This is a genomic window from Streptomyces sennicomposti (assembly GCF_019890635.1).
GTDB classification, from domain to species: domain Bacteria; phylum Actinomycetota; class Actinomycetes; order Streptomycetales; family Streptomycetaceae; genus Streptomyces; species Streptomyces sennicomposti.
Genome location: NZ_JAIOAB010000001.1, coordinates 1 through 57,671, shown reverse-complemented (window position 1 = coordinate 57,671; position 57,671 = coordinate 1). Strand labels below are relative to the sequence as shown.

Annotated in this window: 38 protein-coding genes; 16 read left to right on the top strand and 22 right to left on the bottom strand. The window is 73.4% G+C overall.

Features of this window, described 5'->3' with window-relative positions; genetic code table 11:
* Positions 1-4 precede the first annotated feature (4 nt).
* From K7787_RS00185 to K7787_RS00160, 6 genes are all read right to left on the bottom strand, one after another.
* Positions 5-448 carry a phospholipase gene (locus K7787_RS00185; protein WP_009191125.1) on the bottom strand — a complete coding sequence of 148 codons (444 nt, stop codon included), beginning with the start codon at positions 446-448 and terminating at the stop codon, positions 5-7.
* Positions 449-547: 99 nt separating this feature from the next.
* The gene (locus tag K7787_RS00180) at positions 548-1,114 is read right to left on the bottom strand and encodes a hypothetical protein (RefSeq protein WP_043261924.1); all 567 of its coding nucleotides are present in this window, start codon (positions 1,112-1,114) and stop codon (positions 548-550) included.
* Positions 1,115-1,486: 372 nt separating this feature from the next.
* Positions 1,487-2,098, bottom strand: coding sequence for a response regulator transcription factor (locus K7787_RS00175; protein ID WP_009191127.1), 612 nt, complete (start codon positions 2,096-2,098; stop codon positions 1,487-1,489).
* Positions 2,099-2,169: 71 nt separating this feature from the next.
* Positions 2,170-3,327, bottom strand: coding sequence for a sensor histidine kinase (locus K7787_RS00170; RefSeq protein WP_247720382.1), 1,158 nt, complete (start codon positions 3,325-3,327; stop codon positions 2,170-2,172).
* Positions 3,328-3,492: 165 nt separating this feature from the next.
* Complete coding sequence (locus K7787_RS00165) at positions 3,493-5,769, bottom strand: TOMM precursor leader peptide-binding protein (protein WP_223000025.1); 2,277 nt, start codon at positions 5,767-5,769, stop codon at positions 3,493-3,495.
* Positions 5,766-5,936, bottom strand: a complete 171-nt coding sequence (locus tag K7787_RS00160) for a hypothetical protein (RefSeq protein ID WP_019984864.1) — start codon at positions 5,934-5,936, stop codon at positions 5,766-5,768. The genes K7787_RS00165 and K7787_RS00160 overlap by 4 nt, the downstream gene beginning before the upstream one ends.
* A 328-nt stretch (positions 5,937-6,264) precedes the next feature.
* Between K7787_RS00160 and K7787_RS00155 the strand changes: the two genes are divergently transcribed.
* Entirely contained in the window at positions 6,265-7,020 is a 756-nt protein-coding gene (locus tag K7787_RS00155) for an AfsR/SARP family transcriptional regulator (RefSeq protein WP_233359384.1), read from the top strand.
* 373 nt (positions 7,021-7,393) lie between these two features.
* Here K7787_RS00155 and K7787_RS00150 read toward each other — a convergent pair whose 3' ends face one another.
* The 9 genes from K7787_RS00150 to K7787_RS00115 all read right to left on the bottom strand — a co-directional run bounded on the left by K7787_RS00150 (position 7,394) and on the right by K7787_RS00115 (position 25,536).
* Positions 7,394-8,227, bottom strand: coding sequence for a 4'-phosphopantetheinyl transferase family protein (locus K7787_RS00150; protein ID WP_223000024.1), 834 nt, complete (start codon positions 8,225-8,227; stop codon positions 7,394-7,396).
* Positions 8,228-8,594: 367 nt separating this feature from the next.
* A complete protein-coding gene (locus K7787_RS00145) occupies positions 8,595-9,923 on the bottom strand; it encodes an NAD(P)/FAD-dependent oxidoreductase (RefSeq protein ID WP_169436506.1) in 1,329 nt (442 codons plus the stop codon).
* Entirely contained in the window at positions 9,920-10,186 is a 267-nt protein-coding gene (locus tag K7787_RS00140) for a hypothetical protein (RefSeq protein ID WP_043261407.1), read from the bottom strand. The genes K7787_RS00145 and K7787_RS00140 overlap by 4 nt, the downstream gene beginning before the upstream one ends.
* On the bottom strand, positions 10,183-11,670 hold the full coding sequence (locus K7787_RS00135; RefSeq protein ID WP_223000023.1) for an amino acid adenylation domain-containing protein: 1,488 nt from the start codon (positions 11,668-11,670) through the stop codon (positions 10,183-10,185). The genes K7787_RS00140 and K7787_RS00135 overlap by 4 nt, the downstream gene beginning before the upstream one ends.
* Positions 11,667-12,809 (bottom strand): acyl-CoA dehydrogenase family protein, encoded by a 1,143-nt coding sequence (locus K7787_RS00130; protein WP_043261408.1) that lies wholly within the window; start codon positions 12,807-12,809, stop codon positions 11,667-11,669. Before K7787_RS00130 ends, K7787_RS00135 begins: the two co-directional genes overlap by 4 nt.
* Positions 12,769-17,742 carry a non-ribosomal peptide synthetase gene (locus K7787_RS00125; RefSeq protein WP_247720381.1) on the bottom strand — a complete coding sequence of 1,658 codons (4,974 nt, stop codon included), beginning with the start codon at positions 17,740-17,742 and terminating at the stop codon, positions 12,769-12,771. The genes K7787_RS00130 and K7787_RS00125 overlap by 41 nt, the downstream gene beginning before the upstream one ends.
* Before the next feature lie 44 nt (positions 17,743-17,786).
* Positions 17,787-18,860: an asparaginase gene (locus tag K7787_RS31490; protein WP_164388528.1), complete on the bottom strand. Its 1,074-nt coding sequence runs from the start codon at positions 18,858-18,860 to the stop codon at positions 17,787-17,789.
* The gene (locus K7787_RS00120) at positions 18,857-19,828 is read right to left on the bottom strand and encodes a TauD/TfdA family dioxygenase (RefSeq protein ID WP_223000022.1); all 972 of its coding nucleotides are present in this window, start codon (positions 19,826-19,828) and stop codon (positions 18,857-18,859) included. The genes K7787_RS31490 and K7787_RS00120 overlap by 4 nt, the downstream gene beginning before the upstream one ends.
* Positions 19,825-25,536 (bottom strand): non-ribosomal peptide synthetase, encoded by a 5,712-nt coding sequence (locus tag K7787_RS00115; protein ID WP_223000021.1) that lies wholly within the window; start codon positions 25,534-25,536, stop codon positions 19,825-19,827. Before K7787_RS00115 ends, K7787_RS00120 begins: the two co-directional genes overlap by 4 nt.
* Before the next feature lie 121 nt (positions 25,537-25,657).
* Between K7787_RS00115 and K7787_RS00110 the strand changes: the two genes are divergently transcribed.
* Genes K7787_RS00110 through K7787_RS00100 form a run of 3 tightly spaced genes read left to right on the top strand, consistent with a single transcriptional unit; the run spans position 25,658 to position 28,661 of the window.
* Positions 25,658-27,001 carry a cation:proton antiporter gene (locus tag K7787_RS00110; protein ID WP_247720380.1) on the top strand — a complete coding sequence of 448 codons (1,344 nt, stop codon included), beginning with the start codon at positions 25,658-25,660 and terminating at the stop codon, positions 26,999-27,001.
* Positions 26,998-27,942, top strand: a complete 945-nt coding sequence (locus K7787_RS00105; protein ID WP_223000020.1) for a TauD/TfdA family dioxygenase — start codon at positions 26,998-27,000, stop codon at positions 27,940-27,942. The genes K7787_RS00110 and K7787_RS00105 overlap by 4 nt, the downstream gene beginning before the upstream one ends.
* Entirely contained in the window at positions 27,939-28,661 is a 723-nt protein-coding gene (locus K7787_RS00100) for a thioesterase II family protein (protein WP_223000019.1), read from the top strand. The genes K7787_RS00105 and K7787_RS00100 overlap by 4 nt, the downstream gene beginning before the upstream one ends.
* 77 nt (positions 28,662-28,738) lie before the next feature.
* Here the strand turns inward: K7787_RS00100 and K7787_RS00095 are convergent, their stop codons facing one another.
* Both K7787_RS00095 and K7787_RS00090 read right to left on the bottom strand, forming a co-directional pair.
* Positions 28,739-31,213, bottom strand: a complete 2,475-nt coding sequence (locus tag K7787_RS00095; protein WP_223000018.1) for an ABC transporter permease — start codon at positions 31,211-31,213, stop codon at positions 28,739-28,741.
* Complete coding sequence (locus tag K7787_RS00090) at positions 31,207-31,929, bottom strand: ABC transporter ATP-binding protein (RefSeq protein WP_106434005.1); 723 nt, start codon at positions 31,927-31,929, stop codon at positions 31,207-31,209. The genes K7787_RS00095 and K7787_RS00090 overlap by 7 nt, the downstream gene beginning before the upstream one ends.
* A gap of 190 nt (positions 31,930-32,119) precedes the next feature.
* Between K7787_RS00090 and K7787_RS00085 the strand changes: the two genes are divergently transcribed.
* Genes K7787_RS00085 through K7787_RS00075 form a run of 3 tightly spaced genes read left to right on the top strand, consistent with a single transcriptional unit; the run spans position 32,120 to position 34,529 of the window.
* On the top strand, positions 32,120-32,332 hold the full coding sequence (locus K7787_RS00085; RefSeq protein ID WP_009191144.1) for an MbtH family protein: 213 nt from the start codon (positions 32,120-32,122) through the stop codon (positions 32,330-32,332).
* Complete coding sequence (locus K7787_RS00080; RefSeq protein WP_223000017.1) at positions 32,329-33,297, top strand: ornithine carbamoyltransferase; 969 nt, start codon at positions 32,329-32,331, stop codon at positions 33,295-33,297. Before K7787_RS00085 ends, K7787_RS00080 begins: the two co-directional genes overlap by 4 nt.
* Positions 33,294-34,529: an MFS transporter gene (locus K7787_RS00075; RefSeq protein ID WP_223000016.1), complete on the top strand. Its 1,236-nt coding sequence runs from the start codon at positions 33,294-33,296 to the stop codon at positions 34,527-34,529. Before K7787_RS00080 ends, K7787_RS00075 begins: the two co-directional genes overlap by 4 nt.
* A gap of 318 nt (positions 34,530-34,847) precedes the next feature.
* Here the strand turns inward: K7787_RS00075 and K7787_RS00070 are convergent, their stop codons facing one another.
* The 3 genes from K7787_RS00070 to K7787_RS00060 all read right to left on the bottom strand — a co-directional run bounded on the left by K7787_RS00070 (position 34,848) and on the right by K7787_RS00060 (position 46,514).
* A complete protein-coding gene (locus K7787_RS00070; protein WP_223000015.1) occupies positions 34,848-44,288 on the bottom strand; it encodes a non-ribosomal peptide synthetase in 9,441 nt (3,146 codons plus the stop codon).
* 164 nt (positions 44,289-44,452) lie between these two features.
* The gene (sbnA, locus tag K7787_RS00065) at positions 44,453-45,448 is read right to left on the bottom strand and encodes a 2,3-diaminopropionate biosynthesis protein SbnA (protein ID WP_223000014.1); all 996 of its coding nucleotides are present in this window, start codon (positions 45,446-45,448) and stop codon (positions 44,453-44,455) included.
* 148 nt (positions 45,449-45,596) lie between these two features.
* The gene (locus K7787_RS00060; RefSeq protein WP_223000012.1) at positions 45,597-46,514 is read right to left on the bottom strand and encodes a TauD/TfdA family dioxygenase; all 918 of its coding nucleotides are present in this window, start codon (positions 46,512-46,514) and stop codon (positions 45,597-45,599) included.
* Positions 46,515-47,051: 537 nt separating this feature from the next.
* Between K7787_RS00060 and sbnB the strand changes: the two genes are divergently transcribed.
* From sbnB to K7787_RS00040, 4 genes are all read left to right on the top strand, one after another.
* A complete protein-coding gene (gene sbnB / locus K7787_RS00055; RefSeq protein WP_223000010.1) occupies positions 47,052-48,089 on the top strand; it encodes a 2,3-diaminopropionate biosynthesis protein SbnB in 1,038 nt (345 codons plus the stop codon).
* A gap of 14 nt (positions 48,090-48,103) precedes the next feature.
* On the top strand, positions 48,104-48,643 hold the full coding sequence (locus K7787_RS00050) for a YbaK/EbsC family protein (RefSeq protein ID WP_239115673.1): 540 nt from the start codon (positions 48,104-48,106) through the stop codon (positions 48,641-48,643).
* 472 nt (positions 48,644-49,115) lie between these two features.
* Positions 49,116-49,769 carry an EboA domain-containing protein gene (locus K7787_RS00045; RefSeq protein WP_247720379.1) on the top strand — a complete coding sequence of 218 codons (654 nt, stop codon included), beginning with the start codon at positions 49,116-49,118 and terminating at the stop codon, positions 49,767-49,769.
* 135 nt (positions 49,770-49,904) lie between these two features.
* Positions 49,905-50,567: a DedA family protein gene (locus tag K7787_RS00040; protein ID WP_308036256.1), complete on the top strand. Its 663-nt coding sequence runs from the start codon at positions 49,905-49,907 to the stop codon at positions 50,565-50,567.
* A 108-nt stretch (positions 50,568-50,675) separates the two neighbouring features.
* Here the strand turns inward: K7787_RS00040 and K7787_RS00035 are convergent, their stop codons facing one another.
* Complete coding sequence (locus K7787_RS00035) at positions 50,676-51,896, bottom strand: NAD(P)/FAD-dependent oxidoreductase (RefSeq protein ID WP_223000008.1); 1,221 nt, start codon at positions 51,894-51,896, stop codon at positions 50,676-50,678.
* A 204-nt stretch (positions 51,897-52,100) separates the two neighbouring features.
* Between K7787_RS00035 and K7787_RS00030 the strand changes: the two genes are divergently transcribed.
* From K7787_RS00030 to K7787_RS00020, 3 genes are all read left to right on the top strand, one after another.
* Positions 52,101-53,681, top strand: coding sequence for an acyl-CoA mutase large subunit family protein (locus K7787_RS00030; RefSeq protein WP_223000006.1), 1,581 nt, complete (start codon positions 52,101-52,103; stop codon positions 53,679-53,681).
* 38 nt (positions 53,682-53,719) lie between these two features.
* Positions 53,720-54,130, top strand: a complete 411-nt coding sequence (gene icmB, locus K7787_RS00025) for a coenzyme B12-dependent isobutyryl CoA mutase small subunit (protein ID WP_009191156.1) — start codon at positions 53,720-53,722, stop codon at positions 54,128-54,130.
* A 142-nt stretch (positions 54,131-54,272) separates the two neighbouring features.
* Complete coding sequence (locus K7787_RS00020) at positions 54,273-54,905, top strand: ScbR family autoregulator-binding transcription factor (RefSeq protein ID WP_043261412.1); 633 nt, start codon at positions 54,273-54,275, stop codon at positions 54,903-54,905.
* 22 nt (positions 54,906-54,927) lie between these two features.
* Here the strand turns inward: K7787_RS00020 and K7787_RS00015 are convergent, their stop codons facing one another.
* Entirely contained in the window at positions 54,928-55,575 is a 648-nt protein-coding gene (locus K7787_RS00015) for a ScbR family autoregulator-binding transcription factor (protein WP_223000004.1), read from the bottom strand.
* Positions 55,576-55,776: 201 nt separating this feature from the next.
* Here K7787_RS00015 and K7787_RS00010 point away from each other — a divergent pair, with 201 nt between their 5' ends.
* Together K7787_RS00010 and K7787_RS00005 are read left to right on the top strand one after the other, a co-directional pair.
* Positions 55,777-56,718 carry a ScbA/BarX family gamma-butyrolactone biosynthesis protein gene (locus tag K7787_RS00010; RefSeq protein WP_223000002.1) on the top strand — a complete coding sequence of 314 codons (942 nt, stop codon included), beginning with the start codon at positions 55,777-55,779 and terminating at the stop codon, positions 56,716-56,718.
* Positions 56,708-57,671 (top strand): NAD-dependent epimerase/dehydratase family protein (locus K7787_RS00005; protein ID WP_223000000.1); only part of this gene is annotated, 964 nt, incomplete at its 3' end. The genes K7787_RS00010 and K7787_RS00005, both read left to right, overlap by 11 nt.

The following is a 57,671-nucleotide window of genomic DNA, read 5'->3' as shown; positions in this document are numbered from 1 at the left end:
GTTGTCAGCCGAGGGCCTTGACCGCCTGGTAGTACGTCCAGGCCGTGGAGTCGCACGCGGTCTTCGACGCCCCGGAGTAACCGGCGCAGACCCGCTTCAGGTCGGCGTAGAGGGCGTCGTCCAGGCGGGCCTTGTTGGTGCTGAACGTGCCGGCCGCCTTGTAGTTGCGGTAGCCGAAGTCGTGACGGGCGCAGGAGGTCTTGAAGGGGAAGCCGAGGGGGTTGTCGGGGGAGGAGCTGCAGTAGTCCGTCGACCAGTCGAAGCCGTAGGCCGACCAGGCGCCCTGGTTGGCGCGCGCCGCCACCCAGGAGTTGTAGCTGGAAGCGCTGGTCTGCGTCCAACTGCTCAGAACCTGGGGCTTGTCGGCCGGGGCGGCGAGGGCGGGGGAGGCGAGGAGTACGACTCCGGTCGCTCCGGTGGCGAGCAGGGTCGCGAGGCGACGACGCATCTGGGTCCTCCAGCGGGCGGGCGCCGGGTACTTCCCGGCGCGGCACGCCACAGACTGGAGGGATCAGTTATTCGAAATCTTGGCCGGAGCTATACGGGGCTACACGGACCAGACGGTCCGGGAGGGGCGCGGGAGGCTCAGGGGTGCGAGCGCGGCCAGGAGCGTGAGGGCCGCGAGCGGGAGCAGGTCCAGGTTGACGGTGATCAGCGCGAAGGAGACGAAGGTCAGGACCGGGGTCCAGACCGGGAGTCGCCTCGGGCGGGCCGTCGCCAGGAGCGTCAGGAGCGTGAGCAGGCCGCCCTGGAAGGCGAGCGGGCCGGCGAGTTGCAGCGGGGCGGGGAGCGGGGCGGCGGCGTGGAGGGCGGGGCTGAGGTCGCCGAGGATGACCCAGACGAAGCAGGCGGCGCCCGAGAGGCCCGCGACGGTGGCGGTGTTCGCGGTGACGCGCCGGCCGGAGGTGGAGCGCGGGACCAGGCGGCGCAGGGACAGGAGTAAGGCGCCCAGGAGGAGGAAGGCCGCGAGGAAGAATCCGTGACCGAGGTTCCACGCCACACCCGGGCCGCGGTCGCCGTCCATGCCGTCGATCAGGCGCAGCACGCCGTACGCGAGGAGGAAGACGGGGATCAGGACGGCGAGACGGTGGGGGGTACGCGCTGTCGTTGTCATGGTTCCACCGTCGCGGACCGCGGTGTTCCGGACCATCGGGATCAACCCTGGGCGCACCCGGAGGCGTACCTTAGGGGGCGCTTCATGGGCTTGGGGCAGGGCATCGCCGTGCGTGTGGGGTGCGGCGGTGTGGGGGCGAAGAAGGCGGGCTGACGCGGTGGTTGAGGCTGTGGAGTCCCCTAGGGGAGGGGGTCCGGCCGCTCAGGGGTCGGTCGGGGGCAGCGGGCACGTCGTGGGCCCGCCGCCAGTGGTCGAGAAGGTCGGCGCGGGCGCTCGGGGGCGACGCCGGCCTCGGCTCTGGGCTGGATCTGTTGATCCGCAGATTTTCCGGTCGGGCCGGTTCCCGCGATGAGAGGTGACCGCCCGTCAGGTCTACGGCAGCCAGCCCGCTTCCCGGGCGATCCGGATCGCGTCCACCCGGTTGCGGGCCAGGAGCTTGGTCACCGCCGAGGTGAGGTAGTTGCGTACCGTTCCGCGGGCCAGTCGCAGCTGCTTGGCGATCTCCCCGGCCTCCAGACCGTCCGCGGCCAGCCGCAGCACCTCGGTCTCCCGCTCGGTCATCGGGTTCTCCGCGGTGCCCCAGACGTCCAGGGCGAGCTGCGGGTCGATGACGCGCTGGCCGGCGACCACCCGGCGGACGGCGTCGGCCAGTTCGTGCGGCGGGGCGTCCTTGAGCAGATAGCCGTTGACCTGCGCGGTGAGCGCCCGGCGCACCGTGCCGGGACGGCCGAGGCTGGTCAGGATCAGCGACCGGCACTCGGGCAGCTTCTCCCGCAGCAGTGCGGCCGCGTTCAGACCGTCCAGTCCGGGCAGGTCGACGTCGATGATCGCCACGTCGGGACGGCAGTCGAGCGCGGTGGGCACGATCTCGTCGCCGCGCGCCAGCTCGGCGACCACCTCGAAGTCGTCCTCCAGGCCGAGCAGAGCGACCAGCGCGCCGCGCACCATGTTCATGTCCTCGGCCAGGAGCAGGCGTATGGCCACGTGCGGATCTCCTTCGGCGGCCGGAGCCGCTGCTTCTCTGTTCTCTGTAGGGCGGCTCGGGCGGCGGATTCTCAGGCGGCCGGTGCCATGGCGTCGGCGTCGGACCGGCGGCGTCCGGGGAAGGCCGGGGCCTCGGCGACCAGCCGGAAGGTGTCGTCAGGGCCGAAGCCGGTGTGCAGCTCCCCGGCGATCTCACGCATCCGGGAGGCGAGGTTGCCGAGCCCGCTGCCGCTGTGCACGGACAGGTCGCAGTAGTCGGGCTGCACGCCGTTGTTCTCCACGACCAGCCGGATCCGGCCGCCGTGCTGCACCGCCTCGATCACACAGCCGTCGGCCTTGGAGTGCCGCAGAAGATTGGTGACCGCCTCGCGCAGGACGGCCGCGAGGACGGTGCTGACCTGCGGGCTCATCGTGCCCTGCTGGAGCGTCACACGGGTGTCCACGTCCGCGGCGACCAGCAGCCCCTCCGCCGCGTTGACCTCCTCCACCAGGGACATGTCGCGCATACCGCTGGCGACGGTGCGCACGTCGGCGAGCGACTGCCGGGAAATGGCGAGGACTTCACGAATTTCGGTGAGAGCACGCTGTGAATTACCTGGGAGCAGTCGATGAATGAGCTCGCTTTTCAGCGTGATCGCGGAAAGGCTGTAGCCGAGCAGGTCGTGCAAGTCGCGGGCGAAGCGCAGCCGTTCCTTGGTGACGGCCATCCGGGCGAGACGGCCCCGGGTGTCGTGCAGGACGTGCACGAGGTCGGCGAGCCGGGTGAGGCCGAACACCACGATCCCGGTGAGCAGGGTGGACTGGCACAGGTAGAAGCTGTCGACCAGTGAGCGGCCGTCGAGGACCGGCGGCAGCAGCATCGAAAGACCCACCGCCGCGTACGAGGCCCAGGCGATCCGGGTCGGCAGCAGAAGCAGCAAGGAGCCGGCGAGAAAACCGGCCATACCGCCCCACTGGGCGTGGAAGAGGAGGATCGGCAGGTAGGTCAGAAGAGCTTGAGCCCCCAGGGTGACGGTCTTCTGCCGCCTGGAGGCTCGTCCCGCGCCGGTGCGCGAGTGTCTGAGCTGCAGCCAGAAGATGGCGGCCAGGCAGGTCAGGGCCACCGCGCTCATGCCGGCACTCGGCTTGGCGGCGAGGACGTTGAGCATCGCGATGACCGCGAAGCTGCCCAGTGCGGCGAGTAGAATGGCGCGGGCCAGACGCGGTGCGGGAGGTTCCGAATACCCCAAATACAGGGAATCGCCTTCCTGTTCCGGAAAATCGCCATGTGCGACATCCGGATGCTCTGGATCGTGCTGTGCCGACATCAAGCTCTGGCCCCCCTCGCTTGCCCACAGCTCTAAGCGCACTGTGATGATAAGCGAAGGTAGGCCTGTGCGCTCGGGTGATGTCGGCTAGACGAACACGGGTACGACGTTGAGGTCGGCGTAAGGCGTCGGCTCGGACAGCCGGCCGAGGGCGACCGGAACGTCGAAGAGTCTTCCGTCCGCGAACCTTGGCCAGAAGTGCCGCATCCCCGGCACGACCACCTTGACGACGGGTAGTTGCAGGTCCGGGCGGGTCTGGTTGAGCACGAGAAGGTCCATGCCGCGCTCGCGCACCAGTTCGGTGACCGCGGTCACATCGTCGCGCAGATCGGTGTGGGAGGGAAAACAGCCATGCGCGAGGGTGGGTGCCGCGGACGGATCCGGGGCCAGATATGGCTGATTAGCGACGGTCGCGGTTTGCCACCAGCGCACCGCTTCGGGGTCATTGATGGCGTAATTCGCACCATCCCTGCCCGGTGCGACGGCGGGGAGCAGTTGTCCCATTTCGGTGAGCGCCCGGCGCAGGGCGATCCGCGGGTCGAAGTGCGCCCCGAAGCCGAACACGATCTCCTCCGGGAAGGAGCCGACGCGCCGGGAGAGCGCCGCGACCACCGGTATGCCGAAGTCGGACGTCAGGTCGAGCGCCCACACCTCGCGCCCGGCCCGCCGGCAGCCGGCCCGCACCCGGTCCACGTAGGGGTCGTCCGCGCTGTCCAGGTCGACGGCCGGCTGGCGCAGCCGGTTGTACCACCACAGGGCGACGGCGTCGCGCTCCACCAGTTCCAGGAAACCCTGCAGCAGCGCGTCCTCGGGGCTGCTGCCGGCCGCGTTGCCGTTCGAGTCCGCGCACAGGCCGTCGGCGGCGGGCTCCTGGCCGAAATAGAGCAGGGACGTGGGCAGCAGACGCTGGGTGTTTTCGGTCATCGACCACACCGGGGTCCACTCGGTGGGGCGGTCGTCGGCGAACGGCTCGGGGACGTGGCTCAGCCAGGATCCGGTGGCGTTCCAGGCGTCCCGCTCGCTCAACTGACGCTCCGAGTACAGCTGGCACTCCCGCGGGTGCACGGCGGCCGGCCCGAGCGCCGCGTAACTGTCCACCACCACCGGCTCGTCACCGTGCCGGGTGCCGCTGTAGCGCTCCACCGCCTCGCACAGCGCACTGGTCCTCGCGTCGGTCGCGGTGACGCCCTTGCCGCCGCTGAGCGCGCGCAGCCCCGCGCGCAGCCCGGCCAGGGAGGCCGCGCCCATGGCCAGGTTCTGGCCGGAGAGGTAGGACTCCACGAAGTCGGGGCAGCCGCGGGCCCGGCTGATGTCCCTGATGACGCCGGTGACCGGGTCGACCAGATGGCCGTAGCGGTCGAGCATCTGCTGCGGGGTGAGCGCCCGGTGTCCGCCCGAATCCTGGTTCGCCTTGGGCCGGGACACGGGCACGAAGGGGGCGCACACCTGCCGGGCGACCAGTTCGTGGTCGCCGCACGCCGGGCACTGCGGCAGCGCCGCCACCGGGTGCGCGTCCGTGGTGAGCCGCAGGGTGTCCAGGACGTGCACGGCGCTCTGCCCGGCGTGCCGGATCCCGGCCAGCCACTTCGCCGTCTCCAGCGCGGCCAGTTGGGCGGCCGCCGCCGCTCCCGCGGGCAGTTGCCCGGCCGGCCTGCCCGCGGGTCCTTCGAGTCCGAGATGGCGCTGCAGCAGCGCCTCGGAGCGGCGGTGGCCGCGCAGCCGCGGAGCCAGACAGGACCAGCACGGCCCGGCGTCCGGCCGGAACACCGGGCCCACCCAGGGGTCGGCGCCCGCCGTGCGGGCGAGCAGCCAGGGCACGCCCTCGGCGCGCAGCGCGGCGCCGACGCCTTCGAGGGCCGGGTCGAGGTAGTCCGCGCACAGGACGAGGGCGAAGGCGGCCGGGTCGCCGTCCGGCGCGAGGCGGATCCCGGACTCCCGCAGGGCCGTGTGCAGCCGGGCCGGATCGGTGCCGGGCAGCGCCACCACCCGTACCCGGGCCGTGGCCACTTCACGGGCCGCGAGGCCGCCGTCGAGGCCGGCCAGGTCCCAGTACGCCTCGGCGGCCAGGGCGGCCGGGGGCGCCGAGGCGGTGCGCAGCCGGAGGAGCCCCGCCGACTCCAGCGCGGCGAGCGCCGCCCCTGCCGCGTCCGGCCCCAGCGCGAGCGCGGCCTCCCGCAGCACCGCCTCCCGGTCGCGGGTGCCGTCCAGCAGTGGCGCGAGGACCTGCGCCGCGTGTCCGCGCAGCGCGGTCACTCCGCGCTGCGAGAGCAGATAGGCGGCCTCTCCGGGGACCACGGTGACCCGGAGGTGGCTCTTGAAACCGATGAACCCCGTGCCGCCGCGGTGTCTCCCGGTGCGGGTCACGCGAGGAAGTCCGCTGTGGCCGGCACGGAGTGGGTGTAGGTGACGGTGAACAGGACGGCGTCCTGGTCCGCCGGAACGTCCAGGTTCTCGATCACGAGCTGGGCGCCCGAGGCGGTCTCGGCCGCGACGTGCGTAAGAGCGCCGGGCTGCGCGGAGTGCAGGTTCATTGTGATCAATTCCCTTCGCCACGTGTGTGTTTCGTGCTGGCTACGGGGAAGATTCTGCAAATCACGGGGAACTGCCCACAGTGCCGGAGTCACCACCCGGGGGTGAACTTTTCACGCGGGTGACGGGAACGCCTCACGGCATGTGTTTTCTTCACGATCCACAGTCTGACGGATACACCTCCGACCCGGTACGGAGGCACTGGCGCGGCCCCCGCCGGCTTGGCATCGTCGCTCCACCGGGGTTCGCCCCGGGTGTCAGGCGACTCGAGCTGCTGATGGGAGCTGACAGCCGGTCATGTATGAGTTCTGTGTTCTCGGGCCCGTCGGAATGCGGTCCGCCGGAGTGGAGGCTCCGCTCGGCGGTTGTAAACAACGGACCATCCTGGCGACCCTTTTGCTGGCGGACGGCTGGGTCGTCTCCGATTCGGATCTCGGCGCGGTGCTGTGGGAGCGAAAGCCGCCGGCCACCTATCAGGCGCAGATCTACACCTACGCGTCGCGTCTGCGCGGCCATTTCAAGGGCGGCGCGACGATCACCCGTTGCGGGCGCGGCTACCGGATCGAGCGGGCCGGCGCGCGCTTCGACTTGGCGGACTTCTACCGGCTGGCCAAGGAAGGCCAGTCCCTGATGGGCGCCGGAGACGTGGACGGCGCGGCGGTGCGGTTCAGGACGGCACTCGACCTGTGGAGCGGCCCCACCCTCACCGGCGTGACCGACGCGCTGATCGACAACGAGCGCTCCCGGATCGACCTGGCCCGTATGGAGGTGCTGGAGAGCCGGATCGAGGCGGATCTGCGTCTCGGCCGCCACCACGCGCTCGTCGGCGAGCTCTCCCAGCTGGTGGGTGCGCACCCGCTGCGGGAGACCTTCCGGGCGAAGCTGATGATCGCCCTGCACCGCAGCGACCGTCAGGCGGAGGCGTTCGACGCGTTCTACGAGGGCTGCCGGCTGCTGCGGGACCAGCTGGGGGTCGACCCCGGCCCGGCCCTGCGCGGCGCGCACCAGGCGATCCTGGAGGAGGGCCTGGAGCCGGCGCTGCCGGGGAGGGGAGGACTCATGGTCGGCGCGGGAGGGCGGCCATGAGGCCCTGACCGTGTCGCGCGGGCAGGACCGGGGGCCTGCCCGGCGCGGGCAGGCCCCCGGCAGAGCGGCCGGGGCGGGTGGGTGCCGACCGCCCCGAGGGCCGCTCGTGCGCATCACGCCGGGCTCGCATGTCCTGGCGCCGTTCCCCCGAGTGCTTCGAGCAGGTGGACCCCCACGCCGCGTTGCCGTCGGTCGCCATGGCCCCGCCATGACGCCCTCCTGCGTCCTGCGATGCCGAGTGACTGCCCGAACGGGTGCGAGGTGCCCCATCACCGGACCCCATCACCGGACCCCATCACCGGACCCCATCACCGGACCCCATCACCGGACCCCATCACCGGACCCCATCACCGGACCCCATCACCGGACCCCATCACCGGACCCCGTCGCCTGATCCGGCCCGGCCCGGGCGAAAGCCTTCCTGGGCGGCGAGCGCCGCGGCCGACGAACGGATCAGCACCGGGCCCGTCTCCCCGGTCTCCCGGGCCACGGCCGCCGACAGGCACGGGCCGAGCGGGACGTCCTCGACGCGCCAGACACCGCGGACCGCCGGATCGGCGCACGCGACGCTGACCGGACCGTTCCGCTGAGGGAACACGTCCAGGCCGCGCAGCTCGGCCACGATCCCGATGCCGGCGGCCTTGAGAACCGCCTCCTTCCGTGTCCAGGCGCGCAGGAAGAAGGCCTCCCGCTCCGACACGTCGTCGACGGCCTCCAGGGCCGCCGACTCGTCGCACGACAGGGCGACATCGGCCATGCCGCCGAGATCGCGCCCGCCATGGACCTCGATGTCGATGCCCACCCGCCCGCCGGCGGTGACCGAGAGCAGCCAGTACGGCCCCGAGCGGGACAGGCTGAATTCCAGTCGCGTGACGGGCGCGACGACCCTCGGCCGGCCGTGCGTGCCGTCGGCGCACCGCGGGCAGGTGTGCCTGCCGAACCGGATCGCGTCCGGCGGGCAGCCGAGATAGTGATCGGCGAGCACCCGGCGCACGGCGGCGTGCGCTCCGGCGTAGCGGCCGTCGAAGGGCGGCCTGCGGCCCCGGTACGTACGCAGTTCGGCGGCGTCCAGCACAGCGACGTCGGCCGGGTCGGGGACGTCGGGGACCCGGCCGTGCCAGACATGGACGGCGTTGCTGCGGCCGAAGCGGCCGACGCCGGTGCCGGTGCTGCTTTCGAGTACGGGCGCATGCCCCTGAGCGGTCATCCGGTGGCTTCCTTCGTAGGGGGCGATGTGTCCCGCGGGTTGACGGCCTCGGTCACGTGCTCACCGGCCGGGGCGGAACCGGTCGGGGCGGGCCGGACCGGTCGGGCCGCGGGCGGTCCCGGCCTTGGTCCGTGCCGCGGGGGCGCCCGCGCCCAGGGGCGGGGTGACCACGGCGTTCTCCCGTTGTGACGGCGGCGAGCCGGTGCGGGCACCGGTCACGGACACACCGGGGCCCGCGCCCGCGATCCGCCCTTCCTTCAGCGCCGCGCGGGCGAGTCCGGCGGGCGCTGTGGGAGGAAGGAGCGAGGGCCGACCGGGGGATGTGCCGGCCCTCGCTCCGCTTCTGGGTGGAGACGCGCGCGTACGGTCAGCCGCTGGCCTTGAGCGTGCCGAGGTACGGGTGCCACAGGTGGTCCGGGTTGGCCTCGACCGCGGCCACCGCCTCGCGCATCGCGATGAGGGCCTTCGGCTCCTCGTCGTCGTACACGTCGCCCTGCAGCATCTTCAGGACGTCCTTGCGGTACCGCGGGTCCTGGACGAAGGCGGTGAACAGGACGTTCAGCCGGTAGTAGATGGAGATGAACTCGTACCAGTACTTCACCGCGCGGCGCAGCTTGGACTCGTACCCCGCGAACCGGTCCTTGCCGTAGTCGCCGGCCGCGTGCGCCGCGATGATGTCCTGCGAGGCGATACGGGCGCTGTTCAGCGCCACGCTGACCCCGCTGGAGAAGATCGGGTCCACGAAGCGGGCGGCGTCGCCGATCAGGACGTAGCGGTCGCCGGTGATCTCCTTCATCGAGTAGCTGTAGTCGCCCTCCGCCTTCAGCGGACGCACTTGGCGGCAGCCCTTCAGCGCGTCGTACAGCTCGGGTCTGCTGCCCACGAACTCCCAGAAGAACTCGTCGAGATCGCCGCTGCCCTCCTTGAAGCGCTTCTTCTGGGTCACCACGCCGATGCTCGTGATCTTGTCGGTGATCGGGATCTGCCAGACCCAGGAGTCCTTGATCGGCAGGAAGTGCACGTAGATGTGCTCGGCCTGCGCCGCGGAGGTGGACAGCGCCTCCCGGTCCAGGCCCTCGAACCAGGCGTGCACCGCGTACTGGTCGAAGACGGGGTCGGAGACCTTGGTCCGCAGCTGCCGGCCGAGCATCGTCTGGCGGCCGGAGGCGTCCACGACCATGCCGACCGTGTACGACATCTCCTTCCCGGCGATGCGGGTGCGGACCGTCACCTCGGGGTCGCCGAAGTCGACGCCGAGGACCCGGGCGCCGTTGACGACACTCGCGCCCTGCTCCTGGGCGTGGCGCAGCAGGATCGCGTCGAACCGCGAACGGTCCACGTGGTACGTGTAGTCGCGGTCCACGCCCTTCTGGTCGCGCTCCACGAACTGGATGTCCGCGGTCCAGTCGTGCTGCAGTCCGCTGAAGCCGAGCCGGGGGATGTCCCGCGACTCGGCCGAGGTCCAGGACGCCCCGTACTTGCGGGGGAAGCCCGCCTCGTCGATCTTGTCGAGGGCGTCTATCTCGAGCAGGACGGGCGTCGTGGCCGGCACCAGCGACTCGCCGACGTGCGGCCGCGGGAAGGTGTCGCTCTCCAGGACGATGACGGACAGACCGGCGCGGGCCAGGTAGGAGGCGGCGGTCGAACCGGCGGGGCCCCCGCCGATCACGGCGATGTCGAAGTCGGTGGCGCTCATCGCACGGTCTCCTTGTCCAGCTCGCAGATCATGGCGGCGATGCAGGACGCGTTCTTGAAGTTCTTCGCGTCGATCAGGGCGGCGGGCACCGGGACGTCCCACTCGTTGAGGATGAAGGACTGCAGCAGCGCGATCCGCAGGGAGTCGATGATCCCCCACTCCAGCAGCGGGGTGCTCGCGTCGATCTCGCGGCCCTCGTCGGACCAGAGGAATTCGACCCTGATGAAGTCGAGGAGTCGGGTGGTCACGGCGTCGGTGTTCATGAGCGTCCTTTCGAAAGGGTGAGATGCCGCCGGACCAGTTCCGGTCGGTCGATCTTGCCGTTGCGGGTGCGCGGCAGGTCGGCGAGGAGGTGGACGTGGTCGACGATCATGTAGCTGGGCAGCCGCTCGGCCAGATGACGGCGCAGCGCCAGGGCGCCGGGCCGGGCGCCGGCCGCGGGGACGACGAAGGCGATCAGACGGGCGTCCATGCCCTCGCCGGCCACGACGACGGCCGCCGTCTCGACGTCCGGGTGCGCGGCGCAGCCGATCTCGATCTCGCCGAGTTCGATCCGGTGGCCGCGGACCTTCACCGCGTGGTCGCGCCGGCCCACGTAGTCGAAGCCGCCGTCGGGCAGCACGGTGACGACGTCCCCGGTGGCGTACTCCTCGGCCGCGGGGCCCAGGCCCCAGTAACCGAGCATCACCGTCGGCCCGCTGACGATCAGTTCGCCCTGCTCGCCCGGTGCGGCGACGGCGCCGGCGTCGGTCCGCGCCCACACCTCGTCGCCGCTCGCCGCCTTTCCGATCGGCACCGGGCGTTCGCGTTCGAGGTCGGCCGGGACGACCTCGTGCCAGGTGCACACGTTCGTCTCGGTCGGCCCGTACAGGTTGAGCAGCCGGGCGTCCGTCCAGCCCGCCAGACGGCGGACGTGGGCGACGGGGAACGGCTCGCCGGCGAACAGCACCGCCCGCAGCGCCTCGGGCGCGGGCCGGTCCAGGAGCGCGCCGCCGCGGATCATCAGGATCAGCGCCGACGGCACCGAGTACCAGACGGTGATCCGCTCCCGGTGCAGGAACTCGACGAGCTCGCCCGGCGCGTACGCGAGCGCTGCCGGGACCAGGTGGACCGAGGCGCCGACCGAGAAGGCGGCGTACAGGTCGAGGACCGAGAGGTCGAAGACCAGCGGCGCGTGGTTGGCGAAGCGGTCCTCGGGCCCGGCGTCGAGCAGTTCCACCGCCCAGTCCACGAAGGCGCGGGCGTTGCGGTGGCTGATGCTCACGCCCTTCGGCGTCCCCGTGGAGCCGGAGGTGTAGAGGATGAAGGCGGGGTCGTCCGGCTTCACCTCGGTGTCGGCGGCCGGCGCCGTGCCGGCGGGTGCGGTGGCCTGTTCCAGGTCGAGCGCGGCGATCCCGCCGAGCGTCGCCGTGACGTCCGTCAGCCGCTGCCCGGTCGCGCACACGACCCGGGCCGCGCAGTCGTGGGCCACGGTGGCGACCCGGCCGACCGGCGCGGTGCCGTCCTGCGGCACGTAGACGGCGCCCAGGCGCAGCACCGCCTGCATCGCCACCACGACCTCGGGCGACTTGTCGCCCCAGATCACCACCGGGTCGCCGCGGCCCACCCCGGCCGCGGCCAGCAGCCGGGCGAACTCGTCGGCCGCGCGGTCGAGTTGGCTGTACGTCAGCTCCCGTCCAGCGGCGGCGACGGCCGTGCGGTCCGGATGGCGCCGGGCGGAGTGGATGACCAGCTCATGCAGGTTCACAGCCCTCGCTCCCTCGCGATGACGTTGCGGTGGATCTCGGTCGTGCCCGAGAAGAGCGTGCTCGGCACGGCGTCGCGCAGCTGCTGCTCGATGCCGGTCGAGGCGAGATAGCCGATGCCGCCGAAGACCTGCACCGCGTCCCGGGCGTTGGCCACGGCGGCCTCGGAGACCGCGACCTTGGCCAGCGACACGGCGCCGGCGTCCGCGGTGCCCTGGTCGGTCAGCCAGCAGGCCCGGTACAGGAGCAGCCGCGCCCCTTCGAGCCGCTCGGACATGACCGAGATCTTGTGCGACACCGCCTGGAAGTCGGCCAGCCTGCGGCCGAACTGCTTGCGGGACCGGACGTGGGCCACGCACCGCTCGAGCTGGTGCGTCATCACGCCGAGGTAGATGGCGAACAGGCAGGCCCGCTCCCAGCCCATCGAGTGCTGGAAGATCGTCCGGCCCTGACCCTCGCTGCCGAGGAGGTAGCGGGCGGGCACCCGCACCCCGTCGAAGGTGATCCGGCCGGCCGGGCAGCCGTGCAGGCCCATCTTCTCCATCGGGCCGCTGACGCTCAGCCCCGGCAGGTCCCGGGGGACCGCGAAGCCGCTGGTGCCGAGGAAGCCGGCCTCGGGCTGCGTGACCGCGTAGGTCACGATCACGTCGGAGAGCGGGGCGTTGCTCGCGAACGACTTCTCCCCGTCGAGCACGTAGTGGTCGCCGTCGCGGACCGCGGTCATCCCCAGGCGGGCCGAGTCGGACCCCGCCGAGTCCTCGGTGATCGCGTTGGAGGCGATCACCGAACCGTCGGCCATGCCCTTGAGCAACTGCCCGCGCACCTCGTCACCGGCGAAGTCCCGGATCGGCACGGCGCAGGCGAGCAGGTGGGCGGCGACTCCGAAGGCGAGTCCCGTGTCGAGGCAGCACTGGCCGAACGCCTCCAGGCACAGTGCCGTGTCGAGGGCGCCGAGACCACCGCCGCCGAACTCCTCGGGCAGGCACAGCCCGGTGAGTCCCAGGTCCGCCGTCCTTCCCCAGTCGTCCCGGTCGAAGTGGTCCCCCGGGTCGGTGCGGCGGCGTCCGGGCAACTGGTGTCTGATCGCGCTCCTCAGCCGGTCATGACGCTGCCTCTGCTCGCTCGTCATGGCGAAGTCCATCGCTGTCCTCCTTTCCAACGGCGTTCCCGTAGGCGTCGAGTTCCGCGTCCGACAGCTCGTCGAGTTCGGCGCGGACCGACTTCTCGACCAGTGCGGCCAGTTCGGCCACGGTCGGTCCCTCGAAGACCGCCCGGATCGGCAGGTCGACGTCGAAGGCGTCCTGCAACGCGGCGACCAGGCGGATCGCGAGGATCGAGTTGCCGCCGGCCCGGAAGAAGCCGGTGTCGGCGCCCACCGGGACCGTGAGCAGCTCGGTGAAGATCTCCGCGACGCGTTCCTCGACGATCCCGTCCGGCGCGACCGGTTCCCGCGTCTGCGCGGCGGGCCCCGGCAGCGCGGCGCGGTCGACCTTGCCGTTGGCGGTCAGCGGCATCGCGTCCAGCGCGGTGAACGAGGCCGGCAGCATGTACTCGGGCAGCCGCTCGGCGCACAGCGCGTGCAGGGAGCGTGCGTCCGGCGCGCCGTGCGGCGGCCCGTCGGGGACGAAGCAGACGCCGATCCGCCCGTTCTCCGCGGTCGCCACGGCCTGCCTGACCCGTGGGTGCTCGGTGACCACCGCGGCGATCTCGTTGAGTTCGACGCGGTAGCCGCGGATCTTGACCTGGGTGTCGGAACGGCCGAGGAACTCCACGGCCCCGCCGTCCAGGACCCGCGCGAGGTCACCGGTCCGGTACAGCCGGTCGCCCGGCTTCCCGTACGGGTCGGGCACGAACCGCTCGGCGGTCATGGCGGGCCGGCCGGTGTAGCCGCGGCCCACCCCCGCGCCGCCGACGCAGAGTTCACCGACCGCGCCGACCGGAACCGGCCGCAGCCACGCGTCCAGCACCCTCGTCCGCACACCGGGCAGCGGCCGTCCGATCGGCACGGTCTCCCGGCCGACGGGCGCCGTGAGCGGGTGGACGCACGCACCCACCGAGGTTTCGGTCGGGCCGTACTCGTTGATCAGCCGGTCGGGCCCGAGCAGCGAGGCCCAGCGGTCGGCGAGGGCGACCGGCAGCGCCTCGCCCGCGACGACGATCCGGGCCGCGAGAGCCGCGATCCGCTCGTCCGGCAGCCCGGACAGGATCTCCAGGTGGCCGGGGGTGAGCTTGAGGAAGGCGAGCGGGGCGGCGGCGGTCAGACGCTCCCCGAGCCGCGTCAGGTCCAGGTCCTGCGGCAGGACCGTGGTCGGCCGGCCGGCGAGCAGCCCCGCCCACAGGTTGGGGACGCCGAGGTCGAAGGCGACGGAGGTGAAGACCGCGGCGCCGCCGGGCGCCGCGAGCGCCAGCTCGTCGACGGCCCAGCGCAGGTGACCGACGAGCCCGGCCTGGGTGATCTCGACGCCCTTGGGGCGGCCGGTGGAACCGGAGGTGTAGATGACGTAGGCCAGCCGCTCGGGGTCCGCCGAACGGGCCGGCCGCTCGGCGCGGGCGTCCGCGGTCCGCGGCGAGACGGTCGTGACCCCGTCGAGGGCGGAGTCGGAGACCAGGAGCGTCGCCCCGGCGTCGGCCAGCATGTACGCGATCCGCTCGTCCGGGGTGCCCGGTTCGATCGGCAGATACGCGGCTCCCGCCTTCCAGACGCCGAGCAGGGCGGCGATCAGGTCGGCGCCCCGGTCGACCAGGACGCCCACGACGGAGTCGGCGCCCGCGCCGAGGTCGCGCAGCCGGTGCGCGATCCCGTTGGCCTGCCGGTCGAGCCGCCGGTACGAAACCTCGCCGGACCCGGTGCGCAGCGCGACCGCGTCGGGGGTGGCGTCGGCCTGCCGCTCGAAGAGGCCCGGGGCGTCCAGCGTGTACGGCGGCGCGGGGGTGCCGCTCCACCGGTCCAGCTCGCCGCGCTCGGCCGCGGGCAGCACGTCCACCTCGTCGAGACGGACCAGCGGCTCGGCCGACGCGCCCTCCAGGAGCAGCACGAACTGGTCCGCCAGGCGCTCGACGGTGTCCCGCTCGAACAGAGCGGTCGCGTACTCCAGACCGCCGGACATCCCGCCGTCGGGGCGGCGGCGCAGATAGAGCGTCAGGTCCGTCTTCGCGATCCGGGAGACCTCGATCAGGGTGGCGAAGTCCGCTCCGTCCGACGCCGATCCGGTCAGCTCCTCGTCGTGCAGGTCGAAGGCGACCTGGTAGAGCGGGGTGCGTGCGGAGTCGCGCTCGGGCGCCACATCGGCGACCAACTGCTCGAAGGGCAGGTCCTGGTGGGCGAAGGCGTCGCGGCAGGCGTCCCTGACCCGCTCGACGGCCGCCCCGAAGGACAGGCCGCCGGCCAGGCCGAGCCGCAGCACGAGGCTGTTCAGGAAGAAGCCGACGACGCCCTCGGTCCCGGGCCGGTCGCGGCCCGCCACCGGGGTGCCGAGCACCACGTCCCACTGACCGGTCCGCCGCGCCAGCAGCGTGGCGAAGCCGGTGAGCAGGGTCATGAACGGGGTGGCGCCGCGGCGCCGGCCGATCTTCGTGAGCGCCTCGGTGACCCGCGGCGACAGGTCGAGGGGCACCATCGCGCCTTTGGCGTCCCGCACCCGGGGGCGCGGCCGGTCGGCCCGCAGTTCCAGCGGAGCCGCGCCGGACAGGGTCCGCCGCCAGTGGGCCAGCTCCCGCTCCACCGTCTCCGGGGTGATCCGCTCGCGCTGCCAGGAGGCGAAGTCGGCGTACTGGACCGGCAGGGCGGGCAGCCGGGGCGCCCGGCCCGTGCGCAGCGCGTCGAGGATCTCGGCGAACTCGCGCTCCAGGACGGCGGAGGACCAGCCGTCGCAGACGATGTGGTGCACCGAGAGCATCAGCACCTGGCGGCCGCCCGGCGCGGGGTCGCGGGCGAGCAGCGCCCGGGCGAGGGGCCCGCCGTCGAGGTCGAAGCCGCGGTCGAGTTCCCGGTCGAGCACGGCGGGCAGCTTGTGGCCCGCCACGTCGACCGTGGTCAGCTCCAGCGAACCGGACGGCCGGATCAGCTGCATCGGCTCGCCGTCCCGTACGACGAAGTCGGTGCGCAGCGCCTCGTGCCGCTCGACCAGGCGGTCCAGCGCGGCGCCGATCCGCCCCGCGTCGGCGCCCTCCGGCACCGGCAGGAACAGCGCGGACACCCATTCGCGGCTGCGCGGCTGCATCCGGTCGACGACCCACAGCCGGCGCTGGCCGAAGGAGAGCGGCAGCGGGCCGGTGCGGGGGAGCGGCCTCGGGCCGTCGCCCGCCTCCGGGCCGGGCGCGGCGGGCTCCTCGCTCTCCCCGCTCGCCTCGAGCAGCCGGGCCTGGTCGGCGATGGTGGTCGCGTCCAGCAGGTCGGCGAGGGCGAGGTCGCGGCCGGTCGCCTTGCGCAGCCGGTTGACGAGCCGGGTGAACTGCAGTGACGTGCCGCCGAGTTGGTAGAAGTCCGCGTCGGGGGCGATGTCGTCGGTCTTGAACAGCTTGCGCCAGACCTCGGCCACCGTCGCCCGGGCCGCCGACTCCGGCGCAGCGGGCCGGCCGGCGAACGCGGGCGCGGGCAGCCGTGCGTAGTCCAGCTTGCCGTTCGCGGTGGTGGGGAATCGCTCGACGGCGGTCAGCACCGAGGGCACATGGGTGCCGGGCAGCCGCTCGCCGAGGTAGGCGCGCAGCCCGTCCGGCACCGTGGCGGCCCGCACATAGGCGGCCAGTGCGGCGCCGCCGCCCGGCGACGTGACCGCGACGACCGCCGCGCCGCCGATCGCGGGGTGGCTCTCCAGCGCGTACTCGACCTCGCCCGGCTCGATCCGGACGCCGTTGATCTTGACCTGGCGGTCGATCCGCCCCAGGTACTCGAGGGTGTCGTCCGGTCTCGTCCGCACCCGGTCGCCGGTGCGGTACAGCCGCGCCCCGGCGGGCCCGGACGGATCCGGGACGAAGCGCTCGGCGGTCAGGTCGGCGCGGCCGAGATAGCCGCGCGCGACGCCGGGTCCGCCCGCGAACAGCTCGCCCTCGTCGGCCGGCCGGCCGTCCGCGTCCAGTACGAGCACCCGCATCCCGTCGATCGGCCGGCCGATCGGCACCGGCCCGGAGGCCTGCGCCGGGTCGAAGCGGTGCGCGGTGACGTCGACGGAGCACTCGGTCGGGCCGTAGGTGTTCCAGACCGCGAGTTCGCCCGGGGCCAGCGCGAGCACCTTGTGCACCTGCTCGGCGTGGAGCGGCTCACCGGCGCAGCTCAGCACGCGCAGCGCGGCGCAGCGCTCCCAGCCGTCCACCTCGATCAGCTCGTGCAGCACGGAGGGCACCACCTGGAGGACGGTCACGCCCTCGTCGGCGACGGCCTGCAGCAGGGCCGCGGGCTCCCGCTCGGCGCCCGCCGGGGCGAGCACCACCGTGCCGCCGACGATCAGCGGCGCGAAGATCTCCCAGCCCGCGGCGTCGAAGGTCACCGGGGTCTTCTGCAGCACCCGGTCGGCGGCGGTCAGGCCGAGTTCCCGGACCGCCCACCGGACGCGGTTGGCGAGGCCCGCGTGGTCGACGACGACGCCCTTGGGGCGGCCGGTCGAGCCCGAGGTGTGCATCACATAGGCGGCGCCCAGCGGTTCGGCGGTGATCCGCGCGAACGCCTCGGCCGGGACCTGCGGGGCGGGCACCGGGTCGTCGGCGCGCACCGGCTTGGCGCCGGCCGCCGTGATCAGGTCGTGCCCGGCGGCGTCGGTGACGACCAGGCCGACGCCGGTCTGCTCCACCAGGCCGGTTAGGCGGGCCTGTGGATGTCCGGGGTCGAGGGGCAGATAGGCGGCGCCGGCCCGCCAGACGGCGAGCAGGGCGATGACGAGTTCGGCGCCGCGGGGCAGCAGGACGCCCACCGGCCGGTCGGGTGTCGCGCCGTGGGCGATGAGGCGGTGGGCCAGGGCGTCCGCTCTGGCGTCCAGTTCGGCGTAGGTCAGCTGGCTGCCGGCCGCGGCCACCGCCGGCCGGTCCGGGGTCAGCGCGACCTGCCGGGCCACCAGCTCGGGGACGAGCGTCGGGGCGGTCATGACAGGTTCTCCTTCAGGTGGTCCAGTGGTTCGACGGGGGCGGTTCAGGACGTGAACTGCGGGACGCCGTAGCGCGCGAACCGCTTCGCGACGTCCTCGGGCTCCCGGGTGGTGGCGAGCGTGAGCAGCAGCAGGATCCGGGCCTTCTGCGGCAGCAGGTCCTCGGCCGGCAGGACGCCGGGGGCGCCCGCCTCGTACACGGCGCCGGAGCCCGTGCGGGCAGCGGCCACGACCGTCACGCCCTCGCCGAGGACGCCGCGCAGCGCGGAGGCCTCGCCGGGCGACGGATCGCCGGCGACGACGATGCCGCGGGCGCCCGCCTCGGCGAAGGCGGTGATGGCCTCGCCGCCGGCGTCCGGATAGGAGGAGACGATCTCGGTGCGGGGCAGCTCGTCCCGCTTGATCCGCGACACGTCGAACGGGGTGCGCCAGCTGTTCTTGCCGCAGTCCTGGATGCGCGCGGGCGCCCGCAGCAGCCTGATCCGCTTGCCGTCGACGGTGCCGAGCACCCCCTGCTCCCTGGCCTGGAAGGTGTCCAGGCGCAGCGTGCTGGTCTTGGTGGCCTCGCGGGCGGCGAGGATCTCGTCGTCGAGCATGACGACCGTGCCGAAGCAGCGGGTGCGCTCGCTCGCGGCGAGCACGATCGAGTCGTAGAGGTTCGCGGGGCCGTCCGCGCTGAACACGTTGGACGGCCGCATGGAGCCGGTCACGATGACGGGCTTGGGGCTGCGCACGGTCAGATCGAGGAAGTAGGCCAGTTCCTCCAGGGACTTGGTGCCCGAGGTGACCACCACGGCGTCCGCCGTGCGCAGTTCCCGGTCGACCTGGAGGGACAGGTCGTAGTAGTCGGTCATGGCCGTCTGCTCCGGGCCCTCCGCGGAGGTCACGTCGGCCACCGCGTCCAGCTCCGGGCGCAGGCTCTCGACGATGTCGGCGATCGGCAGCGAACTGCCCTTGTACTCCTCGAAGTCGCTCCGGTCGCCGGCCACGCCGGTGATGGTGCCGCCGGTGCCGATCACGGCCACCTTCGGCTTCCCCGGCTCCGTCTTCGCGGCCGCCGGCAGGGTGGGCACCAGGCCCGCGAGCAGGACCGCGACGACGAGCAGGCTCCTCCTCACGACAGCACCTGGCCGTTGCCCTGCCGCATCGCGCGGGAGCGCCGGTGGTCGAGGTGGATGAAGGTGCGGTGCAGCCAGCGGTCCTCGCCGTCGTAGCGCGGCACGAAGTGGGTCCTGCCGTGCAGGGCGACGCGGTTGTCCACGACGGCGAGGTCGCCGGGGAGCAGGTGCACGGCGCGCGTGATGGTGTCGAGGGCGGCCCGCAGCACGGTCATGGCCTCGGCCGCCTGCTCGTCCTCCTCGTCGGCGAGCCGGGTGGCGTGGAAGTCGACGCGGACGTCGGGGTCGTCGAAGTCGCCGCTCAGGACGGGGTGGCGGGGCGCCCGCCCCTCGGGGCCGCCGCCGAAGGACGGCGGCACCTCGGTGCGGAACCGGTCCTCGCCGAGCACCTTGCGGATGTCGTCGGGAAGCATTCTGATCGCCCGCCGCACCGACGCGACCCGCAGTCCGGCGCCGCCGTCGTGGTCGGGACGGACGCAGAACAGCGCGACCATGTCGGGGCGGTGCGGGTGGAAGGCGTTCTCGACGTGCAGTTCCAGCGGCACGGACCCGGCGTTGCTCTGCTGCGTCTCCCGGCCGGGCACCGGCACCACGTTCTGCACCAGGGCGCCGCTCTTCTCGTCCCGGTAGGCGATGACCTCGCCGATCTGCATGGACACCAGGGCGGTGGTCCCGGCGGCCGGGGTGGCCTTGCGCTCGACGGACCCGGCGACGGCCGGGGTGGGCGGGAGGACGGACGCCACCGGCAGGTTGCGGACCAGCAGCATGCCGTCGAGCCGCGGGTCGTGCCGGAAGGCGCGCAGCCGGCGGCGCAGCCGCTCCGGGAGCCGCTGGGACATGTCCCGGCAGGCGTCGAGCCAGGCTCTGTCGTCGACGAGGCCGGGCTCCACCTCGGCGAGCGCCGCGGCGACCTCCCTCGTCCGCTCCCTCTCCGCCCGGGTGAGGGTGAATATGTGGTCCTCGGTCATGGTGTGCCTTCCTGGACGAGTTCGGACAGATCACGGAGCAGGGGGTCCGCGCCGAGCGCGACCGCTTCGAGCACCTGGGCGCAGCGGACCACCAGGCGCCGTGCCTCCTCGTGGCCGAAGGCGTCGGGCCGGTGCCCGAGCCGCAGCGAGAGCCGGGCGCCGGGGACGGCCGCGAGCCGGAGCGGGAAATGGGTGTCGTCCGCCGCTTCGAACGTGCGCATCCGCAGCTGCCCGCCGAGGGCCGCTTCCCAGGCGGAGGGGTCCATCGGGTAGTTCACGAAGAGCGTCGTCGTGTCGAAGAGCGTGCGCAGGCCGGCCGCGCGCTGGATCTCGGCCAGGCCCAGATGGTCGTGCGGCTGCAGCGCCGCCTGTTCCTGCTGCAGCCGCCGCAGCAGGGTGTCGAACGGTTCGCCGGGCGAGAACCGGACCCGTACCGGGACGGTGTTGGTGAAGAGCCCCACCATGCCCTCGACGCCGGGCAGTTCCGGCGGCCGGCCGGACACCGAGGAGCCGAAGACGACGTCCTGGCTGCCGGTCAGTTCGGCGAGCACCACCGCCCAGGCGCCCTGGACGGCGGTGTTCAGCGTCAGTCCGTGGGCGGCGGTCCGCGCGGTGAGCGCCCGGGTGGCCTCCTCGTCCAGCTCGCGCACCACCAGCTCGTGCGCCACCTCGCGCTGCCCGGCCGCGCCGGTTCCTCCCACCAGGGTCGGCCCCGCGAGCCCGGCCAGGGCCCCGCCCCAGGCGGTGGCCGCCGCCGCGCGGTCCCGCTCGGCGAGCCAGGTCGCGTACCGCCCGTACGGCGTCACGGCCGGCAGCCGCGCGCCCGCATACAGGGCGAAGAGTTCCCGTACGAGGACGGAGACGGACCAGCCGTCCCAGACGATGTGATGGGCGGTCAGCACCAGGCGGAACCGGTCGCCGCCGAGCCGCACCAGCCGCAGCCGCAGCAGCGGCGGCGCCTCCAGGTCGAACCGCTCCCCGCGGTCGGCGGCCGCGAGCCGGCGGGCCTCCGCGTCCGCGTCGGGCCGGTCCGACAGATCGGTCTCCAGCCAGGGCAGCGCGACCCGCTCGGGGATCACCTGCACCGGCTCGTCGAGATCGCCGTAGTGGAAGGCGGCCCGCAAAGTGGTGTGCCGGTCCAGGCAGGCCTGCGCCGCGGCCCGCATCCGGGCGGGGTCCAGCGGGCCTTCCAGATCGATGCCGAGCTGCGCCGCGTACACGTCGAGCGTCCGCTCGGTGCGCATGCTGTGGTTGAGGAACCCTTCCTGCAGCGGGGACAGCGGCAGCAGGTCGGCCAGCGGGCCGTACGCGTCGGCCAGTTCGTCGATCTCCGGCTGGCCCAGTGCGACCAGCGGTACGTCGGACGGGGTGAGACCGCCGGCGCAGGGGCCGGAGCCGTGCCGGGCCAGGCCTTCGAGCGCCTCGCGCAGCAGCCCGGTCAGCGCGGCGATCCGGTCCTCGTCGAAGAGGCCCTCGGGCCAGTGCACGGTGACGGTCAGCTCGGGCCCCGCCGGGCCGTCGAAGGTGGCCGCGACCAGCTCCAGCTCGTGGGCGAACGGCATCCGCGGGTCGGCGTCGGCGTGGAACCCGCCGTCGGTCAGGCCCCAGTCGGCCTCCTGCCCCGAGGAGAAGCGGCCCAGGTAGTTGAAGCCGATCCGGGGGGCCGGGAACGCGGCGAGCCGGCCGCGCGAGGGCTCGTGCAGATGGCGCAGCAGACCGTAGCCGATGCCGTGGTCGGGCAGGGCGCGCAGCTGCTCCTTGACCCGCTTGAGCGCGTCGCCGAGGGCCGGCCCGGCGGCTTGGACGTCGGCCCAGTCCACCGCGCCCACGTCCAGGCGTGCGGGGTACATGCTGGTGAACCAGCCCACCGTGCGGTCGAGCCGGGCCCCGGCGAAGAGGTCCTCGCGGCCGTGGCCCTCCAGGTCGCAGAGCACCGGCCCGTCCGCGCCGCGCCAGCGGCGGTAGGCCAGGGCGAGTCCGGTGAGCAGGACGTCGGCGACGCCCGCGCGGAAGGCGGCCGGCACGTCGATGAGCAGCGCGCCGGTGGTCTCGGGGGAGAGCGTCAGGGCGAGGGTGCGGGCGGTGGCGAACAGGTCGGTCGCCGGGTCGAGATCGCGGGCCGCGGTCCGCGGGTCGGCGGTCGCGGCGATCTCCTCCCACAGCGGGAGCTCCGCGGCCCGCCCCGGCGCCGTCCCGGTGAGCCGGGTGGCCCAGGTGCGCAGTGACGTGCCCACCGCGGGCAGCGGATCGCCGGTCATCGCGCAGGCCAGGTCCTGGATCAGGATCCGCCAGGAGACGCCGTCCACCGCCAGGTGGTGCAGGGTCAGTTCGAGCCGTCCCGGCGCGCCGGGGCCGCCGGGGAACCAGACGGCCTGGTGCAGGACGCCCGCGGCGGGGTCCAGCCGGGCCCTGGCCGCGTCGCGCTGCTCGTCCGACGGCGCCTCGCCCGTCTGCGCGACGGACAGCCGCGGGGCGACCGTGCCGGGCGGGCCGACCTCCAGGCGCCGGCCGTCGTGCAGCCGCAGCCGCAGCGCGTCGTGGTGGTCGATCAGGGTCCGCAGCCCCCCGGCGAGCGTCTCGTACGAGGCGTCGGCGGGCGTGCGCAGCAGCACCGACTGGCTGAACCGGGAGGTGGGGACGTCCTGTTCGGCCAGCCACGCCACGATCGGGGTGAGCGGCAGCTCGCCGACGCCCGCGCCCGCGGGCTCGGCGGCCGTGTCCTCGCGCAGCTCGCCGGCGACCTCGGCCAGGGCGGCCACGGTCGGGTGCAGGAACACCTCGCGCGAGGTGACCTCGATGCCGGCCCGGCGGGCGCGGCTGACCAGTTGCAGCGCCATGATGCTGTCGCCGCCGCGGTCGAAGAACGAGGCCTGGATGCCGATCTGTTCGAGGCCGAGCACCTCGGCGAAGAGCGCGCACAGCGTCCGCTCCAGCGGGGAGCGCGGCAGGTCCGGCTCCTCCCGCTCCTCGGGCGGTGCGGGCAGCGCGCGGTGGTCGACCTTGCCGTGCGGGGTCAGCGGGAACTCGTCGAGGACGACGAGCGCCGAAGGCACCATGGCCTCGGGCAGGGCGCGCCGGGCGAGTTCCTTGACCTCGGCGGGGTCCAGCTCACCGGCCGCGGTCAGATAGCCGACCAGGCGCCGGGCCCCGGGGCGGTCCTCGCGGATCGCCACGGCCGCCGCGCGGACCGCTGGGTGGCGCCCGAGCACGGCCTCGACCTCGCCGGCCTCGATCCGCACGCCGCGCAGCTTGAACTGCCCGTCGTCGCGGCCCAGGTACTCCAGCTGGCCGTCCGGACGCCACCTGCCGCGGTCCCCGGTGCGGTACATCCGGTCGCCGGGCGGGCCGAAGGGGCAGGGCAGGAACCTCTCCGCGGTGAGCCCGGGGCGGTCGTGGTAGCCGCGGGCGACGCCGGCCCCGGCGATGTACAGCTCGCCGGGGCAGCCGGTGGGCACCGGCGCGAGCCGCTCGTCGAGCACGTACACCCGGGCGCCCGCGATCGGGCGGCCGATGGGCGGGCGGCCCCGACCGCGCAGCGGGTGGCTTCCGGTCGCCGCCACGGTCGTCTCGGTCGGGCCGTACATGTTGAACATGCGGCGTCCGCGCGACCAGGCGGCGACGAGCGCCTCGTCGACGGCCTCGCCGCCGACGATCAGCACCGCCAGGTCGGGCAGTTCGAGCACCGGCAGCCCGGCCAGGATCGCGGTCGGCAGCGCCAGATGCGTGATGCGCGCGTCCCGCAGCAGCACCGCGAGGTCGTCGGGGGCGAGCGCCGAGGCGTCCGGCGCGAGCACGAGCGTGGCACCGGACACCAGCGCCGGCCAGATGTCGCCGCCCGCGGCGTCGAAGCCCGGCGAGAGGTACTGCAGCACGCGGCCGCCCGGACCGAGCCCGAACCGCTCGACGTGGTCGAGAGCCAGGTTGGCGAGCGCCCCGTGCGGGACGACGACGCCCTTGGGCCGACCGGTCGAGCCGGAGGTGTAGATGACGTACGCGGCCGTGTCCGGGTCGGGGGCGGCGAACTCGGCGTCCGCCGGGGCGGGCCGGCCCTCCTCGGTGAGGACGCACACGGGGGCGGCGTCCGACAGGAGATGGTCGATCCGCTCCCGCGGGTAGCCGGGGTCGACCGGGAGGTAGGCGGCGCCGACGCGCAGGCAGGCGAGCATCGCGACGACGAGAGCGGGGGTGCGCGGCATCAGGAGGGCGACGTGGGTGCCGGGACCCGCGCCCCGGGCGCGCAGCGACGCGGCCAACGCGTCGGCGCGGGCGTTCAGTTCGCCGTAGGTCAGGGTCTGCGCCCCGCACTCGATCGCGGGCGCCGCGGCGGTCTGCGCCGCCACGAGTCCGGGCACGTCGACGCCGTCCGCGGCGGCGGGGGCCCGCCGCACCAGCAGCGTCGCCCGCTCGTAGGGGGCCAGCAGGTCGAGGTCGCCGACCGGGGTGCCGGGGGAGGCGGCCGCCCGCTGGACGAACGCGGCGAGCCGCGCGGCGTGCAGGGCCAGGCCGTGCGCGTCGTGCAGCTCGGGGTTCGCGTCGAAGACCAGCGCGCCGGGCGAGCCGTCGGCGCGGCCGCTGACCGCCACGGAGAGGTCGGGGGCGGGGCCCGAGGCGAGGTTGGTCACCCGGCCCGCGGCGCCGCCGAAGTCCAGGTCGCGCTCGTACGGCATGAAGTTCACCAGCGGCCCGAACAGGCCGCCCTCACGTCCGCCGAGGCCCAGCTCACGGCACAGGTCCTCGTGCCGGTAGCGCTCGTGCCGCAGCGCGGCCCCGACCTCCTCGGCCACCACGGGCACCAGATCGGCGAGGCTCGCCTCCAGCGGCACCGCCAGGCGCAGCGCGACCGTGCCGGTCGCCATCGCGGGCACCTGCCGGGAGCGCGGGCTGCGCCGGCCGGAGACCGGGAGGCCGAGGATCACGTCCGTCAGGCCGGTCAGCCGCCGCACGTAGGCGGCGGTCGCGGCGACGAGGAGGGTCTGCCAGGTGGTGCCGAGCCTCTGGGCGGCCTCGGCGAGCGCGGCGCGGCCCGCGGCGGGCACCGCGTGGTCCCGGCGCAGCCGCGGCGGCCGGTCGCCGGCCGGGGGGACGCCGGGCAGCAGGACGGGTTCGGGGCGGTCCGCGAAGCGTTCGGTCCAGTAGCGGCGGTCGGCCTCGAACCGCGGCGAGGAGCGGTAGGCCGCGTCCTCGTCGAGCAGCGTCCGCAGCGGCTCGAAGCCCGTGGGGCCCGGTTCCGCGCCGCACAGTTCGGCGAGCCGGCTGCGCAGCAGATGCACCGCGTAGGCGTCCACGAGAATGTGGTGGATCCGGTAATAGAAGAACAGGCGCGCCGGTCCCAGAAGGAATACGACCGCGTGCGAGAGCGGCCCCTTTTCCAGATCGACGGACTTCGCCAGATCGGCTTCCGTCCATTCCCGGGCGGCTTCCTGAGGATCGGGGGAACCGCTCAGATCGATCAGCGGCGGAAGTTCGGGCGAGGCCGCGACGACGTACTGCTTAAGGCCCTCGCTCTCCTCGCCGATCGACGACACGCGCAGCACCTCGGTCTCGGCGCGCAGCCGGACCCAGGCCTGCCTGAGGACCTCAGGGTCCAGGTCACCGCGGATGTCAATGAGCTCACCGCAGTTGTAGCGCTGCCCCGAGGCGTCCAGCTGGTGGGCGAACCAGACGCCCTGCTGAGCCGGGGAGAGCGGAAGCCGCAGTTCGTATTCCATGGCCGAGATCGTGCGCGTCCCGGCTATCAGAGGCCTATAGCGGAACGGTTATGCCGGCGGCGCCCGGGCGGTATGGAAGAAATATGGACGGTCGATTGCCCCCGAATTGACGCTCGGCCGCATGCAGAGAGCCGTGGCGCCGGTGGTGCCTCTTCCCGCGGACAGTGTGACGTCCTTCCTCCTCCAGGCGGGCGCGCTTTTGGCCACCGCCGTCGTCCTCGGCGGGCTGGCCCGGCGGGTGGGCCTGCCCGCGATCGTCGGGGAGCTGAGCGCCGGCGTGCTGCTCGGCCCCTCGGTGCTGGGCGCCCTCGGGATCTGGGACGGCCCGAGCACCGAGCAGCTGCATCTGCTCGACGCCGCGGGCCTGCTCGGCGTACTGCTGCTCGTCGGCTGCTCCGGCACCGAACTCGACCTGCGGATGGTGCGCAAACGGGGCGCCACCGCGGCCAGGGTCAGCATCGGCGGACTGCTGATCCCGCTCGCCCTCGGGGTCGCGGCGGGCTTCGTCGTCCCGCTGTCCCTGCTGTCGCCGGGCGGGGACCGCACCGTCGTCGCGCTGTTCCTCGGCGTCGCCATGTGCGTGAGCGCCATCCCCGTCATCGCCAAGACGCTCCTCGACATGAATCTGCTGCACCGCAACGTCGGCCAGCTGACGCTGACCGCGGCCGTCATCGACGACGTCTTCGGCTGGATGATGCTGTCCGTGGTGTCCGCGATGGCCACCACCGGCCTGCGCACCGGCACCGTCGTCGGCTCCGCCCTCACGATCGCCGCCGTGGTCCTGTTCGCCGCGTTCGTGCTGCGGCCGCTGGCCCGCGCGGTGTTCCGGCGCGGCCCGGTGCTCGGCCCTGCGGTGGTGATCATCCTGCTGGGTTCGGCCGGCACCCAGGCCCTGAGGCTGGAGGCGGTGTTCGGCGCCTTCGTCTGCGGCGTGGTGATCGCGTCGGTGCTGCCGCGCCCGGAGGCCCTGGCGCCGCTGCGCACGGTCGTCCTGACCGTCCTGGCCCCCCTGTTCTTCGCCCTGGCCGGTCTGCGGATGGACCTGACCGCGCTGGCCGACCCCGAGGTCGCCGCGTTCGCCGCGACCATCCTGCTCCTCGCCGTTGCCGGCAAGTTCGCCGGCGCCGGGATCGGCGCGCTCGCCAGTGGCCTGACCCGGTGGGAGGCGTTGGCCTGCGCCGCCGGCATGAACGCCCGGGGCGTGATCGAGGTGATCGTCGCGATGGCCGGCCTGCGGCTCGGCGTCCTCAACAGCTCCGCCTACACCTCGATCGTGCTCGTCGCCGTCGTCACCTCGCTGATGGCCCCGCCGTTCCTGCGCATGGCCATGAACAGGATCGAGCACACCGCCGAGGAACAGCTGCGCCTCAACTGGCGGCCGGAGGCCGGAGAACCGTTCGGCGAACCCCTCGGCAAGACCTTCGACAACGTCCGCGACAAGGAAGAGAAATCGGAGATCTCATGAGCCTGCCCCATGTCATCCAAGGCGGCCCCGGCGGCCCGGCCCTCGCCGAGTACGCCGGCCGCCACCGCGACCTGCTGCGCACCGAGCTGACCCGGCACGGCGCCGTGCTGCTGCGCGGCTTCGCCGCGGGCCCCGATCTGCTGCGGGAGGTGGACGCGACGGTCCGGGCGTTCTCGGGGCCGCCGCTCGAGTACGCGGAGCAGTCCTCCCCCCGCACCGCACTGAAGGGGAACATCTACACCTCGACCGACTACCCGCCGGACGAGGAGATCTTCCTGCACAACGAGAACTCGTACCAGGCGTCCTGGCCGGGCGTCCTCTTCTTCACCTGCGTCGAGCCGCCCCTCACCCGGGGAGCGACCCCGCTCGCCGACATCCGCGAGATCCACCGGTCGATCGACCCGGCGGTCCGCGCGGAGTTCGAGGAGCGCGGCTGGATGGTCGTGCGCAACTACCGGCCGCGCTTCGGCGTCGACTGGCGGATCTCCTTCGGCACCGAGGACAAGGCCGAGATCGCCCGGCTCTGCGAGACCCGGGATCTGAACTGGTCCTGGGAGGACGGCGACGTGCTGCGCACCGAGGGCGTCCGCCAGGCCGTGCACCGGCACCCGGTGACCGGCGAGCCCGTGTGGTTCAACCACATCACGTTCTTCCACAACAGCACGCTGCCCGAGGACGTACGCGAAGGCCTGCTCGAACTCTTCGGGGACCGCGGCCTGCCGACCAACAGCTACTACGGCGACGGCGGCACGATCCCCGACGACGTCGTCGCCCACCTGCGCGACCGCTACCGCGCCGCCTCCCGCAGATTCGACTGGGAGCGCGGCGACGTCCTGCTCGTCGACAACATGCTGGCGGCGCACGGCCGCGAGCCGTTCACCGGCCCGCGCAGGATAGCCGTCGCCATGGCCGAGCCGCTGGTCCCGGCAGGTCTGGAGTGAGCTGGTTCCGGACGTTCATCGAGCGCCCCGAGGCCCGTGTCCGCCTGGTCTGCCTTCCTTACGCAGGCGGCGGTGCGGGCCTCTACCGTGCGCTGGCCCAGCGGTTGACGCCCCGGATCGAGGTCGTGGCCGTGCAGTACCCGGGCCGCCAGGACCGGCGGTCCGAGGCCCCGATCGACGACCTGGCGGCCCTCGCCGACCGGATCGCGGACGAACTGACCGCGCTGGACGGCCCGCCGCCGGCCCTGTTCGGGCACAGCCTGGGCGCCACCGTCGGCTTCGAGGTGGCCCGCCGGATGCTGCCGAGGTTCCCCTCCCCGGTGACCCGGCTGTTCGTCTCCGCCCGCCGGGCGCCCGCCGACCACCGGCCGAGCGGACGCGACTTCCGTGACGACGCCGTGCTGCGCTCCTGGGCGCGGCGGGCGGGCGACACCGCCCGGCAGGCCGTGTCCGACCCGGACCTGTGGCAGTTGGCGGCGCCGTCGCTGGCCGCTGACCTCACCATGTCGGAGACGTACGCGGCCCGGCCCGGCGCCAAGGTGACCTGCCCGGTCACCGCGATCGCCGGCAGCGCCGACCACGGCTGCGGCGTCGAGGAGATGGAACGCTGGAAGGCGCACACCATCGGCGGCTTCACGGTCGAGGAGGTGAAGGGCGACCACTACTTCGTCGACGATCCGACCGACGAGCTCTGCCGGATCGTCGAGGACGCGGTCTGAACCGGCCGGACGTGCGAGAGGGGCGGGATCCCCGGTGGATCCCGCCCCTTGCGTGTGCCCGCCTCGCCCTCGCGGCGCTACTCGCCCTTGCCGACCAGGTCGAGCAGCCGGCCGCGCAGGAAGAAGCGGGTGGCGACGACGGCGACGACCACCGCGACCACCCCGCAGACGGCGGCGATGCCGGCGATGGACGCCCACGGCACGGAGAAGGCGAAGTGGTCGGCCAGTTCGGTGAGCGCGGCCCGCTGGGCGACGATCACCAGTCCCGCGGCGATCGCGCCGAGGATGCCTCCGGCGACCACCGCGACCGCGGTCTCCGCGCCGACGAACTTGAGCGTCTCGCGCCGGGTGGCGCCCGTCAGGTTCAGTCCCGCGAGTTCCCTGCGCCGGCCGGGGGCCGCCATCACCAGGGTGTTGGCGAGCGAGAGCAGCGCGTAGCCCATGGCGAGCCCGAACACGATCCGGGTCGCGAGCTGCGCCTGGTCCTGCTTCTCGGCGCGCATGCGGTCCAGGTACTCGTCCATCGGCGCGACCTCGGCGGGCTGGCCCGCCACCGCCTTGCGCAGCGCGGCGGCCACCGCGGCGGCGTCGGCGCCCTCGTCCACCTTGACGTCGATCCTGGACGGCTCGCCGCCGGCCGCGTGATCGGCGGACACATAGCCGCGCTCACCGAGCACGGAGGCCCCGGTGAGCGCCGCGACCGTCAGGTTCGTCGTCGTGCCGTCGGGCAGCCCGGCCGTCACCTTGTCGCCGACCTTCATGCCGAACTCGTCGGCGGTCGCCTTGTCGAGCACCAGCTGATCGCTGCCGAACCGGTCGAGCGAGCCGGAGTCGACCTTCAGGGCCTGGGTGGCGGCCAGCGCCGACGGATCCACCGCCCAGGTGGACAGCGTGCCGATGTAACGCTTGTGCTCGCCGGACAGCCGCAGTTCGCCGAAGGTGAGCACGGCGGCCTCGGCGCCCGGCACCTCGCGCACCTTCTGCGCGGCCGCGGGGCTGATGGTCGCGCCGTCGTCGGCGACCACGGTGAAGTCCGCCCTGGTCTGCGCCTGGAGATCCGCGTTGCCCGCGGCGCCCGCGGCGAGCGGAGCCGTCAGCAGGGCGCCGCCGAGCCCGATGGCGATGACCACGGGCGCCGCCACCGACGAGGTGCGGCGGCTGGCGAACAGCACACCCTCTCGTACGATCATGGCTCCCGCCCCGAGCCTGCTCAGCGGCCAGGAGGCGAGGAACAGCACCGGGCGCAGCAGCAGCGGCGTCAGCAGCGCGCAGGCGCCGACGATCAGCACCGGAACCGGGAAGAAGCTCTGCATGCTCATCGCGGTGAGCGGGTTGTTCATGGCGGAGGCGCCCTGTTGCAGGCCGAGCGCGAGCAGCACCAGACCCGTCAGGATGCGGAAGGGGGCGAGCACCCGGCGCTTGCCGGTCGCCTCGCGCAGCGCCTCGGCGGGCTTGACCCGGCCCGCCTTCCACGACACCGCGGCGGTGCCGACGAGCGCGGTGAACAGACCGACCGCGAAGGCGATGATCAGCGGCGGCCAGACGAAGCCGATCTCGAACCAGCCGGGGGCGATGCCCTGGTCGATCATGAAGTGCTGCAGCGGCGCGGTCCCTTGGGAGCCGATCGCACAGCCCACCGCGGAGGCGAACGCGGCCAGCAGCAGCGCCTCGGTGATGACCATCCGCCGCACCTGCCCGGGGGTCGCCCCGATGGAGCGGAACAGGGCGAGTTCGCGGCGGCGCTGGTCGACGACGAACGCGAACGTGGCGACCAGGACGAAGACCGCGACGAACGCCACGATCATCAGCGAGGTGCCCGCCATGCCCTCGGCGTCCAGCAGCTGTTCGCGGCCGCCCTCCTGGTCGACCTCGGCGAACAGCCGGTCGTCGCCGGTCAGCACGCTGGTGCCGGGCGCCGCCGCACGGACCCGGTCGGGCGCTCCGTACGCCACGACGGCCTGGACGCCGGGCGACAGTCTCCTCGCCTCGGCGTCGGTGAAGAACACGGCGTTCTCGAACCGGACCAGTTCGGTGACGCCGACCACCTTGTAGTGGCGGACGCCGCCGGCCACAAAGACCCCGACCGTGTCGCCCACCAGGGACGGGTCGCCGCCGCCGACCACGATCTCGTCGGCGGCGCGCGGGGCTCGGCCCTCGGCCAGCTCGTAGGGGGTGAACGCGGCGGCCGACCAGGCGTGCCCGACCTGGTCGCCGGGGCCGTCCGCGACGCGGGCGGGGAACGACCGGTCCTCGACCGTCCTGCCGGTCTTCGCCAGCGCGGTCACGGTGGCTGCCGGGAGGTCGCCCGGGCGGGTGATCGGGAACTCCCTGGGATCACCGTCGTCCCCGTCGGTCAGCCGGTAGACGACCGGCTCGGTGACCACGGTCGGGGCGTCGGCGTAGCGCTGCGGCCCCGACTTGACGCTGGTGCCGACGGCCCACAGGGCGAGGATCATCATGGCGATGACGCCGACGCCGAGCGCCAGCGCCACGAACGCCCCCGCGAAGGAGACGGCACGAGCCCGCACGGTCGCGAGCGCCAGCCTCACCATGACTTCTCCAGCTTGGTGATGCGCTCGGCGGCCAGCTCGGGAGTCGGCGACTCGAGCCAGCCGGCGATCCTGCCGTCCGCGAGGAAGACGATCTGGTCGGCGACGGACGCGGCGACCGGGTCGTGCGTCACCATGATGATCGTCTGTCCGTCCTGGTCGACGAGTTCACGCAGCCGCTCCATGACCTGACGCGACGACTTGGAGTCCAGGGCGCCGGTCGGCTCGTCGGCGAACAGCACCTTCGGGCGGGTGAGCAGCGCCCGCGCGATCGCGACGCGCTGCTGCTGGCCGCCGGACAGCTCGCCGGGGCGGTGCTGCTTGCGCTCGCCCAGACCGAGCCGTTCCAGTGCCCCGTCCACGTCCTTCCGCTTGGGCTTCTCGCCCGCGAGCATCAGCGGCAGAGCCACGTTCTGCCGTGCGGTCAGGGACGGGACGAGGTTGAAGGCCTGGAAGATGAAGCCCACATGGTGGCGCCGGAGCTTCGTCAGGGCGGTCTCGCTCAGGCCGGCCAGGGGGGTGCCGGCGAGCGTGACCTCGCCGGAGTCGACCCGGTCGATGCCCGCCGCGCACTGCAGCAGCGTCGACTTGCCCGAGCCGGAGGGGCCCATCACCGCGGTGAAGGCGCCCTCGGGGAAGTCGACCGTCACCTCGTTGAGGGCGTTGACCCGGTTGTCCCGTTTGCCGAATCCTCTGCTGACGGCCTCGAGCCGCACCATTGGCGTTCCCATATGCATGCACGGGACGGTAGATGTCCGATCTATATCCCAACCATGCTGCGACGACGGCTAGTTGAGATGTCCTGAATGCACAGCGAATATGGCTCGGTTATGGCGGTCTCCGAAGACTCGGCAGGGTCCGTCCTCGCATGGACCCCTTGTTCGCTCACCTGTTCACCGGAGGCAGGAAATGCACGCTGAGGAAACCGACGACCGCCGTTACCTCGTGGTACTGAACGACGAGGAGCAGTACTCCATCTGGTGGGCCGACCGGGACCTTCCGGCCGGCTGGCGCCAGGAGGGCACCGAGGGCACCAAGGCCGAGTGCCTGGAGCGGATCGGCCTGATCTGGACCGACCTGCGTCCGGCGAGCCTGCGACGCCGGATGGCCGCCGCCCGATGAGTTCCGTACGCAAGCTGGTGTCCCTGGAGGACCTCGGCGACGACGATCTGGAGCAGATCGTGCGCCGGGGCGTCTCCCACAGCGCGGGCACCTCCGTCCACCGGCAGCCGCTGGCCGGGCAGGTGGTGGGCGTCTACTTCGCGATGACGTCGACGAGGACCAGGACCGCGTTCTGGTCCTCGGCGCTGCGGCTCGGCGCCCAGGTGATCAGCTTCGGGCCCGGTGATCTGCAGACCAACACCGGTGAGGCGGCCGGGGACACCGGCCGGGTGCTCGCGGGCATGCTCGACCTGCTCGTCGCCCGCACCGGGCAGCCGACCGCCGAACTCCAGGAGTGGGCCGACCGGCACGGTCTGCCGGTGGTCAACGCGATGACGGCGGAGGAGCACCCCACCCAGGGGCTGGCCGATCTGACCACGCTGCGCCGCCACTTCGGCTCGCTCGACGGGCTGCGCGTCCTGTACGTCGGCGAGGGCAACAACACCGCGGCGGCCCTGGCGCTCGCGCTCGGCCGCACCCCCGGGGTGGAACTGGAGCTGCGTACGCCACCCGGCTACGGCCTGGACCCGCTGATCCTCGAGCGCGCCCAGACCCACGCCGGGCAGTACGGGGCCAAGGTCACCGAGCTGCACGCGATGGACCCCGCGCCCGGCGGCTTCGACGTCGTCTACACCACGCGCTGGCAGACCACGGGCACCAGCAAGCCCGACGCCGACTGGCGGGAGACCTTCCGGCCGTTCCGGGTCGACCGGTCGCTGTGGAAGGGCAGCCCGGACGCGGTCTTCCTGCACGACCTGCCCGCCCACCGGGGCGAGGAGGTCACCGCGGAGGTCCTCGACGGGCCGATGAGCCTGGCCTTCCAGCAGGCCGAGAACAAGATGCACAGCGCCATGGCGGTCCTCGAGTGGTGCCACGGCGCGCCCATGATGAATCCCGCCGAGACGGATGAGGTGTCTCTCAGATGACCACGACGACACCGAGCGGCGCGCCGGCCCGGGCCGGCGCGCCGCCGCCGTTGCGGCGCAACCGCGACTTCCTGCTGCTGTGGACCGGCGCGGGGGCCACCCAATTCGGCGCGCGCATCGGCGTGATCGCGTATCCGCTGCTGGTCCTGTGGGGCGACGGCACGGCCGCGGACGCCGGTCTCGTCGCCTTCGCCGGGCTGCTGCCCATGCTGGTCCTGCAGTTGCCGGCCGGCGTCGTGGTCGACCGCTGGGACCGGCGCCGTCTCATGCTCGTGTGCAACATGGTCGGGCTCGCCACCATGGTCAGTGTGGTGGCCGCGATCGTGGCCGACGCGGTGTGGCTGCCGCACCTCCTCGTCGCCGCCTTCGTGGACGGAGCGGCGACGATCTTCTACCAGCTGGCGGAGCGCACCGCCGTCAGGAACGTCGTCCACGAGGACCATCTGCCGTCCGCCCTCGCCCAGAACGAGGCGCGCGGCCGGGCCGCGGGCCTGCTCGGGCAGCCGGTCGGCGGCGCCGCGTTCGCCGTCGCCGGCTGGCTGCCCTTCGGGGCGGTCGCGGCCGGCCATCTGCTGTCCCTGATCAACCTCCGGCTGGTCAAGACGCCGTTCCAGGAGGAGCGCGCGCCGGGGGAGCGGGACTGGAAGGCGGAGGTGATGCAGGGGCTGTCCTGGCTGTGGGGCCAGAAGTTCCTGCGCGCGGCGATCGGCGTGGTGGCGGTCACCAACCTCCTCTTCCAGATCGTCAACATGGCCCCGCTGGTGGTCATCAAGGACCAGGGCGGCTCGGCGGCGCAGGTCGGTCTGATCGGCCTGGTCTCGGGCGTCGGCGGGGTCGTCGGCGCGCTCTCGGGCGGCAAGCTCCTGACCGGGATCCGCCTGCCGAACATCCTCATCGGCACGCTGGCGACCTGGTCGGTGCTGGTGCCCGTGGCGGCCCTCACCACGCGGTACTGGGCGATGCTCGTGCTGTACGCCGCGATGTCCGCGGCCGGTGCGGCGCTCAACGTCGGCGCCGGCGCGTACATGGCGCAGCTGGTGCCCGACGAGATCCACGGCAAGGCGATGAGCGCCGTCATGCTGTCCTCCTGGGGCGCCAACTCCCTCGGCGCCCTGGCAGCCGGCTTCCTCCTGGCGGCCTTCAGTACCGGCACGGTCCTGCTGGGCGTCTCGGCGGCCCTGCTGCTCTGCACCCTGGCGGCCGCCCTCAGCCCGTCGATCCGCCGTCAGTGACACCACCGCCGGTTCCCTCCGCGCCACAGGCCCTTCTCCCGCACCGGGAGGAGGGCCTGTCGCTTGTGGCCCGGCGCGGTCGGCCGCGGGCCGGTGGGGGCTGGTCGCGCGGTTCCCCGCGCCCCCGGGTGCGAGCTCCGCTCGCCCGGGGGAGGCTGCGCGCAGCGCATGCCTCAGGGGCGCGGGGAACCGCGCGACCAGTCACGACGAGAGCCGCACCCGTAGAACACCGCCGGGCCGCCCCTCAGGAGCCGCGCGCACAGAACACCGCCGGGCCGCCCCCTCAGGGACGGCCCGGCGTGATCCGCACGAGAGGCGCTAGCCGAGTGCCGTGCAGAGCCTTGCCGCCGTGCGGTAGGTGAAGACCTCCCGCACCGAGACGTTCACGCCGGCCCGGCGGAGCGCCTCCGTCGAGCGATAGGCGCGGATCGAGTCGCCGCCGAGGTCGAAGAAGTCGTCCTCGACGCCGAAGTCCGCCACCGGGAGGACCTCGCGCCAGGCGGCCACGACGCGTTCCTCCAGCGGCGTCCGGGCGGCGACCGGCTCGGCCTTGACGTACGCGTCGGAGCCCGGCGCCGGCAGGCCGCGCCGGTCGGTCTTGCCGGTGAGCGTGCGCGGGATCCGGTCCAGGAGCACATACGCGGACGGGATCATCGGCTCCGGCAGTACCCGGGCCAGCGCCCCGCGCAGGCCGGCGGGGGTCGCCCGCGGCGCCACCGCGTAGGCCACCAGGTCGCCGTCGACCGCCGTCACGGCCGCCTCGGTGACCAGACCGGTGGCGAGCAGCGCCGCGGCGACCTCGCCGGGCTCGACCCGGTGTCCACGGATCTTCAGCTGGCCGTCCGACCTGCCGAGGAACTCCAGCGAGCCGTCCGGGAGCCGGCGCACCCGGTCGCCGGTACGGAACCAGCGGACTCCGGGCGTGCCCGACGGATCCGGGACGAACCGCTCGGCGGTGGCCCCGGGGTCACCGAAGTAGCCCTCGGCCACGCCCACGCCCCCGAGATACAGCTCGCCGGGGACACCGTCCGGCACCGGATGCCCCGCCGCGTCCCGCGGCTCGGCGAGGACGCCGCGCAGGGGGCGGCCGATGACGCTGCGCGCACCCCGGGCGATGTCGTCCCGCGTGATGCGGTGCGCCGTGGCGTACACGGTGGCCTCCGTCGGGCCGTACAGGTTGAAGAGCGCCGTGTGCTCCAAGTGGTCCGCCCAGGGGGCCAGTTCCGCGAAGCGCACCTGCTCCCCGGCCAGCACCACCGTACGGACCCGGGGCTGCGCCCCCCGCGCGACCAGCTCCGTCAGACCGCGCAGCGCCGTGGGCGTCTGGCACAGCACGCTCACGCCCCGGTCGCCGATCAGATCGAGCAGCTCGCGGGGCGAGCGGGTGGTGCCGAGGTCGGGCACGACCAGCGTGCCGCCCGACAGCAGCGCGCCGAAGACCTCGAAGACCGACACGTCGAACGCGGGAGAGTGGGTCATCGCCCACACCTCGCCCTCCGCCACACCGATCCGCTCCAGGGCGGCCGTCACGACCGTGGCCGCCTGGGCGTGGCCCACGGCGACGCCCTTGGGACGTCCCGTCGAACCGGACGTGTAGATCACGTAGGCGCGTCCGCCCGCCGCCGCGGACGTGGCCGGAGCCGGCCCGTCGTCCCCGGCCGGCTCCACGCCGACCAGGCCCGGCAGTTCGAGCCCCGCCCCGCACACCGCGATCCGGGCCCCCGCGTCGGCCGCGTACGCGGTGAGCCGGGCCGTGGGCAGCGCGGGGTCGAGGGGCAGGAAGGCCGCGCCGGACTTCAGCACGCCGAGCAGTGCGACGACGAGGTCGGCGGAGCGTTCGACGTGCACGCCGACCACGCTCCCCGGACCCGCGCCCCGCGCGGCCAGCCGTGCGGCCACCCGGGCCGCGCGCCGGTCGAGTTCCGCGTACGAGAGGGAGACGTCCCCCGACACGACCGCGAGGCGCTCCGGGTACCGGGCCGCCCGCTCCCCGACCAGCTCGTGCAGCGTCGCCGCGACGTGCGCGGGCGGCTTTGCGGCCGGCGCCGCGCCGAGCGGCAGCGGGCCGCGGGCGTCGCCCCGCGGGTCGGCCGCCATCGCCTCCAGGACGGCCCGCAGCATCCGGCCGACGAGTTCGGCCTGGGCCCGGGACATGGCGCGCGGGTCGTGGCTCAGGCCGAGCCGGTCGGGCCGGGCGATCACGTTCAGCGCGAACTCGGTGCGCAGATTGCCGCCGCGCCCCGCCGCGACGTCCACGACGTCGGTGTCGACCCCGTGGAAGTCCACGAAGTTGAAGATGGTGTCGATCAGCCGGCCGGAGCTCCAGGACCGCTGCAGCGCCGGCATCGGGTAGCGGCGGTGCGGCCACAGACCGACCTCCTGCCGGAACACCGACCGCACCAGGTCGCGCCAGCTCGGCGCGCTCCGGTCCACCGGGAACGGCACGGTGTTGAGGTACATCCCGTGCACCCGGTCGGCGCCGATCCGCTCGGGCCTGGTGTCGCACACGAGGCCGACATGGACGTCCCGCTCGTCCGTGAGCGCCCCCATGACCTTGACGAACGCCGCGAGCAGCACGCTCTTCACGGAGGCCTGGGCGTCCGCGGCGAGCCGCCGCAGCGCGGGCTGGAGATCCGCGAGGCCGACGACGACGTCCTTCGTGTCGTCCGCGGCGTCCTGCGCACCGCCCCAGCTGTCGGGGAAGGCGAAGGGGACCCGGTCCGCGATGACGGACTGCCAGTACGCCCGGTCGTCCGCCGAGCCGAGCGAGGCGAGCTCCTCGGCCACGAAGTCCGCGTAGCGCACGGCCGGCGCCCGGTACGGCTCCGGTGCGAGCCCGTCGCGCACCCGCCGGTAGCAGGTCACCAGCTCCATCAGGAGCCGGTGGTACGTCCAGCCCTCGGTGATCAGATGGGCCTGGGTGAAGACGACGGTCCAGTGCCCGTCCGGCTCCAGGAGCACCGTCATCCGCAGCAGCGGCGCCCGCGTCAGGTCGAACAGGTCGCCCTGCCCGGCCGTCCCGAGCAGCACCGCCTCGACGTCCGCCGCGCTGCGGTCCCGCAGGTCCCGCACCTCTACGGGGACGTGCGCCCGCTCGTGGACGAGCTGCATCGGCACCGAGTACCCGGTCAGATGGACCGAGGTCCGCAGCATCTCGTGCCGCGCGGTCAGCTCGTCGACGGCCCGGCGGAACGCCTCAGCGTCGAAAGGCCGTTCGTCCTTGATCCGGAAGGAGGTGACGTCGTGATAGCTGTCGCGGCCGTCGCCGGAGAGCATCTCCACGGCCATCCCGATCTGGTTCTGCGCCAGCGGATAGGCGTCGGCGAGCCCGTCGGGCAGCAGCTTCCGGTCCTCCTCGGGCAGCAGCGCGAACGGCGCGACGACCCGCTGCGCCGCCTCGTCGAGCAACGGCCGCTCCGCCAGGGCCGCGCACAGCGCCGCGACGGTCCGCAGCTGGAAGATGTCCCGCACGGTCACGTCCAGGCCCTCGGCACGCAGCACGCCGACCAGCGTGACCGCCCGGATCGAGTCGCCGCCCAGGTCGAAGAAGGCGTTCTCCACGCCGACCTGAGCGACCGGCAGCGCGTCGAGCCAGGCCCGCGCGACCCGCCGCTCCAGCGGCGTGCGCGGCTCCACGTACGCCTCCTGCGTGAACGCCGAGGAGCCGGGCGCGGGCAGGGCCTTGCGGTCGACCTTCCCGTTCGGGGTGAGCGGGATCGACTCCAGCGTGACGAACGCGGCCGGGATCATGTACTCGGGCAGCGTGGGGGCCAGCGCCGCCTTCAGGGCGGCCGGGTCGGTCTCCGCGTCGGCCACCACGTACGCGACCGGCTGCCCCTCGCGGAGCGCGACGACGGCGTTCCCGACCAGCCCCGTCGCGGTGATCGCGAGCTCGATCTCGCCCAGCTCCACCCGGTGCCCGCGGATCTTCACCTGGTCGTCGACGCGCCCCAGGTACTCCAGGCTGCCGTCCGGCCGCCAGCGGGCCAGGTCGCCGGTGCGGTAGAGCCGGTCGCCGGGGCGCCCGCCGAACGGGTCGGGGACGAACCGCTCGGCGGTCAGCGCGGGACGGCCGCCGTAGCCGCGGGCCACGCCGGCGCCGCCCGCGTACAACTCGCCCGCGACGCCCACGGGGACGCGCTGCAGCTCGCCGTCGAGGACGTAGAGCTCGGTGTTGCGGACCACCTTGCCGATGGGCACCCGGTCCGCGGGCGCGTCCTCGGCGGTGAGGATCGCGTGCGTGATGTCGTCGGAGCACTCCGTCGGGCCGTATGCGTTGACCAGCGGGATCCCCGGGTAGCGCGCGAACCAGCGGGCGCACAGGTCCGGCGGCAGTTCCTCACCGGTGACCACGAGCCGGCGCAGCGCCCCGAGGGCGGGCGCGGGCGTGCCCAGGTCCCACAGGTCGAGGGCGGCGCGCAGCAGGGACGGGACCACTTCGAGGACGGTGACCGACTCGTCGGCGACCAGGGCGAACAGCGCCTTCGGGTCGAGCACCGCCGTCTGGTCCACGACCCGGGTGCGGCCTCCCGTGACCAGGCCGGCGAGCATCTGCCACACGGAGACGTCGAAGCCTTGAGAGGCGTTCTGCACGGTGGAGTCGGCGGCGGTCAGCGCGAGGTCCTCCGCCTTGGCGAGCAGATGGTTGCCCATGCCGCGCCGGTGCACCTGCACGCCCTTGGGGCGGCCGGTCGAGCCCGAGGTGTAGATGACGTAGGCGAGATGGGCCGGATCCGCGGGAAGACCGGCCGGGACCGGGCCGCTGTCCGGGTCCGTCGGCTCCTCGAACCGCATGACGCGGCCGGCGGTCAGCGCCGCGGGGGCGCCGCGACCGGTCAGCAGCAGCCGCGCGCCGGAGTCGGAGAGCATGTAGTCGAGCCGGTCCACGGGCAGCGACGGGTCGAGCGGCAGCCAGGCCGCGCCCGCCCTGAGCACCGCGAGCACCGAGACGACCAGGTCCGCGGAGCGGTCCATGCACACGGCCACGACCGTCTCGGGGCCCACATTCGCATCGGCGAGACGGCGGGCGAGACGGCCCGCGCGGGCGTCCAGCTCCCGGTAGGAGAGGGTGCCCGAGTCGTCGGTGAGCGCGGGCGCGTCAGGGGTCTCGCGGGCGAACCCGGCGACCGTCAGGGGCACGTCGAGCGTGAGCGGGGTGCGGACCTTCTCGGTCCAGGCGGCGAGCTGCCGGCGCTCCCCGGCGGGCAGCCGGACGGCCCGCGCGTCCGCCTCCGGATCAGCGGCCATCGACTCCAGGACGGCGGCGAACATCGAGGCGATGCGGTCCGCGTTGCGCTCGTCCACGAAGCGGGGGTCCGCGGTGACCCAGATGTGGCCCACGCGCGAGGAGACGGTCAGCGGGAACTCGGTCGGGGAGTCGTCGGTCCCGGCCATGCCGACCAGATCGGTGTCGACCTGCCGGAAGTCCTGGTAGTTGAAGTAGACGTTGACCAGCCGCTGCCGGCCGGGCACGTCCCGCTGGATCAGCGGGAGCGGGTAGCGGCGGTGCGGCCACAGCTCCACCTCGCGGGCGAACGTACGGGAGACCAGCTCGCGCCAGGTCCGGGCGCCCCGGTCCACGGGGAACGGCAGGGTGTTGAGGTACATCCCGTAGACCGTGTCGGCGCCGGCCGCCTCCGGGCGGGCGTCGCAGACCAGCCCGGTGTGGAACGCGGGCTCGTCGGTGAGCTGGCTCATCACCTTCGTGTACGCGGCGACCATCACGCTCTTCAGCGAGGCGTCGGCCGCCCTGGCCAGCCGGCGCAGCCCGTCCTCCAGATGGGCCCAGGGGGTGCGGCGCACCAGGTAGCGCGAGCCGATCGGCAGCGTCGGGTCGCCCCAGCCGACGGGCACCCGCATCGGCGCGTAGCCGCTGGTGACCCCCTTCCAGTACGCGCGGTCGTCGGCCGAGTCGATGGACGCCAGCTCGGCGGCGATGAAGTCCGCGAACCGGACGGCCGGACGCTCGAACGGCGCCGGTTCGCGGCCGTCCCTGAGCCGGGCGTACAGATCGAGCAGCTCCATGATCAGGGTGTGGTGTCCCCAGCCCTCCAGGATCGGGTGGCACTCGGTGATGGACAGCCAGTACCCGCCGTCGTCGGTGACATGGGCGAACACCCGCATCAGGGTGGGAGTGCCCAGGTCGAACAGTTCCGCGCGGTCGCGGGCGGCGTACGCGGCGAGCGCGGCCCGCAGCTCTTCCTCGGGCAGCGGGCCGAGCACCTCCATGTCGACCGGCATCACCGCCTCGCCGTGCACCACCTGCATCGGCGCCGTGTATCCGGCCAGGTGCAGCGAGGTGCGCAGGATCTCGTGGCGCGCGACCGCGATCCGGGCCGCCTCGCGCCAGGCGTCCAGGGAGAACGGCTCCGGGTCCTTGATCCGGAACGAGGTGACGTTGTGGTAGCTGTTCTGCTCGTCCGCGAGCATCTCGACGAGCATGCCGATCTGGTTCTGCGACAGCGGATACGCGTCGGTGGCGCCCTCGGGCAGCCGCGCCCGGTCCTCGTCGCTGATCAGCGAGAACGGGGCGACGCTCTGGTCCCGGCCCTGGGCCAGCGCCGGACGGGCCGCGAGGAAGTCGCAGAGCCCGGCGACGCAGTGGTGGGCGAACACGTCCCGTACGGAGACGTCGTGTCCCGCCGTGCGCAGCGCCCCGACCAGCGCGACCGCGCGGATGGAGTCGCCGCCGAGGTCGAAGAAGCTGTCGTGGACGCCGACGTCGGCGACGGGAAGGATCTCGGCCCACACCGCGGCGACCTGCTGCTCCAGCGGAGTGCGCGGCGCCGTGCCGGCCGCGTCCGCGGCGGGCCCGGGGGCGGGCAGCGCCGCCGCGTCCAGTTTGCCGGCCGGGGTGAGCGGGATGCGCTCCAGGGCCTGGAAGGCGCCGGGGACCATGTACTCGGGCAGGGTCCGCGACAGCCAGTCGCGCAGCTCGGCCGAGGCCGGTTCGGCCCCGGCGGGCACGTAGTACGAGGCCAGCCTGCCGTCGACGGCGAGCACCCGGGCCTCGGTGACGGACGGGTGCGCGGTCAGGGCCGCCTCCACCTCCGCTGGCTCGACGCGGTAGCCGCGGATCTTCAGCTGCCGGTCCACGCGGCCCGCGAACTCGACGCTGCCGTCCAGGAGCACCCGGCCCAGGTCGCCGGTGCGGTAGATGCGGGCGCCGGGCGCCCCGAAGGGGTCGGGCAGGAACTTCTCGGCGGTCGCCTCCGGCCGGCCCACATAGCCGCGGGCCACGCCGGCGCCGCCGACGCAGACCTCGCCGACGACACCGGGCGGGACGGGGCAGAGGGATGCGTCGAGCACGTACATGGTGGTGGCGGGGATGGGGCGGCCGATGGGGACCACCTCGCGCTGCGGACCGGCCACCGGGTGCGTCGAGTTGCCCACGGTGATCTCGGTGGGCCCGTACTCGTTGATGAGCCGGCCGGCGCCGAGCAGCGCGTCCCAGCGCTCCGCGGTCGGGCCGAGCAGCGCGTCGCCGCCGGTGACGACCACGTGCGCGAGGCCGTTCACGTCGGCGTCGGCGAGCTGGTGGCCGAGCATGTCGAGGTGCCCGGGGGTGAGTTTGACGAACGCGTACGGGGCGCCGAGCGCCAGCTCCCGCCCCAGATCGGCCAGATCGAGGTTCTGCGGCAGCATGTGCACGGGAAGCCCCGCGAGCAGCGGCCCGTACAGCACCGGCACCACGACGTCCGAGGAGACCGTGGAGAACAGCGGGGCGCCCGTGCAGCCCGCGTCGCCGATGTACTCGGAGAGCACCCAGTCGAGGTGGACGGCCAGCGCGGAGTGCGAGATCTGCACGCCCTTGGGGCGGCCGGTCGAGCCCGAGGTGTAGATGATGTACGCCAGCGCGTCCGGACCGGGCGGCACGCGCGGCGCCGGTGCGGCGTCCCGCGGATCGGCCTCGTCCACGACCACGATCGTGCCCTCGAACTCCCCGGCGAGCCGCGCGGCCCTGGCCCGGTCGGTGACCAGCGCCTGTGCGCCGGAGTCGGCGAGCAGCGCGGCCCAGCGCTCCGCCGGGTACTCCGGATCGAGCGGGACGTAGCCGCCGCCCGCGCGCCAGGCGCCGAGCATGGCGGCGAGCAGATCGGGCCCGCGGTCGAGCAGCACGCCGACGACGGATTCCACCGCGACGCCCTCGCGGGCCAGCCGCCCGGCGATGACGCCCGCGCGGTCGTCGAGCTCCTGGAAGGTGGCGGTGCCCGCGCCGGTCACGGCGGGCGCGTCGGGCGTGGCCGCGGCCTGCTCGGTGAAGCGCTCCAGGACGGAGCGGTGCGGGCCGCCCGCCGCGCCCCGGCCGGCGGCGAGGAAGCGGTCCCGCTCGCCGTCGTCGAGGATCTCCAGGGCGGACACGGGGCGTTCGGGCGTGGCGGTCAGCGCGTCGAGCAGCCCGGCCAGGTGGCGGCCCATCCGGTCGACGGTCTCGCGGTCGAACAGGTCGGTGGCGTAGATGAGGCGGCCGGTGAGCGGGCCCGTCCTGGAGTCGCGCACCTGGAGTTCGAGGTCGCAGCGGGCCACGCCGCCGTCGGCGAGGAAGGGCTCGGCGGTGATGCCGGGCAGCGCGGGTCCCGCGCCGCCGCCCTCGTGCATCGTGAAGACGGCCTGGTACACCGGGGTGCGGGACAGGTCGCGCTCGGGCTCGACCTCCGCGACGACCTTCGCGAAGGGGACGGCCTGGTTGTCGTACGCGTCCAGGCTGCCGCGCTTGGCGGCGGCGACCAGCTCGGCGAACGAGTCACCGGCGCCCCAACGGTTCCTCAGGACCAGGGTGTTGACGCCGTAGCCGAGCATGCCCTGCAGTTCGGGGCGGCCTCGGCCGGAGACGACGGTGCCGACCGCCGCCTCGCGCCGGCCGGTGTAGCGGCCGAGCAGCAGCTGGTACGCGGCGAGCAGCACGGTGAAGACCGTGGTGTCCTGCGCCTCGGCGACGGCCCTGACCCGGTCGGCGACGGCATCGGACAGGACGAGGTCCACCTCGGCGCCGCCGTGGCCGCGCACCGGGGGGCGCGGGCGGTCGAAGGGCAGCTCCAGGGGTTCGAGCCCGGCGAGACGGGTCTTCCAGTAGGAGAGCCGGCGCGCGAACCGCTCACCGGAGGCCTGCCCCCGCTGCCAGGCCGCGAAGTCGGCGTACTGCAGGGCGGGCGGCGCCAGAGGCAGGTCGCGGCCCTCGGCGAACGCCGCGTAGGCCGTGGACAGTTCGGACACGAGGATGCCGGTGGACCAGGCGTCGCACGCTATGTGGTGCGAGACCAGCAGCAGGACGTGGTCGTCGTCGGCGATCCGGATCAGGCCGGCCCGCGTCGGCCAGTCGGCCGCCAGGTCGAAGGGCCGTGCGCACTCGCCCTCCACCACGGCGCGGGCGTCCGCCTCGGACGCGGCGCGGGTGACGGCGAGCGTGCCCGTACGGGGAGCGTCGACGAGTTGCTCGGGCTCGGTGCCGGTCAGCACGTGCCGGGTGCGCAGGATCTCGTGACGGGCGGTCATCGCGTCCCAGGCCCGGCCGAGCGCCGCCTCGTCGAGCGGCCCGCGCAGCCGGAACGCGACCGGGACCAGGTATTCGGTGCTGTCCGGGTCGAGCCGGCTGAGGAACCACATCTGCTCCTGCCCGAAGGAGAGCGGCAGGTGGCCGGACCGGTCGGCCGGCTCGATGCCCGCACGCGCCCGCCGCCCCCCTCCGGCCAGTCGCTGCCGCAGCAGTCGGGCGCGCACATCGTCGGCGGCCGGGGTCGTCGTGGATTCCTTCGGGGTCATCTCGGCCTCTCCCAGTTACGGATGCAACAGCCTGCCGATGCTGGCGAGGGCCGCCATACCCGCTCCATATTCGGGTGGTTGAAGTGATGTATTCGGGTGGTCGAAGTGATGTGACGGATGCTCGAGTGCGGTGCCGAGCAGGCGAGTCGCTCAGCCGGGCCCGGTCAGCCCGCTGTCTTCCACAGCTGGGAGACCTCGCCGAACCGCTCGCTCACCCATCGGTCGTCGTAGATGGTGTCGAGGTAGCGGTCGCCCCGGTCGGGGAAGAGCAGCACACAGGTGGAGCCCTTCGGGATCGACTTGCCGATCTGCTGGAACGCCGCGACGACCGCGCCGGACGAGCCGCCGGCGAGGACCGCCTCCCGGCCGACGAGGCGCCGGCAGCCGACCACGGCGTCCAGGTCGGTGACGTGCACCACCCGGTCCGCGGCCGTCGGGTCGAAGAGGGCGGGCCGGATCGACGCGCCGTGCCCGGGGATGAGCCGGGTCACCTTCTCGCCGTGGTCGTCGAAGAGCACACTGCCGACGGCGTCGACCGCGACCATGGTCGTGCCGAGGGCGTGTTCCCTGGCGTACTGGGCGCAGCCCTGGAGCGTCCCGGTGGTGCTGGTGGCGCAGAACAGATAGTCGACCTTGCCGTCCAGGGCCTCGGCTATCTCGCGCATCGTGCGCCCGTGCGCCGCGGGGTTGCGCGGATTGGCGTACTGGTTGGGCCAGAACGCGTGCGGGAGGGTCGCCACCAGCTCGCGCACCCGCCGCAGCCGGCGCTCCAGGTACTCGCCGCTGACCGGGTCCGGCTCGGTCACCTCCTCGATCTCGGCGCCGTAGGCCCGCAGGATCGCCAGGTTCTGCCGTGAGGTCTTGGCGTCGACCACGCAGACGAACCGGATGCCGTGGTAGCGGCAGAGCTGTGCGATGCCGACGGCGAGATTGCCGGAGCTCGATTCGACGACCACCGAGCGGACCGGGTCGATTTCTCCGTTCTGAATCCCTTCGAGGACCATGCTGACCGCGGTCCTGTCTTTTATGCTGCCCCCCGGATTGAAGCCCTCGATCTTGGCGAAGACCTTTCCGGGGAAGTCCGGCGCCAGCCGGCTGAGTTCCACCAGGGGCGTTCCCCCGACCGTTCCGAGGATGCCGCCCGCAGCTGTCCCGTTCATAGCCACCCCTCTTCGAAAACACCTGCCCCAACGGTTGGTCCGGTGGCTATAGGGCCCCTATACGGAACCCGGCGCGAAAACGAATACGGAGGACGTGCCGGAAAGCCCGGCTCCACGCACCGGAGCCGGGCTCTGGGGGCGCGCCGGGTCAGTCGGACATGGCCACCAGGACGCGTCGCGCGCCCCCGTACGGCCGGCGTCCGTGCGCCACCAGCACGTTGTCGACGACCATCAGGTCGCCGGCCACCCAGTCGACGTCCACCGCGGTCTCCAGACCCCGGTCGCGGATCTCCAGGACGTGCTCGGGGGCGATCGGCGACCCGTCCGCGTAGGTGACGTGCTGCGGCAGGTCCTCCTCCGGCATGATCCTGGCGAGGGCGGCGGCGGTCTCGTCGCCGAGCGCCGCGTGATGCCACTGGTCGGCCTGGTTGAACCAGACCAGCGTGCCGGTCACCGGGTGCGTGAGGACGGCCGGGCGCAGCTGGGCGATCCGCAGCCCGCCGTCGCGCTTCCACTCCCAGGTGGCGCCGGCCATCTCCGCCAGGTGCCGCTCCACCTCGTCGCGCTCGGACGTCTCGAAGGTCTCCTGCCAGCTCTTGCCGAAGCCGTGCCCGTCGTGCAGGTTCTGCGTGTAACGCACGCCGTCGGCGAAGGCGGCCCGCAGTTCGGGCGACAGGGCCGCGAGCCAGGCGTCGCCCGGCACGACCGGCGTGGCGCCGCCGGAGCCCGGTGTCGTCTCGCAGTAGAAGGCGAGCCGGGACGGCCACTTCGCCGAGTACGACAGCTCGTTGTGCATCGAGATGGTCTGGTCGGCGGGGTACTCGGTGGACGTGTAGATCCGGTCGCCGACATGGCTGCGCGGCGAGTTCCCGTGCACGTACGCGAGCCGGTTGGGCAGGACGCGGTCGAGTACGCCGTCGAGCGCGGCGGGCGTGATCCCGAAGCCGCGGAGCACCACGGCGCCGTTGGCGAGCAGCAGGTCGTCGAGCCGCCCGGTCAGGTGGCCGAGGAGCGGCCCGTCCGCGGGAGTGATCTGCGCGGGGGCCCAGGTGATGGTATCCGTCATGAGCACGAGAATCCCGCCGCGGGCTATACGCCCCCTATCGGGCGGCGGCCGCAATAGCTCGGCGCAGGGAATCTCCTCGCTTTCGGCGGGACGTGAACCGAACGCGATCCGGCGAGGAGAGGGCCCGGCGTGACGGGGCCGGTCGAACATGCCGGCGCCGGCAAGGCGTACGCGTAGGCCGAACTCGCCGAACTCCTCGACATCAGCGGCCCGACGGGTTCCGCATTCTTCAGGAATCGGTCCGCTTCTTCCGGGTCGTCCGGGAGGCGAACGCGCTGAATACGTCTTTCGGCGCGGGCGCGAACGGGCCATGCCGGCGGGTGGCGGCGTCGCCGGGTCCCGATGCCTCTCGTGGACCTCACCGGGGAGGCGGCATCACCGCGAAGGCCGGGGTGCGCGCCGGCGTCGCCGAGGCGGCTGTACGGCGGTCGTGCGCGGGGTGGCGAACGGCGGTCACGCACGGCGGTCAGGCACGGTGCTTTCGGCCGCGATGGCGTGATATCCGGGCTATAGGAGGCGTCCTTAGCGTCCTGGCCCATGCCCTCCCCTACACAGACGCCCAGCTTCGCCGTGATCCCCGGTGCCGAGGTCGACCGCGCCCTGACCGGACGGCACATCGAGGTCACCGGGATCATCGAGGACGCCTACCGACTCCACGGAGCGGGCGGCACCGTCAACCCGCCCTCCTACTTCCTGCGCTTCCCCGACCGGCCCGACGCGCGCATCATCGCGCTGCCGGCTTCGGTGGGAGGCGACATCGCCGTGGACGGCATCAAGTGGATATCCAGCTTCCCCGGCAACATCACCTCCGGCCTGCCCCGCGCCTCGGCCGTGCTCATCCTCAACGACCCGGCCACCGGATACCCGCTGGCCTGCGTGGAGTCCTCCATCATCAGCGCCTCCCGCACGGCCGCCTCGGCGGCGCTCGCCGCGCGCAGGCTCAGCGAGGCCCGCGGCGTACGCCCCCGGCGCGTCGGATACATCGGCACCGGGCTCATCGCGCGGTACGTGCACGACTTCCTGGCGGGCACCGGCTGGGAGTTCGACGAGATAGGGGTGCACGACCTCAAGGCCGAGTACGCGCGGCAGTTCGCCGGCACCGTCGGCGCCACGGCGGGCGACGCGAACGTCACCGTGCACGACGGCGCCGAGTCGCTGATCCGCGGCAGCGACCTCGTCGTCTTCGCCACCGTCGCCGCGACACCGCACATCGACCACCCCGGCTGGTTCGCCCACGACCCGCTGGTCCTGCACCTGTCGCTGCGGGATTTGGGCACCGACGTCGTGCTGTCCGCCGCCAACTTCGTCGACGACGTCGAGCACTGCCTGAAGGCCGGCACCTCGCCGCACCTGGCCGAACAGCGCGTCGGTCACCGGGACTTCATCGAGGGCACCCTCCACGACGTCCTCACCGGCGCCGCCGGGGTGCCGGACGACAAGCCGGTGATCTTCTCCCCGTTCGGCCTCGGCGTCCTCGACCTGGCGCTCGGCAAGTACGTCTACGACACCGTCCAGGAGACCGGACGGCTCGACCTGGTGGAGGGCTTCTTCCACGAGACCCGCCGCTACGGCTGAAGGGGCCGATCCCGATGACTGCGCACACGATGACCACCTACGACCGGGTGCTCGCCCTCCTCGACGGCGCCGGCTGCGGCTACCGCGAGGTCACGCACCGCGCCGAGGGCCGCACCGATCTGGCCAGCCTGCTGCGCGGACACCCGCTGCACCAGTCCGCCAAGTCCATCGTCCTGCGCGTGGCACTGGGCCGTAAGCGCTCGGCCTACGTGCTCACGGTGGTGCCCGGCGACCGGCGCGTCGACCTGGCGGCCGCCGCCCGCACCGCGGGCGGCGCCCGGGCCGACTTCGCCGACCGGGAGACCGCCGAGCGGCTCACCGGCTGCGTGAGCGGCGCGATCGTGCCGTTCTCCTTCGACCCGCGGCTGCGCCTCGTGGTCGATCCCGAGCTGCTCGAACAGGACGAGATCTGGTTCAACGCCGCCCGCCTCGACCGCTCGCTCGCCATGTCCCCCCGGACCTACGCGGAGGTGGCCCGGCCGTTGTTCGCCGCGGTCGCCGAGCCGCCCCGGCACACCACCGTCGCGCCCGTGGCCGCGCCCGGCGGAAGGTGACGGGACGCCACGACGGCCGCTCCCGAACCGCCCGCCGCCCCGCCGGCCGGGCTCGCGCCGCCACCCGGCGAAGTGCGGGTCCAGGCGACCCCCTCGGCGCGGCCGACGGGGTCGGGGGCGCCGACCGGGGGCGTGTCCCCACGGGGCCGTATAGGCCGCGTATAGCGCCGGGCGCGACAGTGGCCGGACGCACCATGACGGCGACGCCGCAGCGGTGCGGACGGGCCGCGCCTCCCCGGCGGACGCGTCACGGAGTCCCCCCTCCCACGACGCGTTCCGGCCGGCCCTCTGCGGCCCGGCGCTCCGGCGGCATCTTCGCCGCCGGGCACCGGGCCGCGGAGGGCCGGCCCCTTCGCCGCAGGGGGCGCGGCCCTGCGGCGGGGCCCCGAACCGCCTGCCGTCCGATCGGAGTTCAGCCGTGCGGCGGCAGCCGCCGCGGCCCGTGCAGCGGCAGAAGGAGGCCGTACCCGCGATGACCCGCCCGACCCTCGTCCCGGCCGCAGGAACCGTGCACGGCGAGCTGGTCCGCCGCACCCTGCGCGAGCGGCTGGCGTCCGCCCTGCCCGAGCGTTTGCGCCGCACCCTGGACGCCCACCTGCGCACGGTGGCCGAGCAGGGCGCGGGAGCGCTGGACGACCTCTTTCCCGCCGTCGAGATCCGCTTCGGCCGCACCCCGCTGCCCGGCTGGGCCGGCTGGTCGGTCACCGACGGCGTCCGCACCCGGCTGCTGGCCGCGCTGCCGCTGACCGGCACGGCGCTCGCCGAAGAGGCACGGCGCCGGTACGAGTCGGGAGCGGCCGGCGAACGCCGGTCCGTGCTCCTCGCGCTGCCGTTCCTGCCGCTCGGCGACACCGCGACGGACCTCGTCGAGGACGCGGTCCGCTCCCGCAGTCCCCGGCTGCTCGCGGCCGCCCTCGGCCCGTACGCCGGCCGCCATCTGAACCAGGACAGCTGGCGGCAGGCGGTCCTGAACTGCCTGGCCACCGGCGTCCCGCTGGCCCGGGTGGACCGGCTCGCCGACCGCCGCGACCTCGAACTCGCCGTTCTCGTACAGGACTTCGCGGCCGGATGCCGAGCCGCGCACCGCTCCGTCCCCGACGACCTCTGGCTCGCCGTAGGAGGATGAGGCCGATCCGGCTCCTTCCCCTCAGGAGTTCTCGGGGGAGCCCGGGTGTTTCCCTGAACTCCGCTCACGATCGGTGCCGTCCCTCCCGGTACGTGTCATTTTCCGGTGACAGGTGTCACGGGTGACGAAAGGAAGGTGAGTCGGATCAATGAGTGGAGCGGAACATGGCCGTATGTCTTGATCGTGCTGACCGTGGTGCCGCCGATGGTGCCCAACTCCTGGCTGCTGACGACCGCGGGCGCCCTGTCGGCGACGGGCCGGCTCAGCCTTCCGGTCGTGCTCCCGGTGGCGGTGTGCAGCGCGGTCCTCGGCGACCTGCTGGTCTACGGCGGGGCCCGGCGCTTCGGGGGCGGCCTGGTCCGGCTGCTCGACCGCGGCCCACGGCGGCAGGCCGCGCTGAAGTGGGCGGCGGCGCGGATCGAGCGGTACGGGATCCCGTTCGTGATCGCGGGCCGGTTCACCCCGAGCGGCCGTACCGTCGGCATGGCGGCCGCGGGTCTGGTGCGCTTCCGGCTGCGCCGGACGGTGTGCGCGTCGGTCGCCGCCGAGTCGGTGTGGGTGACGTACACCGTGGGCCTCGGCTACTTCGGCGGCGCGGCGGCGGGGGAGGGCCTGCGGGGGGTCCTCTTCGGGCTCGCCGTCTCGGGGACGGCGGGCGCGGCGGTGGCCGCCGTGCAGTGGGTGGTGCGCAGACGCGGGCGCCGCGGCGGGCCGGGCGTCTCGCGTGTGGTCACGCACGGGGGTGAACGGCACGACCCGGAGGCCGCGCTGCCGGTCGAGCCCGGGGCCGGGCGGTGAGCCCGGCGGCGGGCCCGCGCGGAGGGCGGCCTCTTCCCGATGAGCATGTGCCTTCTGTCCGCCCGCTTCCGGTCACGCCGAGGCCGTCCGACGATTGTGCGACGCCCGTCATGGGCGCCGGGACCCGGCCGGGGCCGTCTCGCGTACCGTCGCCTTCAGCGGTACGCCGGGGTCCGTGAGGAGCCGGGGCTCGATGCTCGCCCCCGCCGTGATCAGCCGTCTGCCCTGGGCGAGGTCGCGCGGCCGGTCCACGGCGAGTACCGCCGCCAGGCGATCGCCGCGCAGCCAGCAGACGCTCCAGCCGTCCGGCTCGCCCGGCGTCCCGCGCCGCACCACCGTGTCCCCGGGGCCGGCATGACCCGCGTACTGCACCGTCCGGCCGAACTGCTCGGACCAGAAGTACGGCACCGGGTCGTACGGCGCCGTCCCGGGGCCGTCCGTGATGTGGGCCGCGACCGTCCTCGCGCCCTGCAGCGCGTTGTCCCAGTGGTGCACGAGCAACCGCTGCCCGTACCGCGCCGACGGGAAGGACGCGCAGTCCCCGACCGCGTACACGTCCGGCGCCGACGTCCGCAGCCAGGCGTCGGCCGCCACCTCGCCGCGGTCGCCGAGGGCGATGCCGCAGCCGGCGAGCCAGCCCGTCGCGGGCCGTGCGCCGACCCCGACCACCACCGCGTCCGCCCGCAGCCGGCTCCCGTCCGCCAGGCGCACCCCGTCCGGCTCGACCTGCGCCACCCGCGTGCCGGTGCGCAACACGGCCCCGGCCTGCGCGTACCACGCGGTCATCGGCGCGGTCGCCGCCGCGGGCAGCACCCCGCCGAGGGGCGCCGGCGCCGCCTCGACCACGGTGACCCGGCATCCCGCCTCGCGGGCGGCCGTGGTGAACTCGGCGCCGATCCACCCGGCCCCGATCACGACGACCTCGCCGCCCGCGTCCAGGACGCCGCGCAGCCGCCGGGCGTCGCCGAGGGTGCGCAGGACGTGCGCGTCGGCGCCGGGCAGCCGTACCGGGTCGGCCCCGGTCGCGATCACCAGCGTGTCGTACGTCAGGTCGCCCCGGGACGTGCCGAGGCGGTGTTCGGCGGGCAGCAGCCGCTGTGCCGAGCGGCCCGTCTCCACCTCGATGCCGAGTTCCTCGAACCCGACGTCGAAGACCACGTCGTCGGGCCGGCCCCGCCCGCGCAGCACGGCCTTGGACAACGGCGGCCGGTCGTAGGGCCGGTGGGGCTCGTCCCCGACGAGCGTCACCCGGCCGGTGTATCCCCGCTCCCGCAGCGCGACGGCGGTCTGCACCCCGGCCGCCCCCGCACCCACGATGACGACTCCCATGGACGTCGACCTCCCTGCCTCGGCTGTGCGTTCCCCGCCATCGTGGGGGACGGGCCCGCGGCCGGTCGCCTCCGCGGACCGGAGTCAAGGGTGCGGTAGGGGATGGTCCGGCGTGCCGCCGTTCCTAGCATCCGAGGTGTCCGGCGGCGGTGGCGAACCGTGCGGCGGACGAGGACACCCGACACGAAGGGGCGGGAAGAACCCATGGCACGTGAATCCGAGTCCGGGCTGCCCATCGAACCGGTCTACGGGCCCGACGCGTCGGGGACCTGGGACCCGGCGGAGAAGCTGGGGGAGCCGGGCGCCTACCCGTTCACCCGCGGTGTCTATCCGTCGATGTACACCGGCCGGCCCTGGACGATGCGCCAGTACGCCGGTTTCGGTACGGCCGTGGAGTCCAACGCCCGGTACCAGCAGCTGATCGCGAACGGGACGATGGGCCTGTCGGTCGCCTTCGACCTGCCCACCCAGATGGGCCACGACTCCGACGCCCCGATCGCGCACGGCGAGGTCGGCAAGGTGGGCGTGGCGATCGACTCGATCGACGACATGCGGGTGCTGTTCGCGGGGATCCCGCTGGACCGGGTCTCCACGTCGATGACGATCAACGCGCCCGCCGCGGTGCTGCTGCTCCTCTACCAACTGGTGGCCGAGGAACAGGGCGTGAGCGCGGACAAGCTCACCGGCACGATCCAGAACGACGTGCTGAAGGAGTACATCGCGCGCGGGACGTACATCTTCCCGCCCAAGCCGTCGCTGCGGCTGACCGCGGACATCTTCAAGTACTGCAGGGCCGAGATCCCGAAGTGGAACACCATCTCGATCTCCGGCTACCACATGGCCGAGGCGGGCGCGTCGCCGGCGCAGGAGATCGCGTTCACGCTCGCCGACGGCGTCGAGTACGTGCGCACGGCGGTGGCGGCCGGCATGGACGTGGACGACTTCGCGCCCCGGCTGTCCTTTTTCTTCGTGGCCCGTACGACGATCCTGGAGGAGGTCGCCAAGTTCCGTGCGGCGCGCCGGATCTGGGCGCGGGTGATGAAGGAGGAGTTCGGGGCGCGGAACCCGAAGTCGATGATGCTGCGGTTCCACACGCAGACGGCGGGGGTGCAGCTGACGGCGCAGCAGCCGGAGGTGAACCTGGTGCGGGTGGCGGTGCAGGGGCTGGCGGCGGTGCTGGGCGGCACGCAGTCGCTGCACACCAACTCCTTCGACGAGGCGATCGCCCTGCCCACCGACAAGTCCGCGCGTCTGGCGCTGCGCACCCAGCAGGTCCTCGCCCATGAGACCGATGTGACCGCGACGGTGGACCCGTTCGCCGGGTCGTACGTCATCGAGCGGATGACGGACGAGGTGGAGGCGGCGGCGCTGGAGCTGATGGGCAGGATCGAGGACCTCGGCGGCGCGGTCAGCGCGATCGAACACGGCTTCCAGAAGGGCGAGATCGAACGCAACGCCTACCGCATCGCCCAGGAGACCGACAGCGGCGAACGGATCGTGGTGGGCGTCAACCGCTTCCAGCTCGACGCGGAGGAGCCGTACGAGCCGCTGCGCGTCGACCCCGCCATCGAGCGGCAGCAGGCCGAGCGGCTGTGCAAACTGCGCGCCTGGCGCGAGCAGTTGCGGGTCGACGAGGCGCTGCGGCAGCTGAAGAAGGCGGCGGAGGGGGAGGACAACATCCTGTATCCGATGAAGGACGCCCTGCGCGCCCGTGCCACGGTCGGCGAGGTCTGCGACGCGCTGCGCGAGGTGTGGGGGACCTACGTGCCGTCCGACGGCCTGTGAGAGACGGCCTGCGAGAGACGGCCTGTGAGGAACGCCCTGTGGAGAGGAAGAACGTGAATCGCATCCGTATCGTCGTGGCCAAGCCTGGGCTGGACGGTCACGACCGGGGGGCGAAGGTCGTCGCCCGTGCGCTGCGCGACACCGGGGTCGAGGTGGTCTACACGGGACTGCACCAGGCGCCCCGTCAGATCGTGGACACCGCGTTGCAGGAGGACGCCGACGGCATCGGGCTCTCCGTGCTGTCGGGCGCCCATATGACGCTGTTCGCCGAAGTCCTGCGGCTGCTGCGGGAGCGCGGCGCGCAGGACATCCTCGTGTTCGGGGGCGGCATCATCCCCGACGCGGACATCCCCGAGCTGCTGGATCTGGGCGTCGCCGCCGTCTTCACGCCCGGCACTCCGACGCGGGCGATCACCGACTGGGTCCATACGCGTCTGAGCGCGGCCTGACCAGGGCCGGCCGGGCATCCGGCCGGGACCGTCGCGTTGACGGAAAGGCGGCCGTTGGGCGTCGAGAAACCAATCGCCCGGTTTTACAATGCTCACAGAGAGGGCCGCCGCCGAGCGGGCTCTGCGAGCTAGGGAGCTACGGATGGTGAAGCAGGAGCGCGCCCGACGCACCCTGCAGCGAATCGTTGCGGCGGCCGCGAACCGGTTCGAGGAGAACGGCTACAGCGGCACCACCCTCGACGACATCAGCCGCGAGGCGGGGGTCTCCAAGGGGGCGCTCTACTTCCATTTCGCGTCGAAACAGGAGGTCGCCGACGCCGTCACCGCGCACTCGTACGGGCTGCTGGAGGATCTGCTCGACGCCGTCCGCGGATCGGACGGCTCCGCCGTGCAGCAGCTCATCGACCTCACCCACGGGCTGAGCCGGCTCCTGTACCGCGAGCCGACCCTGCGCGCCGCCCTGCGCTTCCACCGGGACCGGACCCATCTGGGCACGGAGATCGACCACTACGCGCTGTGGCAGGGGGGCGTGGAGGAGTGCCTCGCGCGCGCGGCCGAGCGGCGGGAACTGCGCGTGGGGCTGCCCGCCGCGGCCGGCCGGGTGCTGGCCATGATCACGTTGTTCTCGGTCGAGTCGCTCGCCGTGCGCCGCGTGCCGGACCGGGAGGCGACGCAGCAGATCACGGACCTGTGGAACGTCCTGCTCGGCGCGTACGCCGCCCCGGCGGACGGCGCCCACCGCACCGGGGCGCCGCGGCCCTGCCCGGTGGGGTGACGCGGGCCGTCCGGGCCGGGCGCTATCGCGCGGCGGCCAGGGCGGCCCCTTCGTCGACCTGGGCGGCGGTGCCCTCCGGGTGGAAACGGGCCAGCCTGCGAGGCGGCACGATGCCGGGCAGCAGCATCTTCCACATCAGGGTCGTGCGCTCGGGCAGGTCCCGGCGTCCGCACAGCACCTGAGAGCTCATCTGCAGGCCGGTCCAGGAGCCGACGATCAGTCCGGCCAGCTGTTCGCAGTCGACGTCGGCCTTGACGTCTCCGCGCTGCTGGGCCTCGAACAGACACTTGCGGAAGATCTCGATCCACTTCGAGTACGGCTCGCTGACGATGCCGGTCTTCGAACTCTGGTCGGTCACGAGCCGGATGCCGGCCCGTACCCGGACGTTGTCCACCAGCTGCCGGGCCATGTGGTGCAGGGTGTCGATGACCGACTGCACGCCCATGTCGTCGACGGCCGTGGGGTTCAGCACGGAGAACTGCTCGTCGATCAGGGCCTGCGCCAGCTCCTCCTTGGAGGTGAAGTGGAAGTAGAGGGCCCCCTTCGTCACTCCGGACTCCTTGACGATGTCGCCCAGGGTCGTGCCGTGGTACCCCTCGGCGTCGAAAGCGCGTGCCGCGCCCTCGAGGATGGCGGCCCGGGTGACCTCCGCGCGTTCCTGCCTGGCCATGCGTCCAACCCCTTCGTCACGTAGCCGGAACCGTCGTCGCGGCGCCCTCCTTCTGCAGGTCGCGCCCCGCACTCGCCATCAGTGTGCCTGCACCCCCCACAAAAAACCAACTAACTGGTACTGTTTCTCGCGACGCTTCACCAGCCCCCGCACGTCCACCTCGGCATTTGCCCTGTTCAGGCACGCTTACAGGAGGCACTGATGCGCGTTTCCCCTCTCCTCGTTTCGCGAGAGGTTCCGTCGTTCGACGCTCCCGAACTCTTCCTGCAGTCCGTTCCCCGCGCCGTCGTGCACCGCGCCGCGGTCTCGGAGGTCCTCGTGACGGGACTGCGGCAGGTCGGCGACGACCACTTCCAGGCGGGGGTCCAGTGGCCCCGCAGCCACTCCTACTACGGCCGGGTCGCCGGTCGCTGGCACGACCCCATGCTGCTCGGCGAATCGATCCGCCAGGCTCTGCTCGCCATCTCCCACCTGGCCTACGAGGTGCCTTTCGGCCACAAGTTCCTCTCCAGCAGCCTGTCCTACAGCATGCGGCCGGAGGGCGCCCGGCTCGCCGAGCGCCCCGCGGACATCCTGCTGGACATCCGCTGTCGCAATGTCCGCCGGCGCGGACGGTTCATCAGCGCCGTGGACCTCGACGTGGACTGCTTCCGCGACGGGATACGCATCGGCTCCGGCTCGATAGCCGCGCAGTGCGTCCCCGAGACCGCCTACCGGCGGCTGCGCGGTGAACGTGCCGCATGCGTGCCGGGGCTGTCCGCCTCCGAGGCCGTCGCGCCGGGGAAGGTCGGCCGCACCTCGGCGTTCGACGTGGTCCTCGGCGTCACCAACATGGACCGCGTGTGGACCCTGCACTACGACGCCGACCACCCCGTCCTCTTCGACCACCCCGTCGACCACGTGCCCGGCATGGTCCTGATGGAGGCGGCCCGCCAGGCCGCGCTCGCGGAACTCGGCCTGCCCGACGGACTCGCGGTCGCCTGCGACTCGACCTACCAGAAGTACGTGGAGTTCGACAGCACCTGCCTCGTGACGGTGACGCCGCGGCCCGACCTGGACGAGGGCACGCGCACCGTGGCGGTGAGCTTCAACCAGGGCGGCGCCACCGTGGCCGGCTGCGAGGTGCAGATCTTTGCTGTCTGAGTCCTTGAACGGGCGGGCGGTCCTGGTGGTCGGCGGCACCGGATTCATCGGCAGCGCCGTGGTCCGGGAACTGCTGAGGCCCTCCTGCGGCGGGCCGGCGGTGACGGACGTGCGCGTGCTGGCGCGGCGGCCGCTGCCGGAGTGGATGATGTCGGCGGGTGCGCGGAGGATACCCGGCGACCTCATGGCTCCCGGCAGTCTGCGCGGCTGCGGCGACGGCGTGGACACGGTGCTCCACCTGGCCAGCTACGTCGGCCGGGACGCGGCGCTCGCGGACGCGGTCAACGCCGCCGGCACCCGTGCCCTGGTGGGCTCCGCCCGCACGGCCCGCTTCCTGTACGTGTCGACCGCCTCGGTCTACGGCCACGGCCCGCACCGCGGCGTGCGGGAGGGCAGACTCGCACCGGCCCCCGCGTCCGCCGCCAGCGCCTCGCGCCTGCTGGCCGAGGACGCCGTCCGCGCCCACGGAGGAGTCGTCCTGCGCCCCAACCTGGTCTACGGACCCGGTGACCGGTGGTACGTCCCCCTGTTCCTCAGGCTGCTGCACGCCGTCCCGGTGTGGCCGGAGGGCGGCCGGGCCCGCACCTCGGTCGTCGGCGTGCGCGAACTGGCCTCCGTGGTCGCCGCGTTCGCCCGGCGCGACTGGGCCGGGGCCGACCGCGGCTCCGTCTATCACGTCAACCACCCCCGTCCCGTGACCGTGCGCAGCGCCGCGACCCGGCTGTGCCGGGGGCTCGGCGTGCCGGTGCCCGGCACGGACCTGCCGCGGGCCGCGCACTGGGAGCTCGCGTCGCGTCTGCTGCCGCAGTTGTCGCCGCATCAGCACGCGCTGCTGACCGACGACCACTACTACGACAGCACCCGGGTGTGGGACCGGCTGGGCCTCGCGCCGGGGCCGGGTTTCGGAGCCGGCCTGGCGGCCAGCCTGTCCTGGTACCGGGAGCATCTGGCCA

Bases quoted from the DNA above. Each gene is read 5' to 3' on its own strand.
- K7787_RS00185 (WP_009191125.1), bottom strand. From the start codon at position 448: ATGCGTCGTCGCCTCGCGACCCTGCTCGCCACCGGAGCGACCGGAGTC.
- K7787_RS00180 (WP_043261924.1), bottom strand. From the start codon at position 1,114: ATGACAACGACAGCGCGTACCCCCCACCGTCTCGCCGTCCTGATCCCC.
- K7787_RS00160 (WP_019984864.1), bottom strand. From the start codon at position 5,936: ATGAACCTGCACTCCGCGCAGCCCGGCGCTCTTACGCACGTCGCGGCC.
- K7787_RS00155 (WP_233359384.1), top strand. From the start codon at position 6,265: ATGCGGTCCGCCGGAGTGGAGGCTCCGCTCGGCGGTTGTAAACAACGG.
- K7787_RS00150 (WP_223000024.1), bottom strand. From the start codon at position 8,227: ATGACCGCTCAGGGGCATGCGCCCGTACTCGAAAGCAGCACCGGCACC.
- K7787_RS00145 (WP_169436506.1), bottom strand. From the start codon at position 9,923: ATGAGCGCCACCGACTTCGACATCGCCGTGATCGGCGGGGGCCCCGCC.
- K7787_RS00140 (WP_043261407.1), bottom strand. From the start codon at position 10,186: ATGAACACCGACGCCGTGACCACCCGACTCCTCGACTTCATCAGGGTC.
- K7787_RS00130 (WP_043261408.1), bottom strand. From the start codon at position 12,809: ATGGACTTCGCCATGACGAGCGAGCAGAGGCAGCGTCATGACCGGCTG.
- K7787_RS00125 (WP_247720381.1), bottom strand. From the start codon at position 17,742: ATGACCGCCCCGACGCTCGTCCCCGAGCTGGTGGCCCGGCAGGTCGCG.
- K7787_RS00120 (WP_223000022.1), bottom strand. From the start codon at position 19,828: ATGACCGAGGACCACATATTCACCCTCACCCGGGCGGAGAGGGAGCGG.
- K7787_RS00115 (WP_223000021.1), bottom strand. From the start codon at position 25,536: ATGGAATACGAACTGCGGCTTCCGCTCTCCCCGGCTCAGCAGGGCGTC.
- K7787_RS00110 (WP_247720380.1), top strand. From the start codon at position 25,658: ATGCAGAGAGCCGTGGCGCCGGTGGTGCCTCTTCCCGCGGACAGTGTG.
- K7787_RS00105 (WP_223000020.1), top strand. From the start codon at position 26,998: ATGAGCCTGCCCCATGTCATCCAAGGCGGCCCCGGCGGCCCGGCCCTC.
- K7787_RS00095 (WP_223000018.1), bottom strand. From the start codon at position 31,213: ATGGTGAGGCTGGCGCTCGCGACCGTGCGGGCTCGTGCCGTCTCCTTC.
- K7787_RS00090 (WP_106434005.1), bottom strand. From the start codon at position 31,929: ATGGTGCGGCTCGAGGCCGTCAGCAGAGGATTCGGCAAACGGGACAAC.
- K7787_RS00085 (WP_009191144.1), top strand. From the start codon at position 32,120: ATGCACGCTGAGGAAACCGACGACCGCCGTTACCTCGTGGTACTGAAC.
- K7787_RS00080 (WP_223000017.1), top strand. From the start codon at position 32,329: ATGAGTTCCGTACGCAAGCTGGTGTCCCTGGAGGACCTCGGCGACGAC.
- K7787_RS00075 (WP_223000016.1), top strand. From the start codon at position 33,294: ATGACCACGACGACACCGAGCGGCGCGCCGGCCCGGGCCGGCGCGCCG.
- K7787_RS00070 (WP_223000015.1), bottom strand. From the start codon at position 44,288: ATGACCCCGAAGGAATCCACGACGACCCCGGCCGCCGACGATGTGCGC.
- sbnA (WP_223000014.1), bottom strand. From the start codon at position 45,448: ATGAACGGGACAGCTGCGGGCGGCATCCTCGGAACGGTCGGGGGAACG.
- K7787_RS00060 (WP_223000012.1), bottom strand. From the start codon at position 46,514: ATGACGGATACCATCACCTGGGCCCCCGCGCAGATCACTCCCGCGGAC.
- sbnB (WP_223000010.1), top strand. From the start codon at position 47,052: ATGCCCTCCCCTACACAGACGCCCAGCTTCGCCGTGATCCCCGGTGCC.
- K7787_RS00050 (WP_239115673.1), top strand. From the start codon at position 48,104: ATGACTGCGCACACGATGACCACCTACGACCGGGTGCTCGCCCTCCTC.
- K7787_RS00045 (WP_247720379.1), top strand. From the start codon at position 49,116: ATGACCCGCCCGACCCTCGTCCCGGCCGCAGGAACCGTGCACGGCGAG.
- K7787_RS00035 (WP_223000008.1), bottom strand. From the start codon at position 51,896: ATGGGAGTCGTCATCGTGGGTGCGGGGGCGGCCGGGGTGCAGACCGCC.
- K7787_RS00030 (WP_223000006.1), top strand. From the start codon at position 52,101: ATGGCACGTGAATCCGAGTCCGGGCTGCCCATCGAACCGGTCTACGGG.
- K7787_RS00020 (WP_043261412.1), top strand. From the start codon at position 54,273: ATGGTGAAGCAGGAGCGCGCCCGACGCACCCTGCAGCGAATCGTTGCG.
- K7787_RS00015 (WP_223000004.1), bottom strand. From the start codon at position 55,575: ATGGCCAGGCAGGAACGCGCGGAGGTCACCCGGGCCGCCATCCTCGAG.
- K7787_RS00010 (WP_223000002.1), top strand. From the start codon at position 55,777: ATGCGCGTTTCCCCTCTCCTCGTTTCGCGAGAGGTTCCGTCGTTCGAC.